This is a genomic window from Pantoea sp. Morm, from assembly GCF_016643525.1.
Taxonomy (GTDB): domain Bacteria; phylum Pseudomonadota; class Gammaproteobacteria; order Enterobacterales; family Enterobacteriaceae; genus Pantoea; species Pantoea dispersa.
Map to the genome: position 1 here is coordinate 1 of NZ_VOQX01000033.1, position 53,039 is coordinate 53,039.

49 protein-coding genes are annotated in these 53,039 nt (G+C 58.1%); 23 read left to right on the forward strand and 26 right to left on the reverse strand.

All coding sequences use genetic code 11. The annotated features are described in order from the left end of the window. The 5 genes from FT726_RS27645 to bolA all read right to left on the reverse strand — a co-directional run. Positions 1-89 (reverse strand): hypothetical protein (locus tag FT726_RS27645; protein WP_407075070.1); only part of this gene is annotated, 89 nt, incomplete at its 3' end. 189 nt (positions 90-278) lie between these two features. Then, positions 279-1,550 carry an ATP-dependent protease ATP-binding subunit ClpX gene (gene clpX / locus FT726_RS13220; RefSeq protein ID WP_021507186.1) on the reverse strand — a complete coding sequence of 424 codons (1,272 nt, stop codon included), beginning with the start codon at positions 1,548-1,550 and terminating at the stop codon, positions 279-281. 127 nt (positions 1,551-1,677) lie between these two features. Then, a complete protein-coding gene (gene clpP, locus FT726_RS13225; RefSeq protein ID WP_010616837.1) occupies positions 1,678-2,301 on the reverse strand; it encodes an ATP-dependent Clp endopeptidase proteolytic subunit ClpP in 624 nt (207 codons plus the stop codon). 336 nt (positions 2,302-2,637) lie between these two features. Beyond that, a complete protein-coding gene (gene tig / locus FT726_RS13230; RefSeq protein WP_021507185.1) occupies positions 2,638-3,942 on the reverse strand; it encodes a trigger factor in 1,305 nt (434 codons plus the stop codon). 303 nt (positions 3,943-4,245) lie between these two features. Next, on the reverse strand, positions 4,246-4,560 hold the full coding sequence (gene bolA, locus FT726_RS13235; RefSeq protein ID WP_058757958.1) for a transcriptional regulator BolA: 315 nt from the start codon (positions 4,558-4,560) through the stop codon (positions 4,246-4,248). 268 nt (positions 4,561-4,828) lie between these two features. On the opposite strand from bolA, the gene FT726_RS13240 reads away from it, so the two are divergent. From FT726_RS13240 to FT726_RS13275, 8 genes are all read left to right on the forward strand, one after another. Next, entirely contained in the window at positions 4,829-5,407 is a 579-nt protein-coding gene (locus FT726_RS13240; RefSeq protein WP_021507183.1) for a lipoprotein, read from the forward strand. A 55-nt stretch (positions 5,408-5,462) separates the two neighbouring features. Continuing rightward, a complete protein-coding gene (gene ampG / locus FT726_RS13245; RefSeq protein ID WP_288422964.1) occupies positions 5,463-6,950 on the forward strand; it encodes a muropeptide MFS transporter AmpG in 1,488 nt (495 codons plus the stop codon). Between the two features lie 438 nt (positions 6,951-7,388). Continuing rightward, complete coding sequence (gene cyoA, locus FT726_RS13250) at positions 7,389-8,312, forward strand: cytochrome o ubiquinol oxidase subunit II (RefSeq protein ID WP_031279652.1); 924 nt, start codon at positions 7,389-7,391, stop codon at positions 8,310-8,312. A gap of 4 nt (positions 8,313-8,316) precedes the next feature. Beyond that, the gene (gene cyoB / locus FT726_RS13255; protein WP_021507180.1) at positions 8,317-10,299 is read left to right on the forward strand and encodes a cytochrome o ubiquinol oxidase subunit I; all 1,983 of its coding nucleotides are present in this window, start codon (positions 8,317-8,319) and stop codon (positions 10,297-10,299) included. Beyond that, entirely contained in the window at positions 10,299-10,913 is a 615-nt protein-coding gene (locus tag FT726_RS13260) for a cytochrome o ubiquinol oxidase subunit III (protein WP_021507179.1), read from the forward strand. The genes cyoB and FT726_RS13260 overlap by 1 nt, the downstream gene beginning before the upstream one ends. Then, positions 10,913-11,242: a cytochrome o ubiquinol oxidase subunit IV gene (locus FT726_RS13265; RefSeq protein ID WP_022549333.1), complete on the forward strand. Its 330-nt coding sequence runs from the start codon at positions 10,913-10,915 to the stop codon at positions 11,240-11,242. Before FT726_RS13260 ends, FT726_RS13265 begins: the two co-directional genes overlap by 1 nt. A gap of 13 nt (positions 11,243-11,255) precedes the next feature. Further along, on the forward strand, positions 11,256-12,143 hold the full coding sequence (cyoE, locus tag FT726_RS13270; RefSeq protein WP_021507178.1) for a heme o synthase: 888 nt from the start codon (positions 11,256-11,258) through the stop codon (positions 12,141-12,143). A gap of 203 nt (positions 12,144-12,346) precedes the next feature. Further along, the gene (locus FT726_RS13275; RefSeq protein WP_031279651.1) at positions 12,347-13,711 is read left to right on the forward strand and encodes an MFS transporter; all 1,365 of its coding nucleotides are present in this window, start codon (positions 12,347-12,349) and stop codon (positions 13,709-13,711) included. Between the two features lie 56 nt (positions 13,712-13,767). Here FT726_RS13275 and adhP read toward each other — a convergent pair whose 3' ends face one another. Next, entirely contained in the window at positions 13,768-14,808 is a 1,041-nt protein-coding gene (gene adhP / locus FT726_RS13280; RefSeq protein ID WP_021507176.1) for an alcohol dehydrogenase AdhP, read from the reverse strand. A 30-nt stretch (positions 14,809-14,838) separates the two neighbouring features. Then, positions 14,839-16,359, reverse strand: a complete 1,521-nt coding sequence (locus FT726_RS13285; protein ID WP_021507175.1) for an aldehyde dehydrogenase family protein — start codon at positions 16,357-16,359, stop codon at positions 14,839-14,841. 261 nt (positions 16,360-16,620) lie between these two features. Here FT726_RS13285 and FT726_RS13290 point away from each other — a divergent pair, with 261 nt between their 5' ends. Next, entirely contained in the window at positions 16,621-18,387 is a 1,767-nt protein-coding gene (locus tag FT726_RS13290; RefSeq protein ID WP_282996119.1) for a sigma-54-dependent Fis family transcriptional regulator, read from the forward strand. Here the strand turns inward: FT726_RS13290 and FT726_RS13295 are convergent. Next, entirely contained in the window at positions 18,384-18,875 is a 492-nt protein-coding gene (locus tag FT726_RS13295; RefSeq protein ID WP_021507173.1) for a YajQ family cyclic di-GMP-binding protein, read from the reverse strand. The two genes, FT726_RS13290 and FT726_RS13295, sit on opposite strands and share 4 nt — an antisense overlap. A 127-nt stretch (positions 18,876-19,002) precedes the next feature. Here FT726_RS13295 and panE point away from each other — a divergent pair, with 127 nt between their 5' ends. Further along, entirely contained in the window at positions 19,003-19,923 is a 921-nt protein-coding gene (gene panE / locus FT726_RS13300; protein ID WP_058757963.1) for a 2-dehydropantoate 2-reductase, read from the forward strand. Next, positions 19,877-20,488 (forward strand): protein deglycase YajL, encoded by a 612-nt coding sequence (yajL, locus tag FT726_RS13305; protein ID WP_288422974.1) that lies wholly within the window; start codon positions 19,877-19,879, stop codon positions 20,486-20,488. The genes panE and yajL overlap by 47 nt, the downstream gene beginning before the upstream one ends. 141 nt (positions 20,489-20,629) lie before the next feature. Here yajL and thiI read toward each other — a convergent pair whose 3' ends face one another. Further along, positions 20,630-22,078 (reverse strand): tRNA uracil 4-sulfurtransferase ThiI, encoded by a 1,449-nt coding sequence (gene thiI / locus FT726_RS13310; protein ID WP_346302915.1) that lies wholly within the window; start codon positions 22,076-22,078, stop codon positions 20,630-20,632. A 234-nt stretch (positions 22,079-22,312) separates the two neighbouring features. Here thiI and xseB point away from each other — a divergent pair, with 234 nt between their 5' ends. The 4 genes from xseB (at position 22,313) to FT726_RS13330 (ending at position 26,381) form a co-directional block, all read left to right on the forward strand. Continuing rightward, entirely contained in the window at positions 22,313-22,555 is a 243-nt protein-coding gene (xseB, locus tag FT726_RS13315; protein WP_021507169.1) for an exodeoxyribonuclease VII small subunit, read from the forward strand. Beyond that, positions 22,555-23,454, forward strand: coding sequence for a (2E,6E)-farnesyl diphosphate synthase (ispA, locus tag FT726_RS13320; protein ID WP_021507168.1), 900 nt, complete (start codon positions 22,555-22,557; stop codon positions 23,452-23,454). The genes xseB and ispA overlap by 1 nt, the downstream gene beginning before the upstream one ends. A gap of 19 nt (positions 23,455-23,473) precedes the next feature. Then, entirely contained in the window at positions 23,474-25,339 is a 1,866-nt protein-coding gene (gene dxs, locus FT726_RS13325) for a 1-deoxy-D-xylulose-5-phosphate synthase (RefSeq protein WP_021507167.1), read from the forward strand. 67 nt (positions 25,340-25,406) lie between these two features. Beyond that, on the forward strand, positions 25,407-26,381 hold the full coding sequence (locus FT726_RS13330) for an aldo/keto reductase (protein WP_288422979.1): 975 nt from the start codon (positions 25,407-25,409) through the stop codon (positions 26,379-26,381). A gap of 155 nt (positions 26,382-26,536) precedes the next feature. Here the strand turns inward: FT726_RS13330 and pgpA are convergent, their stop codons facing one another. From pgpA to nrdR, 6 genes are all read right to left on the reverse strand, one after another. Then, on the reverse strand, positions 26,537-27,028 hold the full coding sequence (gene pgpA, locus FT726_RS13335) for a phosphatidylglycerophosphatase A (protein ID WP_104092647.1): 492 nt from the start codon (positions 27,026-27,028) through the stop codon (positions 26,537-26,539). Continuing rightward, a complete protein-coding gene (thiL, locus tag FT726_RS13340; protein WP_021507164.1) occupies positions 27,015-27,992 on the reverse strand; it encodes a thiamine-phosphate kinase in 978 nt (325 codons plus the stop codon). Before thiL ends, pgpA begins: the two co-directional genes overlap by 14 nt. Before the next feature lie 46 nt (positions 27,993-28,038). After that, positions 28,039-28,458: a transcription antitermination factor NusB gene (gene nusB / locus FT726_RS13345; RefSeq protein WP_031279648.1), complete on the reverse strand. Its 420-nt coding sequence runs from the start codon at positions 28,456-28,458 to the stop codon at positions 28,039-28,041. Positions 28,459-28,477: 19 nt separating this feature from the next. Beyond that, positions 28,478-28,948, reverse strand: coding sequence for a 6,7-dimethyl-8-ribityllumazine synthase (gene ribE, locus FT726_RS13350; protein WP_021507162.1), 471 nt, complete (start codon positions 28,946-28,948; stop codon positions 28,478-28,480). Between the two features lie 93 nt (positions 28,949-29,041). Further along, positions 29,042-30,145, reverse strand: a complete 1,104-nt coding sequence (gene ribD / locus FT726_RS13355; protein WP_058781212.1) for a bifunctional diaminohydroxyphosphoribosylaminopyrimidine deaminase/5-amino-6-(5-phosphoribosylamino)uracil reductase RibD — start codon at positions 30,143-30,145, stop codon at positions 29,042-29,044. A gap of 3 nt (positions 30,146-30,148) precedes the next feature. Continuing rightward, positions 30,149-30,598, reverse strand: a complete 450-nt coding sequence (nrdR, locus tag FT726_RS13360) for a transcriptional regulator NrdR (protein WP_031279647.1) — start codon at positions 30,596-30,598, stop codon at positions 30,149-30,151. A 171-nt stretch (positions 30,599-30,769) separates the two neighbouring features. Here nrdR and lysM point away from each other — a divergent pair, with 171 nt between their 5' ends. Both lysM and FT726_RS13370 read left to right on the forward strand, forming a co-directional pair. Beyond that, on the forward strand, positions 30,770-31,207 hold the full coding sequence (gene lysM, locus FT726_RS13365; protein WP_021507159.1) for a peptidoglycan-binding protein LysM: 438 nt from the start codon (positions 30,770-30,772) through the stop codon (positions 31,205-31,207). 15 nt (positions 31,208-31,222) lie between these two features. Next, positions 31,223-31,798 (forward strand): DUF3251 domain-containing protein, encoded by a 576-nt coding sequence (locus FT726_RS13370; RefSeq protein WP_346302916.1) that lies wholly within the window; start codon positions 31,223-31,225, stop codon positions 31,796-31,798. Positions 31,799-31,863: 65 nt separating this feature from the next. Here the strand turns inward: FT726_RS13370 and secF are convergent, their stop codons facing one another. Genes secF through queA form a run of 5 tightly spaced genes read right to left on the reverse strand, consistent with a single transcriptional unit; the run spans position 31,864 to position 37,308 of the window. Next, entirely contained in the window at positions 31,864-32,832 is a 969-nt protein-coding gene (gene secF, locus FT726_RS13375) for a protein translocase subunit SecF (RefSeq protein WP_021507157.1), read from the reverse strand. 10 nt (positions 32,833-32,842) lie between these two features. Further along, complete coding sequence (secD, locus tag FT726_RS13380; protein ID WP_071813591.1) at positions 32,843-34,690, reverse strand: protein translocase subunit SecD; 1,848 nt, start codon at positions 34,688-34,690, stop codon at positions 32,843-32,845. 25 nt (positions 34,691-34,715) lie between these two features. After that, positions 34,716-35,048 (reverse strand): preprotein translocase subunit YajC, encoded by a 333-nt coding sequence (yajC, locus tag FT726_RS13385; RefSeq protein WP_021507155.1) that lies wholly within the window; start codon positions 35,046-35,048, stop codon positions 34,716-34,718. A 25-nt stretch (positions 35,049-35,073) separates the two neighbouring features. Then, on the reverse strand, positions 35,074-36,198 hold the full coding sequence (tgt, locus tag FT726_RS13390) for a tRNA guanosine(34) transglycosylase Tgt (RefSeq protein ID WP_021507154.1): 1,125 nt from the start codon (positions 36,196-36,198) through the stop codon (positions 35,074-35,076). A 39-nt stretch (positions 36,199-36,237) separates the two neighbouring features. Next, positions 36,238-37,308, reverse strand: a complete 1,071-nt coding sequence (gene queA / locus FT726_RS13395; protein ID WP_058769378.1) for a tRNA preQ1(34) S-adenosylmethionine ribosyltransferase-isomerase QueA — start codon at positions 37,306-37,308, stop codon at positions 36,238-36,240. Positions 37,309-37,412: 104 nt separating this feature from the next. Here queA and FT726_RS13400 point away from each other — a divergent pair, with 104 nt between their 5' ends. The 4 genes from FT726_RS13400 (at position 37,413) to FT726_RS13415 (ending at position 42,427) form a co-directional block, all read left to right on the forward strand. Further along, a complete protein-coding gene (locus FT726_RS13400; RefSeq protein ID WP_058781210.1) occupies positions 37,413-37,994 on the forward strand; it encodes an ACP phosphodiesterase in 582 nt (193 codons plus the stop codon). 162 nt (positions 37,995-38,156) lie between these two features. After that, on the forward strand, positions 38,157-38,966 hold the full coding sequence (locus tag FT726_RS13405; RefSeq protein ID WP_282996673.1) for an inositol monophosphatase: 810 nt from the start codon (positions 38,157-38,159) through the stop codon (positions 38,964-38,966). Then, a complete protein-coding gene (locus FT726_RS13410) occupies positions 38,963-40,198 on the forward strand; it encodes a histidine-type phosphatase (RefSeq protein WP_346302917.1) in 1,236 nt (411 codons plus the stop codon). Before FT726_RS13405 ends, FT726_RS13410 begins: the two co-directional genes overlap by 4 nt. Before the next feature lie 276 nt (positions 40,199-40,474). Beyond that, complete coding sequence (locus FT726_RS13415; protein ID WP_346302918.1) at positions 40,475-42,427, forward strand: acyltransferase family protein; 1,953 nt, start codon at positions 40,475-40,477, stop codon at positions 42,425-42,427. A gap of 42 nt (positions 42,428-42,469) precedes the next feature. Here FT726_RS13415 and proY read toward each other — a convergent pair whose 3' ends face one another. The 6 genes from proY to phoB form a co-directional block, all read right to left on the reverse strand. Then, entirely contained in the window at positions 42,470-43,825 is a 1,356-nt protein-coding gene (gene proY / locus FT726_RS13420) for a proline-specific permease ProY (RefSeq protein WP_058775216.1), read from the reverse strand. 69 nt (positions 43,826-43,894) lie between these two features. Continuing rightward, on the reverse strand, positions 43,895-45,214 hold the full coding sequence (brnQ, locus tag FT726_RS13425) for a branched-chain amino acid transporter carrier protein BrnQ (protein ID WP_021507147.1): 1,320 nt from the start codon (positions 45,212-45,214) through the stop codon (positions 43,895-43,897). A gap of 402 nt (positions 45,215-45,616) precedes the next feature. Continuing rightward, positions 45,617-46,723, reverse strand: coding sequence for a cobalamin-independent methionine synthase II family protein (locus FT726_RS13430; RefSeq protein WP_058757975.1), 1,107 nt, complete (start codon positions 46,721-46,723; stop codon positions 45,617-45,619). A gap of 165 nt (positions 46,724-46,888) precedes the next feature. Continuing rightward, a complete protein-coding gene (locus FT726_RS13435; protein ID WP_282995524.1) occupies positions 46,889-47,815 on the reverse strand; it encodes a phosphate ABC transporter substrate-binding protein PstS family protein in 927 nt (308 codons plus the stop codon). A gap of 18 nt (positions 47,816-47,833) precedes the next feature. Then, entirely contained in the window at positions 47,834-49,147 is a 1,314-nt protein-coding gene (gene phoR / locus FT726_RS13440; RefSeq protein ID WP_021507144.1) for a phosphate regulon sensor histidine kinase PhoR, read from the reverse strand. A 15-nt stretch (positions 49,148-49,162) separates the two neighbouring features. Then, entirely contained in the window at positions 49,163-49,852 is a 690-nt protein-coding gene (gene phoB, locus FT726_RS13445; protein ID WP_021507143.1) for a phosphate response regulator transcription factor PhoB, read from the reverse strand. A gap of 197 nt (positions 49,853-50,049) precedes the next feature. Between phoB and sbcD the strand changes: the two genes are divergently transcribed. Further along, a complete protein-coding gene (gene sbcD, locus FT726_RS13450; RefSeq protein ID WP_104092640.1) occupies positions 50,050-51,267 on the forward strand; it encodes an exonuclease subunit SbcD in 1,218 nt (405 codons plus the stop codon). Beyond that, positions 51,264-53,039: AAA family ATPase (locus tag FT726_RS13455; protein WP_346302919.1), on the forward strand; the 1,776-nt coding region annotated here is incomplete at its 3' end. The genes sbcD and FT726_RS13455, both read left to right, overlap by 4 nt.

Genomic DNA, 53,039 nt, shown 5'->3' on the forward strand with positions numbered 1-53,039 from the left:
AACAACGGAATTACCATGTGCGGATAAACCACCACGTCGCGCAACGGCAACACGGGGATTTCAATGCGTTCAGAACGCTCAGGATTCATAGAGCTCTCTCTTAGTTTAATGTCCGCCAGGTGATGGGAACCGCGTGATACAGGCTGTATGCAGTTAGACCCACAGGATTATGAGTATATGGGGATGCTTGCACGACATTCAATGTCACAGAGGTGAGAAAAATAAAAGGGGAAACATTTTCCACTTTTTTAAGATAACAACGTGGTGTAATTGATTATTTATTCGCCAGAAGCCTGGGCTTCATGCTTACCGTAAATCAGCATCGGGTCAGATTGCCCCTCGATCACTGACTCATCGATCACCACTTTCTCTACGCCTTCCATTGATGGCAGGTCGTACATGGTTTCGAGCAGCGCCGCTTCTACGATAGAACGCAGACCACGAGCCCCGGTTTTACGCGAGTTCGCTTTTTTCGCAATCGCCGTCAGCGCTTCGTCACGGAACTCCAGCTCCACGCCTTCCAGGTTAAACAGCGCCTGATACTGCTTGGTCAGCGCGTTTTTCGGTTCACGCAGGATCTGGATCAGCGCTTCTTCGCTCAGCTCGTTGAGCGTCGCCACCACCGGCAGACGACCAATGAACTCCGGAATCAGACCAAATTTGATCAGATCTTCCGGCTCAACCTGTGACAGCAACTCGCCTTCGCTGGCTTTCTGCGATTTACCTTTGACGGTCGCGCCAAAGCCAATACCGGAGCCGGTTTCAACACGCTGTGAAATCACTTTATCGAGGCCGGCAAACGCACCGCCACAGATAAACAGGATTTTCGAGGTGTCGACCTGCAGAAACTCCTGCTGCGGATGCTTACGTCCACCCTGCGGCGGCACGGCAGCCACTGTGCCTTCAATCAGTTTCAGCAGCGCCTGCTGCACGCCTTCACCTGACACATCACGGGTGATAGACGGGTTGTCTGATTTACGGGAAATCTTATCGATTTCATCGATGTACACGATGCCGCGCTGCGCTTTCTGTACGTCGTAGTCGCACTTCTGCAGCAGTTTCTGGATGATGTTTTCAACATCCTCGCCCACATAACCGGCTTCGGTCAGCGTGGTGGCATCCGCCATGGTGAAAGGCACATCCAGCAGGCGCGCCAGCGTTTCCGCCAGCAGGGTCTTACCGCTACCGGTTGGACCGATCAGCAGAATGTTACTTTTGCCCAGTTCAATCCCGTTGCTGGTGTCGCCGTTACGCAGACGTTTGTAGTGGTTGTACACCGCCACCGCCAGCACTTTTTTCGCCTTCTCCTGACCGATAACATAATCGTCAAGGTGATGGCGGATTTCATGCGGCGTCGGGAGCGCGCTGCGCTCGCGGTGCGGGGCCACTTCTTTAATCTCTTCGCGAATGATGTCGTTACACAGATCGACACACTCGTCGCAAATATACACTGACGGCCCGGCAATCAGCTTACGGACTTCATGCTGGCTTTTGCCGCAGAAAGAGCAGTACAGCAACTTACCTGAACCGTCTTTGCGCTTATCTGTCATCAGCTAACCTCTTTTCTTTCTCAGACCTAATTGGTGTACGGCAATGGCCGCACAGCAACGGCCGATATGCATGCAACTCACCTGTCTGCACCCGTTAACTATAGCGTAAGGGGCAGACAGATGTGTCTTATTGGCGATGCGTCAGGATGGAGTCGACCAGGCCATACTCTACCGCTTCGCTGGCAGAGAGGAAACGATCGCGCTCGGTGTCGCGTTCAATCTGCTCCAGCGATTTGCCGGTATGTTCCGCCATCAGCTCATTCATACGCTGCTTCACTTTCAGGATTTCACGCGCGTGGATCTCAATGTCCGTCGCCTGGCCCTGATAGCCGCCCAGCGGCTGGTGAATCATCACGCGTGAGTTTGGCAGACAGAAGCGCTTGCCTTTGGTCCCCGCCGTCAGCAGGAATGCGCCCATCGAACAGGCCTGGCCCATACAGATGGTGCTCACGTCCGGCTTGATGAACTTCATTGTGTCATAAATCGACATACCGGCGGTAATTACACCACCTGGCGAGTTAATGTAGAGGTAAATGTCTTTTTCAGGATTCTCAGCTTCCAGAAACAGCATCTGCGCCACAATCAGGTTCGCCATGTGATCCTCAACCTGACCGGTCAGGAAGATCACGCGCTCTTTAAGCAGGCGGGAGTAGATGTCGTAAGAACGCTCGCCGCGCGAGGTTTGTTCGACCACCATTGGCACCAGCGCATTGGTTGGTGCAGTAAATTCACGATCGCCACTGTATGACATTACCGTCTCCTGATAAATTTCATTGGCAACATTCTGTACCGATTTTACGCGAGGCGCGCGGCGAAAACTATGCGCAGCGGTCTCGTTCCGACATTACAGGACGGTTAATCAGCCAGTCTTACTGTTTTCACGCATTCTCCCTGTATCTGGGGATGCAGCCCAGTTGTTTCAAGCATAACAACCTTTTCCCCATTCGCTAACACGGAAAAACAGCTTAGCGAAGAATTTGCCGATTAATTAGTCAAATAGCGCACAAATGTGGTTGGTTTCCGCCAGAAACGAAAAAGCCCGCGACATAGCGGTCGCGGGCTTTAGCACTCAGGGTTAACTCACGAATCAGGCCGCAGAGGTCTGGTTCATCAGCTCCTGGAAGTTAGTGGCTTTGTCAGTCACTTTGGCTTTCGCCAGTACCGCTTCAACCGCCTGCTCTTCCAGCGCAACGTTGCGCATGTTGTTCATCAGCTCGCTGTTTTTGCTGTAGAACTCGATCACTTCCTGCGGATCTTCGTACGCAGAAGCCATCTCTTCGATCAGCGCTTTAACGCGATCTTCATCGGCTTTCAGCTCGTTGATGCGAATTACTTCGCCCAGCAGCAGACCGACCACAACGCGACGTTTTGCCTGCTCTTCGAACAGTTCACGTGGCAGTTCCAGCGCCTGCTTCTCGTTGCCGCCGAAACGCTGTGCAGCCTGACGACGCAGAACGTCGATTTCGCTGTCGATCAGTGCCACTGGCACGTCGATTTCGTTCGCGTTAACCAGACCGTCAATCGCCTGCGTCTTCACGCGGTTACGGATAGCGCCTTTCAGTTCGCGCTCCATGTTCTTACGCACTTCAGCGCGCAGACCTTCGATGGAGCCATCTTCCACGCCGAAACGCTTGATGAATTCAGCGGTCAGCTCCGGCAGTTCGCGGGTTTCCACTTTCTTCAGCACGATGTCGAACTTCGCGTCTTTGCCTTTCAGGTTTTCCGCGTGGTAGTCATCCGGAAATTTCACGTCGATGGTGAAGGTGTCGCCGGCTTTCTTGCCAGTGATGCCTTCTTCGAAGCCTGGGATCATACGACCCTGCCCCATTGCCAGCACGAAGTCAGACGCTTTGCCGCCTTCGAACTCTTCGCCGTCTACAGAGCCGGTGAAATCGATGGTCGCGCGATCTTCTGCTGATGCCGCTGCATCGGTCTCTTTCCAGGTCGCCTGCTGCTTCTGCAGGGTTTCCAGCATGGTGTCGACGTCAGCGTCGGTCACTTCAACCACCGGTTTTTCGACTTCGATTGCATCCAGGCCTTTCAGCTCAACTTCCGGATACACTTCGAACTCAACCGCGTAAGTGAAATCTTCACCTTCTTTATACTCACCCGGCACGTAGTTCGGTGCGCCAGCTGGGTTGATCTTCTCTTTGATGATGGCGTCAACGAAGTTACGCGTCATCAGCTCGCTCAGGACGTCCTGACGAACAGAGGCACCGTAGCGCTGATTAATGATGGTAGCCGGCACTTTGCCTTTACGGAAACCGTCGATACGGACTTTCTTAGCCACTTCCACCAGTTCTTTCTTCACTGCGCTTTCGATGCTGTCCTTAGGAACAGTAATCGAAATGCGACGGCCCAGACCCTGAGTGGTTTCTACTGAAACTGTCATCTTGTTACCTCAAAAAATCACGTGCTCGGTCAACTTCAGACACCACACAATTAATGCGCCGTATCCAACAACCGGGACGGCCTCTGCAGGCAGAACCTAATCCCTGTCACCAGAAGCGTCCCGAAGACATTCCGGAAAAATAGACGCCGCATTATAGCGGCATCCCCGGAATGAGTCGAGGCTGCAAACTCACCACTTTTTAACGGTTTTGCTGCTTTTTTGCGCCGCAGATCGCGTTTGTGCATCATTGAGGTAAGAAAAAACGGCCCGCAGGCCGTTTTGGAGGAAGCTGAAGAGAAAAACTCAGGCCAGCGTACCGGCACCGCGACAGTTCGGTGAGGCGAGTACGGTATCCTGCAGTCCATCCCACTCTTTGCGCGTGTAGGTATGCAGCGCCAGCGCATGAACGCTGCCTGCCAGCTCGGTCGCCAGCTCGCCATAAATGGCGCGGTGACGCTGCAGGAAGCGCTGTCCGGTGAAAAGGTCGCTGACGATCACCACTTTGAAGTGACTTTCAGAACCGGCAGGCACGTTATGACGATAGCTTTCGTCATGCACTTCGAGATGTGCAGGCTCAAAAGCGTTACGCAGCTTTTCTTCTATTTGTTCGCGAATCATTGTTAACACTCCTCTACGGCGAGCGCTGTGCCCCATCTGTTTAAATATTAGTAGGTTTTTTACCTTTCCCGCAGTCCGGCAGGAAATAAATCCTGCTGCGCTGCGCATCTTAGCCTGCTGAGGCTGTCGGTCAATCGGTTACCGCGTCCGGCTGTCCGAAAAAATCCTTTACAATCAATTTCCCCTGGTGCGGGGCTTTTTTCGCCGTGCCGCAATGCTATGATGGCCGCAGTTTTGCAAACCAACCCATATGCTAACGAGAATGAGTATGTTGAAAAAACTGTTATTCCCTCTGCTGGCTGCCTTTATTTTGGCCGGCTGCGCCAGCAATAACACCACGCTGAACATCCAGCCAAAAATCCAGCTGCCACAGCAGGATCCGAGCCTGATGGGCGTTACCGTCAGCGTTAACGGTGCCGATCAGCGCAGCGATCAGGCGCTGGCCAAAGTGAACCGCGACGGTCAGCTGATCACCCTGACCCCGTCACGCGATCTGCGTTTCCTGCTGCAGGAAGTGCTGGAGAAGCAGATGACCTCGCGCGGCTACATGATTGGCCCGAACGGCGCGGTGGATCTGCAGATCGTGGTTAATGGCCTGTACGCCGATGTTACGCAGGGCAACGTGCGTTACAGCATCACCACCAAAGCGGATATCTCTATTATCGCTACCGCGAAAAACGGCAACAAGCAGGTGAAAAACTACCGTCAGACTTACAGCGTAGAGGGTGCCTTCAGCGCCACTAACGATAAGATCACCAACGCGGTTAACTCGACCCTGAGCGACGTGATTGCCGATATGGCGCAGGACACCAGCGTCAATAACTTCATCAAGCAAAACGCGCGTTAATTTTCCGCAGTAACCTGCCCGGTCCCCGCTGACCGGGCTTCATTTCAGGCTGGCTATGACATCTCACTATCTGCGTATTTTTACCCAACGTAACGCTGCGGTCCTGCTGCTGCTCGGTTTCGCTTCCGGTCTGCCGCTGGCGCTGACCGCCGGTACGCTCCAGGCGTGGATGACGGTAGAGAATGTCGACCTGAAAACCATTGGTTTCTTCTCCCTCGTCGGTCAGGCTTACGTGTTTAAGTTCCTGTGGTCGCCGATGATGGATCGCTATACCCCGCCCTTTCTTGGCCGGCGGCGCGGCTGGCTGCTGGTCACGCAGTTAGCGCTAATTGCCGGCATTGTGGCGATGGGCTTTATGCAGCCGTCACGCGACCTTACCCTGCTGGCGGCGCTGGCGGTGCTGGTGGCGTTCTGCTCAGCCTCGCAGGATATTGTGTTTGATGCGTGGAAAACCGATGTGCTGCCGCCGGAAGAGCGCGGCAGCGGCGCGGCGATAACCGTGCTTGGTTACCGGCTGGCGATGCTGATTTCCGGCGGCCTGGCGTTGTGGCTGGCGGATCGCTATCTCGGCTGGCAGGCCACCTACTGGCTGATGGCGCTGCTGATGGTGCCCGGACTGATCGCCACGCTGCTGGCGCGTGAACCTGAGGCGCCGGTGCACGAGCCGCACTCGCTGCGTCAGGCCGTCGCGTTTCCGCTGAAGGATTTCTTTCAGCGCAACAACGCCTGGCTGCTGATCACCTTAATTATTCTCTACAAGCTGGGCGACGCGTTCGCCGCTTCGCTCACCACCACCTTCCTGATTCGCGGCGTGGGCTTCAGCGCTGGTGATGTCGGTCTGGTGAATAAAACGCTCGGCCTGCTGGCGACCATTATCGGTGCGCTGTACGGCGGCGTGCTGATGCAGCGCCTGAGCCTGTTCCGCGCGCTGATGATCTTCGGCGTGCTGCAGGCAGTATCTAATTTCGCTTACTGGCTGCTGGCGGTAACGCCACCGCATCTGTGGAGCATGGCCAGCGCGGTATTTATCGAAAACCTGTGCGGCGGCATGGGCACCGCCGCCTTTGTGGCGTTGCTGATGACGTTGTGCAACAAATCGTTCTCGGCCACGCAGTTCGCACTGCTGTCAGCGCTGTCAGCGGTTGGACGCGTGTATGTCGGTCCGGCGGCTGGCTGGCTGGTCGAACTATGGGGCTGGCCGGTATTTTATGCCTTTACCGTGGTGGCCGCCGTACCGGGCCTGCTGCTGCTGTGGGCGTGTCGCGGCACGCTACAGGCAATGCAGCACAGCGGTGAATTCATGAAGCGCAGCCTGTGGCCACAGGGTTATCGCTGGACGGTACGCCTGTTCGCGGCGGGCTGTACGCTGCTGGCGCTCTGGCTGCTGACGCTGGCACTGCGTGCGGCGGATATCTGGCACAGCGCGACGCTGCCGACCCATCTGTTTGAGGCAGGGATGGCGCTGGCGCTACTGGCGGTGCTGCTCGGCGTGATGCTGGACTGGCTGGCATTAAGAAAAACAGCGTCAAATCGTGCACATTAACGCTGCGCTATTTGCCAGACGGGGATAAATCGCTTAAAAATAGCCCCCGGCGAATTTTAAGCGATAGCATTTTTTTTAACGCGAAATAGAAACATTAAATTAACAATCCTGCGTAATATTTAAATCCGGTGAGCAATTAATTTGTAGAAATTTCATCGCCAAAATGATGCAGAATTGTTAAATAAATGAGTATTAAAACTCCGGTTTATGCTTTCCCTGTTTTCTCTGCGGTTAATGTCATTGGTTTTTGTTATATTGCCGCCAACTGCTTGTCGCAGTTAATAATTTGTCACCCTGCGCAACATCTGTGACACCCTTAGCAAAAGGTGTCAACAGCCTTCTGACACATCCTTAAGCTGGTTTACACTGCATAAACCTTCCCGTAAAATGCGCGCACACTTAAACGACAATAGAGCCCTTTGTCATTGAGGTCGTTAAATGAGACTCAGGAAATACAATAAAAGTTTGGGGATTTTGTCATTAATTGCAGGCGCTGTATTACTCAGCGGCTGCGATAGTGCGTTGTTAAATCCCAAGGGACAGATTGCACTGGAGCAACGTTCACTGATTCTGACAGCTTTCGGCTTGATGATGATCGTCGTTATTCCGGCAGTCTTAATGGCTGTTGTGTTCGCCTGGAAATATCGGGCAACCAATACCAACGCGAAGTATAGCCCTAACTGGTCACACTCTAACAAAGTGGAAGCCGTGGTCTGGACCATTCCGATCCTGATCATTCTCTTCCTCGGCGTGCTGACCTGGAAATCAACCCACGCGCTGGAGCCGAGCAAACCGCTGGCCTCTGACGTGAAACCGGTTGAGATCGACGTAGTGGCACTGGACTGGAAATGGCTGTTCATCTACCCGGAACAGGGTATTGCAACCGTCAACCAGATTGCCTTCCCGGCAAATACTCCGGTGAACTTCAAGATCACCTCGAACTCCGTCATGAACTCCTTCTTTATTCCTACGCTCGGCAGCCAGATCTACGCCATGGCGGGTATGCAGACCAAACTGCACCTGATCGCCAACGAGCCAGGTACGTTCGACGGTATCTCTGCTAACTTCAGCGGTCGCGGTTTCTCTGGTATGAAGTTCAAAGCCATTGCCACCAAAGACGATGCGGAATTCCAGCAGTGGGTTGCCAAAGTTAAAGCGGCACCTAACACGCTGACCACCATGGATGATTTCGAAAAGCTGGCTGCGCCAAGCGAAAATCACCCGGTGGAATATTTCTCAACTGCGAATCCGGAACTGTTCAAGCAGGTTATTGATAAGTTCATGATGAGCCACGGGAAAATGGACATGTCGCACGAAGGCATGGACATGAATCACGCCGCAGCTGCGGGAGCCGAGGAATAATACGATGTTCGGAAAATTAACACTGGATGCAGTGCCCTACCATGAACCCATTATCATGGTTACGGTCGCCGGTATCATCATTGGTGGTCTGGCGCTGATCGCTGCTATTACCTATTTCGGTAAATGGCAGTATCTGTGGTCTGAATGGTTAACCTCCATCGACCACAAAAAACTGGGTATCATGTACATCATCATGGCCTTTGTCATGCTGCTGCGCGGCTTTGCCGATGCGGTAATGATGCGTACCCAACAGGTGATGGCTTCCGCCGGGGAAGCAGGCATACTGCCACCGCACCACTACGACCAGATCTTCACCGCTCACGGCGTGATCATGATCTTCTTCGTGGCGATGCCTTTCGTGGTGGGTCTGATGAACATCGCGGTTCCGCTGCAAATCGGTGCCCGTGACGTTGCCTTCCCGTTCCTGAACAACCTGAGCTTCTGGTTCACCGCTATCGGTGTGATCCTGGTTAACCTGTCACTGGGTGTGGGCGAATTCGCACAGACCGGCTGGCTGGCTTATCCACCGCTCTCGGGGGCAGAATACAGTCCTGGCGTCGGGGTCGATTACTGGATCTGGAGTCTCCAGCTCTCCGGTATTGGTACCACGCTGACCGGTATCAACTTCTTCGTGACCATTCTGAAGATGCGTGCACCGGGCATGGACCTGTTCAAGATGCCGGTATTCACCTGGGCAGCACTGTGTACTAACGTCCTGATTATCGCTGCGTTCCCGGTTCTGACCGTGACGCTGGCACTGTTGACGCTTGATCGTTACCTCGACTTCCATTTCTTTACCAATGATATGGGCGGTAACATGATGATGTACGTCAACCTGATCTGGGTCTGGGGTCACCCGGAGGTGTACATCCTCGTTCTGCCGGTGTTTGGTGTCTTCTCTGAAGTCACGGCCACCTTCTCGAAAAAGCGTCTGTTTGGTTACACCTCGCTGGTGTGGGCAACCATCGCCATTACCGTTCTGTCGTTCATCGTTTGGCTGCACCACTTCTTCACCATGGGTGCCGGTGCGAACGTTAACGCCTTCTTCGGTATCATGACGATGATCATCGCGATTCCGACCGGGGTGAAAATCTTTAACTGGCTGTTCACCATGTATCAGGGTCGTATCGAGTTCAACTCGGCGATGCTGTGGACCATCGGCTTCCTGGTCACCTTCTCCGTTGGTGGGATGACCGGCGTACTGCTGGCGGTACCAGGCGCAGACTTCGTGCTGCACAACAGCCTGTTCCTGATTGCACACTTCCACAACGTTATCATCGGTGGTGTAGTGTTCGGTTGTATGGCTGGCGTGACCTACTGGTTCCCGAAAGCCTTCGGCTTCACCCTGAACGAAACCTGGGGCAAACGTGCTTTCTGGTTCTGGATCATCGGCTTCTTCGTTGCCTTTATGCCGCTGTACGCGCTGGGCTTCATGGGGATGACCCGTCGTCTGAGCCAGGACATCGATCCGCAGTTCCACTCTCTGCTGGTAGTTGCAGCAGGCGGTGCAGCGCTGATCGCCTGCGGTATCCTGTGCCAGCTTATCCAGTTCTGGGTATCGGTACGTGACCGTGAGCAGAACCGCGATCTGACCGGTGACCCGTGGGGCGGCCGTACGCTGGAGTGGGCAACCTCTTCACCTCCGCCGTTCTACAACTTTGCTGTGATCCCTCATATCCACGAGCGTGATGCGTTCTGGGAAATGAAAGAGAAAGGCGAAGCGTACAAGCAGCCAGAAAAATATGAAGAAATTCATATGCCGAAAAACAGCGGCGCGGCCATTGTTATCGCTGCCTTCATGACAGTCTTCGGTTTTGCCCTGATCTGGCACATCTGGTGGCTGGCAGGTCTTACTTTCCTTGGCACCATCGTGACCTGGATTGTGAAGAGCTTCGATGAAGACGTGGATTACTACGTACCGGTTGCTGAAATCGAGCAGATCGAGAAGAAGCACTTTGATGACATCAGCAAAGCAGGTCTGAAATAATGTCAACTGAAACCGTTAAACACCACCACGACGCCCATGCGGAGCATGGGCATCACGATGCGGGAGCCAATAAAGTCTTTGGCTTCTGGATCTACCTGATGAGTGACTGCATTATCTTCGCAACCCTGTTTGCGACCTATGCGGTCATGGTTAACAACACTGCCGGTGGCCCGGCAGGTAAAGATATCTTCGAACTGCCGTTTGTGCTGGTTGAAACCGCGCTGCTGCTGCTGAGCTCCATCACGTATGGTATGGCAGTGATTGCGATGAACAACCAGAACAAAGGTTCGGTCATCAGCTGGCTGGCGTTGACCTTCCTGTTCGGTGCCGGATTTATCGGGATGGAAATCTATGAATTCCATCACCTGATCAAGGAAGGTTTCGGTCCTGACCGCAGCGGCTTCCTGTCTGGCTTCTTTACGCTGGTCGGTACGCACGGTCTGCACGTGACCTCTGGTCTGATCTGGATGGCCGTGCTGATGTTCCAGATCGCTAAACGCGGTCTGAGCGCCACCAACCGCACCCGTATCATGTGTCTGAGCCTGTTCTGGCACTTCCTGGATGTGGTGTGGATCTGCGTATTCACCGTTGTCTATCTGATGGGGGCCATGTAATGAGTCATTCTGTAAACGAACATGGTGCATCTCACGGTAGCGTGAAGTCTTACATGATCGGCTTCATCCTCTCGATCATCCTGACGGCGATTCCGTTCTGGATGGTGATGGATGGCAGTGCTTCTCACGGCACCATTCTGGGTGTGGTTCTGGTGTGTGCAGTGGTTCAGGTGCTGGTGCACCTGGTCTACTTCCTGCATCTGGACAGCAAATCCGAGGGTGGCTGGAACATGGTGGCCATTGTCTTCTCCGCAGTCATTATCCTGATTGTGGTGATTGGCTCACTGTGGATTATGTGGAACCTCAACTACAACATGATGGCCCACTAAAGAGTCACGCGTAATGATTAAGCAATACCTGCAAGTAACAAAACCAGGAATTATTTTCGGCAATTTAATTTCTGTGATCGGTGGATTCCTGCTGGCTTCAAAAGGCAGCATTGATTACCCCCTGTTTCTCGTCGCTTTGGTGGGCGTTTCGCTGGTGGTCGCATCCGGTTGTGTATTCAACAATGTGATTGACCGCGACATCGACATCAAAATGGAGAGAACGCGGAACCGTGTTCTGGTCAAAGGCCTGATCTCGGCGAAAGTAAGCCTGGTTTATGCAACCGCATTGGGTATTGCTGGCTTTGCGTTGCTGTATTTTGGCGCTAACCCGCTGGCCATGTGGCTGGCGGTGATGGGCTTCGTCGTCTATGTCGGCATTTACAGCCTCTACATGAAGCGTCATTCGGTCTATGGCACGCTGATTGGCAGCCTCTCTGGCGCCGCGCCGCCAGTAATTGGCTACTGCGCGGTGACCAACCAGTTTGATGCTGGCGCGTTAATCTTACTGGCTATCTTTAGCCTGTGGCAGATGCCGCACTCCTACGCGATTGCCATCTTCCGCTTCAAAGATTATCAGGCCGCTAATATTCCGGTTCTGCCGGTGGTGAAAGGCATCTCCGTGGCGAAAAATCATATTACGCTGTACATCCTGGCGTTCATGATTGCCACGCTGATGCTGTCGCTGGGCGGTTATGCTGGCTACAAATACCTGGTGGTGGCTGCCGCCGTCAGCGTGTGGTGGCTGGGTATGGCACTGTCAGGTTACAAAACCTCAAACGATAAAGTTTGGGCGCGTAAACTGTTTGTGTTCTCCATTGTCGCCATCACTGCGCTGAGCGTGATGATGTCGGTGGACTTTATGGCCCCGGCCTCTAAGGACCTGCTGACTTACGTCTGGTAAGTCAGACCGTTACTCCGGACAAGGGCGCGAATTTCGCGCCCTTTCTTTTTGTTACCACTGCTTAAAAACAATTGTTTTACCCGCCCTGCCCTGCTTTCTAAAATAAGCGCTGCATGTCCCGGTGAGCCGGGTCGCAGATAAGGGCGCGCAACCTGTGCCGCTGCAACCTGAAGTCCCAGGGGCATAAACTTACAGAGGTTGGAATGAACGATAATAGAATGACACCAGTTGAGCTTCGGGCAACATGGGGTTTAGGCACAGTTTTTTCCCTGCGCATGCTGGGAATGTTTATGGTCCTGCCGGTACTGACCACTTACGGTATGGCTTTACAGGGCGCCAGCGAAACGTTGATCGGTCTGGCAATTGGTATTTATGGTCTGGCGCAGGCCGTGTTTCAGATCCCCTTTGGTCTGCTGTCCGACCGTATTGGCCGCAAGCCGCTGATTGTCGGTGGCCTGCTGCTGTTTGTGCTTGGTAGCCTTATTGCCGCCACCAGCACCTCCATCTGGGGCATTATCCTTGGTCGCGCGCTGCAGGGCTCCGGTGCCATTGCCGCGGCGGTGATGGCACTGCTGTCAGACCTGACCCGTGAACAGAACCGCACCAAAGCGATGGCGTTTATCGGCATCAGCTTCGGCGTTACCTTTGCGATTGCCATGGTGGTCGGCCCGATTGTCACGCATGCGCTGGGTCTGCACGCGCTGTTCTGGATGATTGCCCTGCTCGCCAGCCTGGGTATCGTGATCACCCTGCTGGTCGTGCCCAATGCGCCGGGCCACGTGCTGAACCGCGAATCCGGCATGGTCAAAGGCAGCATTCGCGCGGTGCTGGCCAATCCCAAATTGCTGAAGCTGAATATCGGCATTCTCTGTCTGCACATTTTACTGATGTCGAGCTTCGTCGCGCTGCCGGGCCAGTTTGAACAGGCGGGCTTCCCGGCGGCTGAACACTGGAAAGTGTATCTGGTGACCATGCTGGTGGCGTTTGTCGCCGTGGTGCCGTTTATTATCTATGCCGAGGTAAAACGCCGCATGAAGCGGGTGTTTGTCGGCTGCGTGGCGCTGATCATCATCGCGGAGATTGTGCTGTGGGGCGCCGCAGGCCACTTCTGGACGCTGGTGATTGGCGTGCAGCTGTTTTTCCTTGCCTTTAACCTGATGGAAGCGATTCTGCCGTCGCTGATCAGCAAAGAGTCGCCGGCGGGCTACAAAGGCACGGCCATGGGGATTTATTCCACCAGCCAGTTTATTGGCGTCGCGATTGGCGGCAGCCTGGGCGGCTGGATTTTCGGCCACTTCGATGCGCAAACGGTGTTTCTGGTCGGCGCGATAGTGGCTGCGGCGTGGCTGTTTGTCGCCATGTCGATGCAGGAGCCGCCGTACGTCAGCAGCCTGCGCCTGGTGCTGAGTGATGCGGTGCTGGCAGTACCGAATCTGGAGAAGCGGCTGCGCGCGCAGCCCGGCGTGGCGTCAGTGTTTATCGTGCCGGAAGAGAAAAGTGCCTACATTAAAATTGACAGCAAAGTGACGAGCCGCGTGGAGCTGGAGGCGCTGCTCGCCAGCAGTTAATGACTTAGCCACAGCGGACCGCGATGCTCTGGCTCCACGCGGTCCGCTCAGCGTCACTACAGCGACATATCCACCACAATACGCCCTTCAATTTTGCCGGCGTGCATGCGCGCAAAGATATCGTTGATGTTAGTCAGCGGCTCAACCGCGACATTCGCTTTCACCTTATGGCGACCGGCAAAATCCAGTGCCTCCTGCAGATCTTTACGCGTGCCGACAATCGAGCCGCGCACCGTAATGCCATCCAGCACCATGTCGAAGATCGAGAGATCGAATTTCCCCGGCGGCAGGCCGTTGAGCACCATGGTGCCGCCGCGACGCAGCGTGCCGATCGCCTGTTCAAACGCTTTTGGCGAGACCGCCGTCACCAGCACGCCGTGCGCACCGCCAAAACTTTCCTGGAACACTTTCGCCGGATCGACCTGCTTCGCATTGGCAACCACGCTGGCACCGAGCCGTTTGGCAAATGCCAGCTTATCGTCGTCGATATCGACCGCCGCCACGTTGAGCCCCATCGCCACCGCATACTGAATAGCCATATGCCCCAGGCCGCCGATGCCGGAAACCACCACCCAGTCACCCGGTTTGGTATCGGTCATCTTCAGACCTTTATAGACGGTTACGCCGGCACACAAAATCGGAGCCACTTCATTAAACTCAACATTGTCAGGAATGATGCCTACGTAGTTGGCATCCGCCAGGCAGTACTCGGCAAAGCTGCCGTTGACCGAATAGCCGGCATTCTGCTGCGACAGACACAGCGTCTCCCAGCTGTCGAGGCAGTGCTCGCAGTGGCCACACGCCGAGTAAAGCCACGGCACACCGACGCGATCGCCCAGTTTGAGATGTTTCACCCCTTCGCCAATGGCCACCACCTGCCCGACGCCTTCATGGCCGGGAATAAACGGCGGATTGGGCTTGATCGGCCAGTCGCCTTCGGCGGCGTGCAGGTCGGTATGGCACACGCCGGTGGCGGCGATTTTCACCAGAATCTGCCCTGGCCCAACGGACGGCACCGGCACCTGCTCAATCACCAGCGGTTCACCAAACGCCTTTACAATCGCGGCTTTCATGGTGGTTTTGATTTGCATATTCATCTTTCACTCTCCATTTGAACGGATGCAGACTCAGAACAGCCCCAGTGGCGCTGTGCCATAGCTGACCAGCAGATTTTTGGTTTGCTGATAGGCGCTGAGCGCCATTTTGTGGGTTTCACGCCCGACGCCCGACTGCTTGTAGCCACCGAATGCCGCATGGGCGGGATAGATGTGATAGCAGTTGGTCCAGACGCGACCGGCTTTAATGCCGCGGCCCATGCGATACGCCAGATTGGTATCGCGCGTCCACACGCCCGCGCCCAGACCAAACTGGGTTTCATTGGCGATCGCGAGCGCCTCTGCCTCATCATGGAATGTGGTGACGCCAATCACTGGCCCAAAAATCTCCTCCTGGAAACAGCGCATCTGGTTGCTGCCCTTGATCAGGGTGGGCTGGATGTAGAATCCGTTATCCAGCTCCGCGGCGATATGCGCACGCTCGCCCCCTGTCAGAATCTGCCCCCCTTCCTCGCGGGCAATGTTGATGTAGGACAGGATTTTGTCGAATTGCTGGCGCGAAGCCTGAGCACCGATCATGGTGTCGGTATCGAGCGGATCGCCACGGCGAATGGTGGCAACCTTGGCCAGCACCCGCTCCATAAAGGGCTGGTAGATCGATTCATGAATCAACGCGCGCGATGGACAGGTACAGACTTCGCCCTGATTAAAGAAGCCCAGCACCAGCCCCTCGACCGCTTTCTCGATGAACGCCTCTTCGCCCGACATCACATCCGCGAAGTAGATGTTAGGTGATTTGCCGCCCAGCTCGACGGTGCAGGGAATGATGTTCTCCGCCGCACAGGCCATGATATGCCGCCCGACCGGCGTGGATCCGGTAAAGGCAATTTTAGCGATGCGCTTGCTGGTGGCCAGCGCTTCGCCGGCTTCGCGGCCAAAGCCCTGCACCACATTCAGCACGCCCGGTGGAAACAGATCACCAATCAGCTCCATCAGCAGCGTAATACCAAGCGGCGTCTGCTCAGCCGGTTTCAGCACCACGCAGTTACCGGCGGCCAGCGCCGGTGCCAGCTTCCACGCCGCCATGAGCAGCGGGAAATTCCACGGGATGATCTGTCCGACTACGCCCAGCGGCTCATGGAAGTGATAGGCCACCGTGGTTTCGTCGATCTCAGCGGTGCTGCCCTCCTGCGCGCGCAGGCAGCCGGCAAAGTAGCGAAAATGGTCGACCGCCAGCGGCAGATCGGCATTGAGCGTCTCGCGAATCGGTTTACCGTTATCCCAGCTCTCCGCTACCGCCAGCTTCTCAAGACTGGCTTCCATACGATCGGCCACCTGCAGCAGCAGGTTGGCGCGCTGCTGTACGCTGGTTTTGCCCCACGCATCGGCGGCCTGATGCGCGGCATCCAGCGCCAGATCGATGTCGCGCGCGTCGGAGCGCGGGAACTGAGCGATATCGCTGCCGTCTACCGGCGAGGTGTTCATAAAGTACTGGCCGCTCAGCGGCTCGGTGAAGTTGCCGGCGATATAGTTGCCGTAGGTCGCCTGGAAAGAGACCAGCGCGCCGGGCGTGCCGGGATGTGCATAACGCATCGCAAACTCCTTATTATCAGGTCAGAGGGTCTGAACAGGCAGCGCAACTGCCTGTGTCGGTATTGCAGCGCGCGTGCCAGTTTTTTCTCATCAGGCGCAAAAGCGATAAATGCATTATTTATCAATCAAATAAATTCATTCCCCGCCAGCTACCCTGTCAGTCCTCCACGACAAACATTGTATCTGTGTTGCGTATCGCAACAGTGCAGAAACCCGAACGCTACAATGTTGCAACACTTACACGCCGTTCTGAGGTCACTCATGCAGGGAAATTCAGCCGCGTCTGCCGTGCACGCCAACCCGCTGTTAAGCGACTCCTGGTTCCGCAGCCAGCTGTATGGATTAGAGCGCAGCGCCGACGATTTCCCGCGCGTGCGTCAGGGCGAGCTGGCCGATGTGCTGGCCAGCAACGCCGGGCTGCAGCAGTTTGCGCAGCCGGTCATCCGCCAGCTGGCGCAGCAGATGGCGGAGACGCAGTCGGTGGTGATCCTGTCCGATGCCAGCGGGCTGGTGCTGAACACCTTTGGCGATATGCAGGCGCTGGAGAAAGCCCAGCGCTTTGCCCTGGCACCCGGTAATTTGTGGAGTGAATGCGGACGCGGCACCAATGCGATTGGCACCGCGCTGGCGATTGATGACGGCTGTGAAATTGATGGCCAGCAGCATTTCCTGACGCGCAATCAGGGTCTGTACTGCGCCGCGATGCCGTTGCAGATGCCCAACGGTCAGATAGCCGGCGTGCTGGATATCTCGGGTCCGGCACACTTTCCGCATCCGCATACCCTGAACCGGGTGAAAGCAGCGGCAAAGCAGATCGAGTACCTGTGGGTGAAGCAGAGCCTGCATCCGCAGCAGTGGCTGCTCAGTCTGCATCCGCAGCCGCAGGGCATCGACACCAGTGATGAATTGCTGCTGGTATTCTCTGACAATGTGCTGACCGCAGCCAACCGGCTGGCGATGCGCGAACTGGCTCTCAGCGCCGACCGCTTTGCCAGCCTGACGTTTCAGCAGCTGTTTCCGCAACTGCAGCAGCAGGCCAACAGCGTTCCCGCCGCGGTCGACATTGGCGCGCAGCGCTACTGGTTCCGCCTGCGCGCGCCGCAGCGCAGCCACGTCAGCGTGCCGGACAGTCGTACGCATGACTTGCCGCGCGTGCTGGGAGCTGACGGCGCAAAAATGCTGCGGTTGCTGGATGCCGGCGTTTCGCTGTGCATTTATGGTGAAACCGGCAGCGGCAAGGAGTATGTCAGCCGTGCTCTGCACCAGCAAAGCCGCTGGCGCACGGGCAAGTTTGTCGCCATCAACTGTGCCGCCATCCCCGAAGCGCTGATTGAATCCGAACTGTTTGGCTACCAGCCCGGCGCATTTACTGGCGCCAGTAAAAATGGCTACATCGGCAAAATTCGCGAAGCGGATGGCGGCGTGCTGTTCCTGGATGAAATCGGTGACATGCCGCTGACGCTGCAGACCCGTTTGCTGCGCGTGCTGCAGGAAAAAGAGGTGGCGCCACTCGGCTCCAGTCGCAGCTGGCCGGTGAATTTTGCCATAATTTGCGCCACGCATCGCGATCTGGCCCAGCGCGTGGCCGCCGGCGAATTTCGTGAGGATTTGCTCTATCGTCTGCAGGAGTTTGCGCTGACCCTTCCGCCACTGCGCGCCTGGCCGAACGTCGCCGGGTTTATCCGCGATTTATGGCAGGAACTGGGAGCCGCGCAGCGTGGCGTACAGCTGTCTCCGGCGCTGCTGACGGCGCTGGCGCAGCAGCCATGGCCAGGCAATGTGCGCCAGCTACGCAGTCTGCTGCGCGTGCTGCTGGCGCTCGCCGATGAGGGCGAAACGCTGACGGAAAGTCACTTGCCGGCAGAGTATCGCCGCCCGCCGGCACCGCCGCTGCGCGAACGCCACGATGAACAGCTGATCAGTGAAACGCTGCAGCGCTATGACGGCAATATCAGTAAAGCGGCGCAGGCGCTGGGGGTCGCGCGCAGCACGCTGTATCGTCGTGCGGCGCGCGACAGAGGGGATTAATCGCGGAAGTTTTTGAACTGGAACGGCTGACCCAGGTTGCCACCGCGCACCAGCGCCATCGCACCCTGCAGATCGTCGCGGGATTTACCGGTGACGCGCAGCTCTTCACCCTGAATCTGCGTCTGCACTTTCAGTTTGCTGTCTTTGATCAGCTTAACGATTTTCTTCGCGACATCGCTTTCGATGCCTTTTTTCAGCTTCGCTTCAACGCTCCAGCTTTTACCGCTGTGCACAATCTCTTCCGGTACTTCAATCGCCGCGCCTTCAATGCCGCGCTTCAGCAGCTTTTCACGCAGAATATCCACCAGCTGCTTCACCTGAAAATCCGATTCGCTGGTGACTTTGATGGTCTCATTCTTTTCGTTGAGCTCAAAGCTGGCGCTCACGTTGCGGAAATCGAAACGGGTTGAGATCTCACGGTTGGCATTCTCCACCGCATTACGCACTTCCGGCAGTTCGACTTCGGAAACGATATCGAAAGATGGCATCTTTTCTTCTCCTGATACTAAAGTGACATGCATAATACGCGTCTTGTCGCGCTAATAAAACACGCGACGCGGAAAGCTATAATTAAGGGTGTGACACCCATTCACCCACCCGCCAGCGGGAGGCATAATGAAAATTACCGTGTTGGGTTGCGGCGCCCTGGGGCAAATCTGGCTCGCGGCCCTTGCACGCCAGGGACATGACGTTCAGGGCTGGCTGCGCGTACCGCAGCCGTACTGTTCGGTCAACGTGGTCGATCCGCAGGGCCACGTCAGCAATCACACCTTCATCGCTAACGATCCGCTGTTTCTGGCTGAAAGCCAGCTGCTACTGGTGACCCTGAAAGCGCCACAGGTTTCACCTGCGGTGAAAAACCTGCAAAGCGTGCTGCCGCGCCACGCGCCGATCCTGCTGCTGCACAACGGCATGGGTACCATCGAAGAGCTCAAAGAAGTGCAGCAGCCGCTGCTGCGCGGCATCACCACGCACGCGGCGATGCGCGACGGCACGGTGATTAAGCATGTCGCGCAGGGCATCACCCACATCGGGCCTGCCAGCCGCGAAAGCGCGGCGCTGAGCGATATCGCCGATATTCTGCATCAGGCACTGCCGGACGTGGCGTGGCACGATAACATCGCGTCTGCCAGCTGGCGCAAGCTGGCAGTTAACTGCGTGATCAACACACTGACGGTTGAGCACGACTGCCAGAACGGTGCGCTGCGCGCCTGGCCGGAACAGATTAACCGGCTGTGCGAGGAGCTGGCCTGGGTGATGGAGCGCGAGGGCCAGCACATCGCGCTGGATAACCTGCGCGACATTATCTACGACGTCATCGACAGCACCGCCGCCAACGTCTCCTCAATGCTGCAGGATGTGCGTGCGCAGCGTCAGACTGAAATTGATTACATTACCGGCTACCTGCTGCGCCGCGCCCGTGCGCAGGGGATTGCGCTGCCGGAAAATACCCGCCTGTACGACCTGATTAAACGCAAGGAGTCCCAATATGAGCGCGAACGCATCAGTGCTGGTTTGCCTGGCCCATGGCAGTGAAGAGATAGAAGCGGTCACCACCATTGACCTGCTGGTCCGCGCCGGCCTGAAGGTGACCACCGCCAGCGTGGAGAGCGACGGCACGCGCGAGATTGTCTGCTCCCGCGGTGTGCGCCTGCTGGCTGACGCACCGCTGGTTGAAGTGGCGGATAACGATTTTGCCGCCATCGTCCTGCCGGGCGGCCTCAAAGGCGCTGAAACCTTCCGCGACAGCCCACTGCTGGTGGAGACGGTACGCCAGTTTCATCTGTCAGGCAAAATTGTCGCGGCGATCTGTGCCGCGCCGGGCACGGTGCTGGTGCCGCATGACCTGTTTCCGGTGGGCAATATGACCGGTTTTCCCGGCCTGAAGCACACCATTCCGGAGGAGAAATGGATGGAGCGCCGCGTGGTGTGGGATCCGCGCGTTAATCTGCTGACCAGCCAGGGGCCGGGCACGGCGATCGATTTTGCCCTGAAGCTGATTGATCTGCTGGTGGATAAAGAGCAAGCACGTGAAGTCGCGTCACAGCTGGTGCTGGCGGCAGGGATTTATAATTATCAGGAATTTGAAGAGCGCGCGTAAAAAAGGTCGCCATCAATGGCGACCCCACGAGATCAGTGCACAGTTTTATTCGTCGCGGTGATTACAGGGTGCGCATTCCTGCGCACCGGGTTTTGCCCATGCACCCGAAATCAGGCGCGCCAGGCTTAACTCCCGCCGCGGTTACGGACGGTACACCTTCACGTTCTTAAAGCCCTGCTCATGCAGATACAACGCCTGCAACCGACTCATCACGCCGCGATCGCAGTACAGCAACCAGGTTCTGCTCTGATCGAGATCGCCGAACTGGGTGCTCAGCTTATAGAACGGCAGCGATTTCACTTCCACGCCGGTCAGCGCCAGCGGATTGTCGTCCTGCTCATCAATCGAACGGATATCCAGTACCACATCGTTGCCGCTGAATGACGCCACGGTTTCCACTTCCACCACTTCTTCTTCCGTCTGCTCCGCAATTTCACGGATATCGACGTTGCTGGCTTCCTGCACCACGCGCTGCAGAATGTCGAAATCGAAGTTCTGCTCTTCGGCTTCGATCTTCGCCTTCACCGCTTTCACCGTGGGGCTTTTCGAAATCACGCCGCAGTACTCCGGCATGGTGCGGGCAAAGTCTTCGGTGCCGATCTGACGCGCAATATTGATGATGTGCTCTTTATCGTGCGAGATCAGCGGGCGCAGAATCAGCGTGTCGGACGCGTTATCAATCAAACGCAGGTTAGTCAGCGTCTGGCTGGAGACCTGGCCCAGCGCCTCACCGGTTACCAGCGCCTGTACGCCGTAACGCTCAGCCACCATCGATGCCGCACGTACCATCATGCGCTTCAGCACCACGCCCATCTGGCCGTCATCAACTTTTTCCAGAATCTCGCCCACCACCGGCTCAAAATTGATGGCGACAAAACGCACGCGATGTGAACGGCCAAAACGCTGCCACAGATAGTGCGCCACCTGACGCACGCCGATTTCATGCGCCGCGCCGCCAAGGTTAAAGAAGCAGTAGTGCACGCGACAGCCGCGGCGCATCAGCATATAGCTGGAGACGCCGGAGTCAAAGCCGCCGGAAATCAGCGACAGCACATCTTCCTGGGTGCCGATCGGGAAGCCGCCCAGGCCTTCATAGCGGCCGGTAATCAGCAGCAGGCGATCGTCTTCAATCTCCAGATTCACCGTCACATCCGGGTGATTCAGCTGCACGCGCGCGCTTTCAATGTGCTGATTGAGACCGCCGCCGACGTAGCGCTCCACATCCTGCGAGCTAAAGCTGTGCTTGCCGCGACGCTTCACGCGCACGCAGAAGCTCTTGCCTTCCAGCCGCTCGCGGTTGAGCGCCAGCGTCTGCTCGAAGATATCGTGCATGTCGCTATAGGCGCGGTCTTCGACTGCCAGCACATGGTGGATACCGGGAATGCGCGTCAGCTCTTCCGTGACGGTGGCACGCAGCGCTTCCTTCTTCGCGCGCACTTCGATGTGATCCCAGTGGCGCACCACGGCGATCTCTTCGTCGAGGGTGCGCAGGGTATTACGGATGTTACCGGTCAGAATTTTGATAAAGCGCAGGCGCACCGACTGACTTTTGATGGTGATTTCAGGGAAGAGCTTGATGATAAACTTCATGGCGACACAGCTTCGTTGGGCAAATAAGTGCTAAAATCATCAACACTTAGCTGGTAAAATCATATAATTGCGGGTTGGCATCAGCCACCGCATCCGAGGCGCGCAAGTATATCACCTTTGTTAGGTGACTGCTGTAAGCAACCTTCGCCGCATTGATTATTTTGCTAATCAATGCCCGTCGGCTACCATGACCGATTGCAACATAATGTCCCAACCTGTGAGTCGACACTGATTATGCCGAAAAAAGCCGAAGCGCCCGTGAGTTTTGAAAACGCACTGCAGCAGCTGGAACAGATTGTCAGCCGTCTGGAGAGTGGCGAACTGCCGCTGGAAGAGGCGCTGAATGAATTCGAGCGCGGCGTACAGCTGGCACGCAGCGGCCAGCAAACCCTGCAGGCGGCGGAACAGCGCGTGCAGATTCTGCTGAGCGACGACAAAGACGCCCCGCTCACCCCTTTCACGCCGGAAAATGAGTAATGGATTTCGTGCAACTGCAGCGCGCCTACCATGAGCGCGTGAACCAGGCGTTGACGCGCTTAATAGATCCACTTCCTTTTCAGAGTTCTCCTCTGGTGAACGCCATGCAATATGGGGCACTATTAGGCGGTAAGCGCCTGCGCCCGTTTCTGGTGTATGCCACTGGCGAGATGCTGCGCGCCGAGGCGGCCAGCCTGGATGCCCCCGCCGCAGCGGTGGAGTGCATTCACGCTTACTCATTGATTCATGATGACCTGCCGGCGATGGACGACGATGCGTTACGTCGCGGGCAGCCAACCTGCCATATCAAATATGGCGAAGACACGGCGATTCTGGCCGGCGATGCCCTGCAAACCCTGGCGTTTACCATTCTTGCGGACCAGCCGATGCCCGGCGTAAGCCCGCAGGATCGCATTGCCATGATTTCCGAACTGGCGCAGGCCAGCGGCGTGGCCGGCATGTGCGGTGGCCAGGCGCTGGATTTAGCCGCCGAAGGCCAATCCGTGGACCTGAACCAGCTGGAGCAGATCCATCGCCATAAAACCGGCGCGCTGATCCGCGCCGCCGTGCGTCTCGGCGCCCTCACTGCGGGTGCCGCGGGCCGCGATGCGCTGCCGCAGCTGGATATCTACGCCAACGCCATCGGACTGGCGTTTCAGGTGCAGGATGACATCCTTGATGTGGTCGGCGATACCGCCGTTCTGGGCAAAACCCAGGGAGCCGATCAGGCGCTGGGGAAAAGTACTTACCCGGCGCTGCTGGGACTGGATAACGCGCGGGCCAAAGCGCAGGATCTCTATCGCGAAGCACTGGGCGCGCTGGAGGTGCTGGCGGCACAGTCGTATGACACGTCCGCTCTGCAGGCGCTGGCCAGCTTTATAATTGAACGCGATAAATAACTTATATAATGAGTCTCTGATGAGTTTTGATATTGCAAAATACCCGACACTGGCGTTAGCAGGCACGGTTCAGGAATTACGTTTACTGCCTAAAGAAAAACTTCCGGACCTGTGCGACGAGCTGCGTCAGTATCTGCTGGACAGCGTGAGCCGCTCGTCCGGCCACTTTGCTTCGGGTCTGGGCGTCGTCGAGCTGACCGTCGCGTTGCATTATGTGTACAACACCCCGTTTGATCATCTGGTGTGGGACGTCGGCCATCAGGCCTATCCGCACAAGATTCTGACCGGCCGCCGCGACCGTATCGGCACTATCCGCCAGAAAAATGGCCTGCACCCGTTCCCGTGGCGCGGCGAAAGCGAATATGACGTGCTGAGCGTGGGCCACTCGTCGACGTCCATCAGTGCCGGTCTCGGCATGGCCGTGGCCGCCGAACGCGAAGGCAAAGGTCGCCGTACCGCCTGTATCATTGGCGACGGCGCGATTACCGCGGGCATGGCGTTTGAAGCCATGAACCACGCCGGTGATATCAAGCCGGACATGCTGGTGATCCTCAACGACAACGAGATGTCGATCTCTGAGAACGTGGGTGCGCTGAACAATCGCCTGGCGCAGATTCTCTCGGGAAAAACCTATTCACGCCTGCGCGAAGGCGGCAAACGCGTGCTGGGCGGCCTGCCGCCGATCAAAGAGCTGGTGAAGCGCACTGAAGAGCACCTGAAAGGCATGGTGGTGCCGGGCACGCTGTTTGAGGAGCTGGGCTTTAACTATATCGGTCCGGTCGACGGTCACGATGTGCTGACGCTGGTCAGTACGCTGAAGAATATGCGCGATCTGAAAGGGCCGCAGTTCCTGCACATCATGACCAAAAAGGGCAAGGGCTACGCGCCGGCGGAAGAAGATCCGATTACCTGGCACGCGGTGCCAAAATTCGATCCGGCCAGCGGCTCGCTGCCGAAAAGCGCGCCGGGCCTGCCGAGCTACTCGAAAATTTTTGGTAACTGGCTGAGCGAGATGGCCGCCGACGATGCGCGGCTGATGGCCGTGACGCCGGCCATGCGCGAAGGCTCCGGCATGGTGAGCTACTCGCGTGATTATCCGCAGCAGTATTTTGACGTGGCGATCGCCGAGCAGCATGCGGTGACGTTTGCCGCAGGCATGGCCATCGGCGGTTATAAGCCGGTGGTGGCGATTTACTCCACCTTCCTGCAGCGCGCCTACGACCAGGTGATTCACGACGTGGCAATTCAGCAATTGCCGGTACTGTTTGCTATCGATCGCGGCGGTATCGTGGGTGCCGACGGCCAGACGCACCAGGGGGCGTTTGATATCGCCTATCTGCGCTGCGTGCCGGGCATGGTGATCATGACGCCAAGCGATGAAAACGAGTGCCGGCAGATGCTTTACACCGGCTACCACTATCAGGATGGCCCGAGCGCGGTGCGCTATCCGCGCGGCACCGGCACCGGCGCCACGCTGGAACCGCTGGCCAGCCTGCCGCTTGGCAAAGGGGTCATCCGGCGTCGCGGCGAGCAGCTGGCCATCCTCAACTTTGGTACTCTGCTGCCGGAAGCGCAGGCCGCCGCCGACGCGCTCAACGCCACGCTGGTCGACATGCGCTTTGTTAAGCCGCTGGATGAAGCCCTGATTAGCGAACTGGCGGCCAGCCACGACGCGCTGATTACGCTGGAAGAAGGCGCGATCAAAGGCGGTGCCGGCAGCGGCGTCAATGAATACGTGATGGCGAAACGCCTGCGCGTGCCGGTGCTTAACCTCGGCCTGCCGGATGAGTTCATTCCGCAGGGGACGCAGGAAGAAGTGCGTCAGGATTATCAGCTGGACGCCGCAGGCATCCAGCAGCAAATCGCCGCCTGGCTGGCGCAGTAACCGCCCTTCCCCGCTCCTGCTGCTATGCTTGAGGGTAAAACCCCACGCATAAGAGCAGGAGCCCTTCATGAAAACCGTTCGTTTAGGCCAGACCGATCTGCAGGTTTCACGTCTCTGTTTAGGCTGTATGACCTATGGCGATCCGCTGCGCGGTAACCACGCCTGGACGCTGCCGGAAGAGAGCAGCCGACCGCTGATTAAGCAGGCGCTGGACGCGGGCATTAACTTCTTCGACACCGCTAACAGCTACTCCGACGGCAGCAGTGAGGAGATCCTCGGCCGCGCGCTCAAAGATTATGCGCAGCGCGATCGGGTGGTGGTGGCGACCAAAGTCTACTTTCCGCTGAGCAACCTGTCGCAGGGGCTGTCGCGCACCAATATTCTGCAGTCGATTGATGACAGCCTGACGCGGCTTGGCATGGAGTATGTCGATCTGCTGCAGATTCATCGCTGGGATTACGCCACGCCGATTGAAGAGACGCTGGAAGCGCTCGATCAGGTAGTGCGGTCAGGCAAAGCGCGTTACATCGGGGCTTCCTCGATGCATGCCACACAGTTTGCGCAGGCGCTGCAGTTACAGCAGCAGCATGGCTGGGCGAGTTTTGTCAGTATGCAGGATCAGTACAACCTGATTCAGCGCGAAGAAGAGAAAGAGATGCATCCGCTGTGCCAGCGCGAAGGCATCGCGGTGCTGCCGTGGAGCCCGCTGGCGCGCGGTAAGCTGACGCGTCCGTGGGGAGAAACCACTGCGCGTTCGGTGTCGGATAACGTGATGGAAAAACTCTATACCGGCACCGAAGAGAATGACGCGGCCATTGCGCAACGGCTGGCAACGGTGGCTGCGGACAAAGGCGTAACGCGCGCGCAGGTGGCGCTGGCGTGGCTGCTGCATAAGCCGGTGGTTACCGCGCCGATTATTGGTGCCTCGCGCGAGCAGCAGTTTGCCGAGCTGGTGAAAGCCGTCGACGTGGAGCTGAGTTCAACCGATATCGCCGAGCTGGAGAGCGTCTACCAACCGCATCCGGTGGTGGGATTCGAGTAACGGTCCAGTCAGGTCGCCTTCAGGGCGACCTGATGTCACAGGCAGCGCATACATGGCGACCTGCCTGTGGTCTACGCATTCCTGGCGATCTGCCTGCGGCAACGCATTCATGGCAACGCTTTCTGTAGGGTGCGCATTCATGCGCACCTGGAACATTAAAGCACCAGCCCCAGCCCATACAAAATCGCCGCTGAAATGACCCCGGCGATAATGTCATCGACCATAATGCCCATGCCGCCGTGCACGTTACGGTCGAACCAGCGAATCGGCCACGGCTTCCACATGTCAAAAATACGGAAAATCACAAAGCCGGCCAGCACCCATTGCCAGCTCATCGCCGGTATCGCCATCAGCGTAATCCACATGCCGATGAACTCATCCCACACGATGCTGCCATGGTCGTGCACGCCCATATCACGCGCGGTGCGGTGACACAGGTAGACACCCACGCTGATGCCAATCAGCACCAGCAGCGAATACAGCTGCAGCGGCAGCAGCGTCATCAGCCACCAGAAGGGAATGGCGGCAATTGAACCGGCGGTGCCGGGCATAATCGGGCTCAGGCCGCTGCCAAAACCGGTCGCCAGCAGGTGCCACGGATTGGCCATGCGCAGACGGCCTTTGGCCACATCTTTATTTAGCGTCAAAGTGATCAAATCCCTTGTGATGGAAACTGCGCGGCTTGCCGTTCTCCAGCAGCGTCAGCCCTTCTGCTTCCGGCGCGATCTGGCCGATGCAGGTATACGCCACGCCAAGATGGCCCAGCGCCACATCCAGTGCACCACGATTGACTTCCGGCACGGTAAAGCACAGCTCATAATCTTCACCCCCGCTCAGCGCCCAGCGCAGCACCTGTTCCGGCTCGAAGTGATCGCGCAACGCAGCCGACAGCGGCAGCGCATCCAGATTGATGCGGGCACCGACGCGGCTGGCGGTGAGAATATGGCCGAGATCGGAGATCAGGCCATCGGACAGATCGATGGCTGATGTCGCCAGATTGCGCAGCGCCTGGCCCTGCAGCACGCGTGGCATCGGGCGCAGATGGCGCTTGATCAGCACTTCATGCACCGCCGGATCGTTCAGGCGATGATGGTGCTGCAGCAGCGACAGGCCAGCAGCGCTGTCGCCCAGCGTGCCGGTGACAAAAATCCAGTCACCCGGTTTAGCCCCGGCGCGCTTCAGCGCACGGCCGGCCGGCACCAGGCCATGAATGCCCAGCGTCAGGCTGAGCGGCCCGCGCGTGGTATCGCCGCCGATCAGCTGCATATCGTAATAATCCAGCAGCTCAAACAGGCTGTCGCTGAACGCGGCCAGCCAGGGTTCATCTACCTCAGGCAACGTCAACGCCAGCGTTAACCATGCCGGATCGGCGCCCATCGCCGCCAGGTCGCTCAGGTTAACCGCCAGCGCTTTGTAGCCGAGATCGGCCGGATGGATATCACGTAAGAAATGCACGCCCGCCACCAGCGTATCGGTGCTGATGGCCAGCGTCTGTTTTTCCGGCACGTTAAGTAACGCGCAGTCGTCACCAATTCCCTTCTCCACATCGCGGCGGGAGCTGGTGACGCGGTTAAAATAACGTGCGATCAGTTCGAATTCACCACAGGACATAAGTCAGGTCTCAATGAAAAAAGGCCGGTGAGCCGGCCTTTTGCACTTATTTTTTGTTCGGTCGAATTTGCGGAGCGGCTTTATCCAGCACGCCGTTAACAAATTTATGGCTGTCTTCAGCACCAAACACTTTAGCCAGTTCGATACCTTCGTTGATCGCCACTTTGTACGGCACATCGTCACGCTTGCTCAGTTCATAGAGCGAAATGCGCAGGATGGCTTTTTCTACCTGGCCCAGCTCTTCCAGCTGGCGCGACAGGTAAGGCTTCATCAGGCCGTCCAGGAACGCGCTGTTGGTCGCCACACCGGCCAGCAGTTCGCGGAAATAGCTAATATCGACGTCTTTGACGTCTTGTTCCGCCAGAAACTGGTATTCCACATCGGCAATGTCGTTGTTAGACAACTGCCAGGAGTAAAGCGCCTGGACAGCGCACTCACGGGCGCGACGACGAGCAGCAGGTTTCACAAAATTCCCCTTACAAAAATCAGGCTTTGATGGCTTTCAATACGTTAATCATTTCAAGTGCGGTCAGGGCCGCTTCGGCGCCTTTGTTACCCGCTTTGGTGCCGGCGCGTTCAATCGCCTGCTCGATGTTTTCGGTGGTCAGGACGCCGAAGGTCACCGGAATTTCGCTGTTCATCGCTACGTGAGCGATGCCGGAGCTGGCTTCACCCGCCACGTATTCGAAGTGTGCGGTACCGCCACGGATCACCGTGCCCAGTGCAACGATCGCGTCGTGCTTGCCGGTTTTCGCCAGGGCGCGTGCCGCCAGCGGCAGCTCGTAAGCGCCCGGTACCCAGACCACGGTGATGTTTTCCGCTTTGACCTGGCCAATACGCTTCAGCGCGTCAACCGCACCGTCCAGCAGGCTGTCATTGATGAAATTGTTAAAACGCGCGATTACGATGGCAATATTGGCATCAGGCGTGGCAACAGCAGCTTCGATAACTTTCATACATATCCTTTGGGTGTTTGTTTTATGGCCCCGCAGAAGGGGGCGGATTCTATCATACTCTTCGGCAACGCGCTCAGGCTTTTCCGTGCATGCTCAGCGTGGTGTCAGGGTCAGCCGTAAATCGTCGCCGACCTGACGCACGTCGCTAAAATTCAGCGCTGGCGCATCGGCCAGCGTTTCCAGTCCCGGCAGCGCACACAGGCCGCGCGCGGCATTACCCAGCAGTTTCGGCGCCAGATAAACGATCAGTTCATCCACCAGGCCGGCCTGCAGCAGCGCACCGGCCAGACCGGCACCGGCCTCAACCCACACGCTGTTGATCTGACGCTGACCGAGCAGCATCATCATCGCCACCAGATCGAGCTGCTCACCGCGCGGCGGCACCTCAATCTGACTCACGCCCGGCGGCCAGCTTTGTGCATCAGCCTCCGTGCGCATCAGCCAGGTTTCGCCGGGCTGGGCGATCAAACGATGCTGTGGCGTCACGCGCTGCTGGCTGTCGATCACCACCCGCACCGGCTGACGCAGCTGGCTCTCATCCAGCTGCTGGCGCACGGTCTCGCTCAGTTCATCCCAGCGCACCGTCAGCGACGGATTGTCCGCCAGCACGGTGGCGCTGGTGGTAAGAATAGCTGAACTGCGGGCACGTAAACGTTGCACATCGCGCCTTGCCGCTGCGGAAGTGATCCACTGGCTTTCGCCACTGGCCATGGCGGTACGACCATCCAGCGAGGCGCCCAGTTTGAGCTGAATCCACGGAAAACCGGTACGCATGCGTTTGAGAAAACCGCGATTGAGCGCTTCCGCTTCATTCATCATGAGGCCGTGACTCACGTCGATGCCCGCCTGCTGTAAACGATACAAGCCGCGCCCGGCCACCTGCGGATTAGGATCCTGCATCGCCGCGACCACCCGGCTGACGCCGGCGGCAATCAGCGCATCGCAGCACGGCGGCGTCCGACCGTGATGGCTGCAGGGTTCCAGCGTGACATACGCGGTCGCACCGCGTGCGTGGTCACCCGCCATGCGCAGCGCGTGCACTTCCGCGTGCGGTTCACCGGCGCGCTGATGCCAGCCTTCGCCCACGATCGTGCCGTCGCGCACGATAACGCAGCCGACGTTAGGATTTGGGGTGGTGGTATATTGTCCGCGCCGCGCCAGTTCCAGCGCGCGCGCCATGTAGTGCGCATCGGTCATGGATTAATCCTGTAAGCGGGCGATCTCTTCGCCAAAATCACGAATATCTTCAAAACTGCGGTACACCGATGCGAAACGAATATAAGCAACTTTATCCAGCTTCTTCAGCTCTTCCATCACCAGGTTACCAATCAGCTTGCTGGGAATTTCACGTTCGCCGGTGGCGCGCAACTGGGTTTTGATGTGATTGACCGCATTGTCGACGGCATCCGCGCTCACCGGACGCTTCTCCAGCGCCTTCATCATGCCGCTGGCCAGCTTATCTTCGTTAAAGGGTTCGCGCACGTCGTTGCTTTTCACCACGCGCGGCATTACCAGCTCGGCCACTTCAAAGGTGGTAAAACGCTCATGGCACACCAGGCACTGGCGGCGGCGGCGCACTGAGGAGCCTTCACTAACCAGACGTGAATCAATCACTTTGGTGTCCACAGCGGAGCAGAATGGGCAATGCATGACGTTTCCTGTCGCGAGAATTGGGGGCAGATAGTGTAGCGCGTTCCCGGTTGCAACAAAATACAGGGCGCAGAATCGCCACCTGGCTCACAGCGACGCCTGACGGTTACAGCAAACCGTGAAAAGTTACTAAGCTTAGAGAGCCAATCCGGCTTAATGACAGGAGGATGTATGGGTTTATTCAATTTCGTCAAAGAAGCGGGTGAAAAACTGTGGGATGCGGTGTCAGGCGGCGATGACCAGAGCAAAAAGCTGCAGGAGCACATTAATCAACTCGGCCTGCCCGACAGCGATAAAGTGAAAGTCGATGTCCAGGGCGATACCGTGAAGGTCAGCGGTGACGGTATCTCGCAGGAGTTGAAAGAGAAGATTTTGGTGGCGGCGGGTAACGTGGCCGGCATCACCAAAGTGGAAGATAACGTCACCACCAGTGACAGCGCCACGCAGGCCGAATTCTACACGGTGAAAAAAGGCGATACCCTGAGCGCTATCTCGAAGCAGGTGTACGGCACGCCGAACGAATACAACAAGATCTTTGAGGCGAACAAGCCAATGCTGACGCATCCTGATAAGATCTATCCCGGCCAGGTTTTACGTATCCCTAAATAACCGGAAGGACATTGCATGACGTTCAGGATGATTTGGGTGCCGGCAGCGCTTGCTGCGCTGGTGCTCAGTGGTTGCAGCTCCCCCCCCGCTTCACCTCAGGTCAAAGCGCTGCATCAGGAAGTGAGCCAGCTCAACCAGCAGATGCGCAAACTGACCAGTCAGGCCAGCGCGCTGGAGATTCAGGGGCAGCTCAATAGCCAGTCGACGCAGGGCGCATGGTTACTCCCGCAGGCGAATACGCCGGTAGAGCTGCAGACGCAGCTGGGTAAACTGCGCCTGTCGCTGTCGCACGTTGAGGGGGAAGCCAGCGGCAGCCGCGCTAACCTGAATATCCGTGCAACCGATGATAAGCCGGTGCCGGCGCTCAGCGCCCGCGTGGTATGGGGCGAAATGGATCCCGCCAGCGGCAAGCCGCTGAACGCCGACAGCCTGAGCCAGACCATTACCGTGCCCGCCAGTCTGATGCCGCGCAGTTCGGTCAGCGTACCGCTGCGGCTCAGCGGGCTGGCACCGGGTCAGCTCGGCTACGTGCGCGTGCATGATGTGCAGGCGGTGATGGACGCCAGCGGCGCGGTTGTCGCAGGCCAGTAATTCTGGCGTCAGGCATAAAAAAAACGGGCTGCACTCAGGCAGCCCGTTTCATTTCTCCGGCACAATTACGGCAGAATCGAAGGCTGATCGGCGCCCTCTTTCTCCACTTTCTGCACCAGCATGTGTTCACGCTTCATGCCCAGCTTCAGCGCCAGCGCGGACGACACGTAGATCGACGAAACGGTACCGATGGTGACACCGATCAGCATGGTCAGCGAGAAGCCTTTCAGCAGCGCGCCACCAAAGATGAACAGGATCAGGATCATCGCCAGCGTGGTGATCGAGGTGATCAACGTACGGCTCAGCGTCTGGGTCAGCGACACGTTAGTGATGTCGTAAGAAGAACCGCGACGGATTTTGCGGAAGTTCTCACGAATACGGTCGGAAACCACGATCTTATCGTTGAGCGAGTAACCAATCACCGACATCAGCGACGCCACAATCGTCAGATCGATCTCAATGTGGAACAGCGACAGAATGCCGCAGGTGATGATCACGTCGTGCGCCAGCGCCAGCACGGTGCCCAGCGCCAGACGCCACTCAAAGCGAAAGCCGATGTAGATCAGAATCGCAATCAGCGCCGACAGCAGCGCCATCGCCCCGGCCTGCGCCAGATCGCTGCCCACGCTCGGGCCCACGAACTCAATTCGCTTCACGGTCGCGTTCTGCTGCGTCGTCTGATTGATCGAGGCAACCACTTTGTTGCCCAGCTCCTGGCCTGCATTGCCGGTGGTCGGTGGCATACGCACCATCACATCACGGCTGCTGCCAAAGTTCTGTACCAGCGGCTCCTCAAAGCCTGCCTTCACCAGCCCGTCACGCAGCGCATCCAGATCCGCCGGCTTCTCGAGGTTGATCTCAATCACCGTCCCGCCGGTGAAATCGAGCCCCCAGTTAAAGCCGCGCACACCGATAATGGCGATGGACGCCACAATCAGCAGGCCGGAGATGATAAAGGCCAGCGTGTCCCAGCGCATAAAGTCGACGACTTTACGCCCATGGTTCAGCTGTTCAATACTATATTCCTGTGCCACAACGCACTCCTCAGATAGACAGCTTATTGATGCGTTTGCCGCCGTACACCAGGTTAACGATGGCACGGGTGCCGACGATAGCGGTGAACATGGAAGTCGCGATACCGATAGCCGTGGTAATCGCAAACCCTTTGATCGAGCCGGTACCGACCGCATAAAGAATGATGACTTTAATCAGCGTGGTGACGTTGGCGTCGACGATACTGGAGAAGGCGCCTTTATAGCCTTCATGAATCGCCTGCTGTACCGAGCGTCCGTTACGCAGTTCTTCTTTAATACGTTCGTTAATCAACACGTTAGCATCCACCGCCACCGCCAGCGTCAGCACGATACCGGCAATGCCCGGCATGGTGAGCGTGGCGCCCGGTAACAGTGACATGATGCCGACAATCAGCACCAGGTTGCACAGCAGTGCGCTGGTCGCAATCAGACCAAACTTCTTGTAGAACACCACCATAAAGATGATGGAGGCGATCAGACCCCACAGACAGGCTTCGAGACCCTGCGTGATGTTCTGCTGGCCCATGGTTGGACCGATGGTCCGCTCTTCCACAATCTGGATTGGCGCAATCAGCGCACCGGCACGCAGCAGCAGCGACAGCTGACGCGCTTCGTTCGGGTTGCTGATACCGGTAATTCGGAAGCTGTTGCCGAGGCGCGACTGAATGTTCGCCACGTTAATCACTTCTTCCTGCTTCACCAGAATCGCACGACCGTTCGCATCTTTCTTACCGCTGTCCTTATACTCCACAAACAGGGTCGCCATCGGCTTGCCAATGTTGTCCTTGGTGAAGTTGGACATGATGTTACCGCCGGCACCATCAAGCGAGATATTCACCTGCGGCTGGTTGTACTCATCCATGCTGGACGTCGAGTCGGTGATGTGATCACCGGTGAGAATCACGCGCTTGTACAGCACCACCGGCTGACCTTCACGCGTCTTTTTCACTTCCGAGTCACCCGGCACGCGGCCGCTGGCGGCAGCGCTCGGATCCACCGAGGTGTTGACCAGGCGGAACTCCAGCGTTGCGGTAGCACCCAGAATCTCTTTAGCACGCGCGGTATCCTGGATACCCGGCAGCTCAACCACGATGCGGTCAGCGCCCTGACGCTGTACCAGCGGCTCAGCTACACCCAGCTGGTTCACACGGTTACGCAGGATGTTAATGTTCTGCTGCACCGCATATTCGCGCGCTTCACTCAGACGCGCATCGGTCATCACCGCACGCAGCGTGTCGCTGCCAGCGCTGGTGATCACCAGGTCGCGATGGCGCGGCGTCAGATAGCTGATGGCCGCATCACGGCTGGCGCCGTCGCGGAAGCGTATTTCGGTGCCGTAGTTAGCGATTTTGCTAACGTTGGTGTAAGGGATATTTTTTTCGCGCAGATCGCTGCGCAGGCCATCAGCATTCTGCTCCTGCAGCTTGCCGAGGGCAGTATCCATGTCGACTTCCATCAGGAAGTGCACGCCGCCGCGCAGATCGAGGCCGAGTTTCATCGGTTCAGCGGCCAGCATGGTCAGCCAGCGCGGTGTGGCAGGGGCCAGGTTGAGCGCCACGACGAAATCTTCGCCCAGCGCATTGGTGATGGCTTCACGCGCGCGCAGCTGAATATCCGTGTTAGCGAAACGGGCCAGAATGGCACCATTTTCCAGCGCGAGGGATTTGCTCTGGATATTGTCTTGTTTTAATACGGTCTGGATCTGATCCAACGTTTGCTCACTGGCGGCGCCACCGCGCGCACCAGTGATCTGAACGGCCGGATCCTCACCATAAAGGTTAGGAAGCGCATACAGCAGGCCGACGAGAATCACGACGACCAGCATGATGTACTTCCACAAAGGATAACGGTTTAACACGGCAGTTCCCTTCGGGAAGAATAAATTACAGCGCCTTCATTGTACCTTTCGGCAGAACGGCGGCCACGAAATCACGTTTAATCACTACTTCAGTGGTGTCGTTCAGGGCGATAGCGATGTAGCCGGTTTCAGCCACTTTCGTTACGCGTCCCACCAGGCCACCGTTGGTCAGCACTTCATCACCTTTAGAGATGGAATCCATCAGCTTTTTGTGATCTTTGGCGCGCTTCTGCTGTGGACGCAGGATCATGAAGTAGAAAATCAGACCAAAAACCACCAGCATGATCACCAGAGAATACGGACTTCCCTGAGACGGAGCGCCAGCTGCGGCCACGGCGTCAGAAATGAAAAAGCTCATTAAATTTCCCTCATTGATAGAATTATCAGACGTTTAACGGTGGAACCGCTTTGCCCGTCCGTTGGTAGAACTCGCTAACAAAGTGCTCTAATTTACCCTCTTCGATGGCCTGGCGTAAACCCGCCATCAGACGCTGGTAATAGCGCAGATTGTGGATGGTGTTCAGACGTGCGCCCAGTATTTCGTTACAGCGATCAAGATGATGCAAGTAGGCACGCGTGTAATTGCGACAGGTGTAACAATCACACTCCGCATCCAGCGGCGCGGTGTCATCTTTGTATTTCGCATTGCGGATTTTCACCACGCCATCGGTGACGAACAGATGGCCATTGCGCGCGTTACGCGTTGGCATAACACAGTCAAACATATCGATACCGCGGCGAACGCCTTCCACCAGATCTTCCGGTTTGCCGACGCCCATCAAATAACGCGGTTTGTCTTGCGGAATTTGCGGACAGACGTGTTCCAGGATGCGGTGCATGTCCTCTTTCGGTTCACCCACCGCCAGGCCGCCCACAGCGTACCCATCAAAGCCGATCTCTACCAGACCTTTAACCGAGACATCACGTAAATCTTCGTAAACCCCGCCCTGAATAATGCCAAATAGCGCATTTTTGTTACCGAGCGCGTCAAAGCGGTCGCGGCTGCGCTGCGCCCAGCGCAGTGACATCTCCATCGAGCGTTTAGCGTAATCCCAGTCCGCCGGATACGGCGTACATTCGTCGAAGATCATCACAATGTCGGAGCCGAGATCGTACTGAATCTCCATCGATTTTTCCGGGTCGAGGAAAATCGGGTCGCCGTTGATCGGGTTGCGGAAATGCACGCCGGCTTCGGTGATTTTACGGATATCGCCGAGGCTGAATACCTGGAAGCCGCCGGAGTCGGTCAGGATCGGTCCCTGCCAGTGCATGAAATCGTGCAGGTCGCCGTGCAGTTTCATGATCTCCTGCCCCGGGCGTAGCCACAGGTGGAAGGTGTTACCCAGCAGGATCTGCGCGCCGGTCTCTTTCACTTCTTCCGGCGTCATGCCTTTGACAGTGCCGTAGGTGCCGACCGGCATAAACGCCGGGGTTTCCACGACGCCGCGATCAAAGACCAGACGGCCACGGCGCGCGCGCCCGTCGGTGGTATCTAATTCAAATTTCACATTGACCTCTTTCGATAATCAGAGAAACAGTCTGATTACTCAGCCACCAACGATTTCGTCGGGAGCCTGTGGATTACGGGTGATGTACATCGCATCCCCGTAGCTAAAGAAACGGTACTGCTCCGCCACCGCGCTCTGATAAGCCGCCATGGTGTGTTGATAACCGGCAAACGCCGAGACCAGCATAATCAGCGTCGATTCCGGCAGGTGGAAGTTGGTGATTAGCGCATCAATCACCTGGTAGTGATAGCCCGGATAGATAAAGATCTGCGTGTCATCGAAAAACGGCGCGATCAGCCCATCCTGGCAGGCCTGCGCTGCGCTCTCCAGCGATCGCACTGAGGTGGTGCCCACCGCCACCACTTTGTTACCGCGCGCTTTGCACGCCAGCACCGCGTCCACCACGTCCTGCGGCACTTCGGCATATTCAGAGTGCATGATGTGATCGTTGATGTTCTCTACGCGCACCGGCTGGAAGGTGCCAGCGCCGACGTGCAGCGTCACAAACGCCATCTCCACGCCTTTTGCCTTCAGCGCCGCCAGCAGCGGCTCATCGAAGTGCAGACCGGCGGTCGGCGCTGCCACCGCGCCGGGGCGCGCGCTGTAGACCGTCTGGTACAGCTCGCGGTCAGCTTCCTCATCCGGACGATCGATGTACGGCGGCAGCGGCATATGGCCGACGCTGTTCAGGATATCCAGCACCGCGCGATCGTCCGCAAACTCAATTTCGAACAGCGCATCGTGGCGCGCCACCATGGTGGCTTTGACGCTTTCGTCGTCGCCCAGCAGTAATTCGGCACCCGGCTTCGGCGCTTTGGAGGCGCGCACGTGCGCCAGCACACGTTTGTCATCCAGCATGCGCTCAACCAGCATCTCAATTTTGCCGCCGCTGGCTTTACGGCCATAGACGCGCGCCGGGATCACCCGGGTATTATTGAACACCAGCAGATCGCCCGGATTGAGCTTATCCAGCACATCAGTAAACACGCCATGGTTCAGCGCCCCGCTCGGGCCATCCAGCGACAGCAGACGACATCCGCTGCGCTGCGCCTGCGGATAGTGGGCGATCAAAGATTCCGGTAATTCAAAGGCAAAATCGGCTACACGCATGCATCACTTCTTCAGGACTCAAAAAACAGGCGGCATAGTTTAGCGGAAAAGTGGGCAATTCTGAACAACTGGCTGCGCCGGTGTGATTCTGCCTATAATGCGCCATGAACTTTCTTGCTCACCTTCACCTTGCAACCCTGGCCGACAGCTCACTGCTGGGTAATCTGCTGGCCGACTTCGTGCGCGGCAACGTTGAGGCGCAGTGGCCGCAGCCGGTGGTGGCCGGTATTGCCCTGCACCGGCGCATTGATGTGCTGACCGATAACCTGCCGGAAGTGCGCAGCGCGCGTCAGCTGTTCCGCGCCGAAACGCGCCGCGTGGCGCCAATTACCCTCGACGTGATCTGGGACCACTTCCTGGCGCGCCACTGGGATCAGCTGCATCCGGCGCAGTCGCTGTCCGCCTTTAGCGCTGCCGCCGAGCGCGACATTGTGCCGCAACTGCCCGGCACGCCGGGCGATTTTATCGAGCTCAACGCGGTAATGTGGCGCGAACGCTGGTTTGAACACTATGCTGACCCGGCGCGGCTGGCGCGCGTGCTAAGCGGCATGGCGCATCGCCGGCCACGGCTGGCGGCGCTGCGCGACTCCTATCAGGATTTTGTTGACCACTATACCCAGCTCGAACCGCTGTTTTTCCAGTTCTATCCACGCCTGATGGCCGCCGCGCGCGCCCGGCAGCTGTGAAGCACAATTTGCCGCTGCCCCGCATTGCCTCCCCTTGCCAGCCGCAGCCATCTGCGGCTTAATGAAGCCTTGCTTAACTTTTGTTAAGCCAGTCACACAGCCATGGCGCTTTATCCGGCGTGGTTCGCCACGTCGATTGCCAGTGAATGATAAGAGGGAAAAATGTCATCAGCTACGCTAACCGAATTAGATGCTCGTTATCACTATGCCTGTGAGGTGGCGAAAACTGCCGCCAGCCGCGCGCTGGCGTGGTATCAGCAGCGCCATCAGCTGGTGGTGGAGCACAAGAAGGATTTGCAGGATGTGGTCAGCGAGGCGGATCGCAACGTTGAGCTGCTGGTAAAACACCTGATTCATGAGCGTTTTCCTGACGATGCAGTGCTGGGTGAAGAGAGCGGTGGTGACGTCAGCGGCGCGCGCTTTATCTGGGTCATCGATCCGATTGACGGCACCAGCAGCTTTATTAACGGCCTGCACAACTGGTGCGTCTCGCTGGCGATTGTCTGCGACAATCAGCCGGTGATTGGCGTAGTCAGCGATCCTAATCATCAGGAAACCTTCCACGCCTGCCGCGGCAAAGGTGCCTGGGTGAATGACAAGCGCATTCAGGCACACAGCGCGCAGCGGCTCGACCAGGGGCTGCTGGGCCTTAGCAGCTCGAACAGCCAGCCGATTGAACCGCTGACCACCTTTATCAGCCAGCTGCTGGCGCAGGGCGGCATGTTTATCCGCAACGGTTCCGGTGCGCTGATGAGCGCCTGGGCGGCCGCCGGCCGGCTGATTGGCTATTACGAAGCGCACATGAATCCGTGGGATGGCCTGCCTGGCATTGTGCTGATGCGCGAAGCGGGCGGCGTCACCAACGATTATCTCAGCCACCATGGCCTGCAACAGGGTAATCCGGTGCTGCTGGCCAACGCGGTGCTCTATCCGCAGCTCAAAGCGCTGCTGCCGGCACAGCCAACGTTATGACACGTCTGCTGCTGAGCGCGCTGCTGGCTTTGCTGGCGCTCACCGCGCAGGCGCAGCCGCGCTACCAGCTGGAAAAAGTGGTAGAGATCAGCCGTCACGGCGTGCGTCCTCCCACCGCAGGTAACCGCACGGAAATCGAAGCCGCCACCCAGCGCGCCTGGCCGCGCTGGCGCAGCGCCGACGGCGAACTCACCGCACACGGTTATGCAGCGGTAGTGAATAAAGGTCGCTGGCAGGGTGAACACTATCGCCAGCTCGGCCTGCTGCGCGCCGGCTGTCCCGATGCCGGGCAAATCTACGTGCGTGCCAGTCCGCTGCAGCGCACCCGTGCCACGGCGCAGGCGCTGCTGCAGGGCGCCTTTCCTGGCTGCGATGTGGCAGTTCATCACGTCGCGGGGACGGTCGATCCGCTATTTCAGAGCGAAAAACTGCCGTTCGGCCAAACTGATGCTGCCACGGAGCGGGCAGCGGTCGCGGCGCGCGCCGGCGATCTCGCCGCACTGCAGCAGCGTTTACAGACCGCCGTGCAGCAGCTCAGGCAGGCGGTATGCGCGGCAGATTGCCCGTTCTTCGATCGCCCCTGGCAGCTGAAGCAGAGTAAAAGCGGCCATACCTACGTGCAGGGTCTCAGCGTGCTGGCCAGCATGGCCGAAACCTTACGGCTCGGCTGGAGCGAAAATCTGCCGTTCAGCCAGCTGGCGTGGGGCAACATCACCCGGGCGCAGCAGATTAGCGCCCTGCTGCCGCTGCTGACCGCCAATTACGATCTGAGTAATGATGTGCCGTATATCGCGCAAAAGCGTGCGTCGATTCTGCTGGACGCGGTGGTGCGCAACCTGCAGGACGATGCGGCGACGCCCTCCACCCGCTGGCTGCTGCTGGTGGCACACGATACTAATATCGCCATGCTGCGCACGCTGATCGGCTTCAGCTGGCAACTGCCCGGCTACGCGCGCGGTAATATTCCGCCCGGCAGCAGCCTGGTGTTTGAGCGCTGGCGCGATAACCAGACGCAGACGCTGCTGCTGCGCGTCTATTTTCAGGCGCAAAGTCTCGATGCCCTGCGCCAGCTGACGCCGATCGATGAGCAACATCCGCTGCTGCGCCAGGAGTGGCATCAGCAAAACTGTCGCCAGACGGCGGTGGGCACGCTGTGTCCTTATCAATCGACGCTTGAGCACTGGCGCACCGCCATTGATCAGCGCGCGGTAATCCCCGTGGACTATCCCTGACGCCAGCCGCCGGGTTAAGCCAGACAGATTACGCCGGCTTATTCCTGCAGCGAAATTACAGCAATAAACTGCAAGCTGGTGGGCACGGTTATCTGAGACTTTTCTTTTTTTTCCCTTAAAAGCGTTAGCGCTGTAAAACTGCGATATGCTGCACGGGTCAATCATCCCTTAGTAATACCTTTCTCTTTTTACATTTTTCGGCGACAGGATGCGCCGAGCTATTTTTACCCGCAGTAATAAAATCGCAAATTAACATTGAATAACTGGGATCCTGTTATGTCTGTACCTGTCTCGCTGCGCTATCGTCCGGATATCGATGGTCTGCGCGCTGTCGCCATTATATTGGTTGTGCTGTTCCACTGCGGCATCAGCGCCGTGCCGGGTGGCTTTATTGGCGTCGATATATTTTTCGTTATTTCCGGCTTTTTAATTGGTGGTATTATCAGTAAAGAAATTACCGCCGGCACCTTCTCGTTTTATCAGTTTTATTTACGCCGCATCCGGCGTATTGCGCCCGCACTGTTTTTTATGCTGATGGTATTGCTGCTGCTCGGTTATCTGCTGTTATCACCGCTGGAATTAAGCCAGCTGGCAAAATACAGCATGGCGGTGTTTCTCTCGGTGCCCAATATGCTGTTACTGAAGAGTGGCGACTATTTCAGTGCGGATGCCGATCTCAATCCGCTCCTGATGACCTGGTCGCTGGGCATTGAGGAGCAGTTCTATATCGTGCTGCCGTTTATTCTGCTGCTGGCCGTGCGGCTGCGGCGCACAATGACCGGCGTGGTGCTACTGCTCAGCCTGCTGTCGCTGGCCGGCTGCCTGTGGTTAACTCCCCTCTCCAGCACTCAGGCGTTTTATCTGCTGCCAACCCGCGCCTGGGAGCTGGGTGCCGGCGTGCTGCTGGCGCTGTGGCAACCCCGCCCCGTCACCGGCCGGCTGGCCAGCCTCTGTCATCTTGCTGGCTGGCTGCTGATCATCGGCGCCACGCTGTTACTCAGCCATAGCGATCGCTTCCCTGGCTGGCTGGCGCTGCTGCCGGTGCTGGCGGCCTGTCTGATGATCGGTGCACGCAGCCCGCTCAATCAGCGGCTGCTGGAGAACGCGCCGATGCGCTTCATCGGTAAAATTTCCTACTCGTGGTATCTGTGGCACTGGCCACTGCTCAGTCTGGCGCGCATCTGCAGCGATCGGCCGCTCAGCATCTGGCAGGCGCTGAGCATCTGTGCCGTGGCGCTGCTCATCGCCTGGCTCTCCTGGCGCTTCGTCGAACAGCCATTCCGTCGGGCGCGCAGCGGTACGCGCTGGCTGATCCCCGGCTACTGCGCCTCGTCGCTGCTGGCAGCCGGTGCCATGGTGCTGCTGTGGCAGAGCGGTGGCCTGAAATCGCGCGTCAGTGAAGCGGTGATGCTTGGCGACGAATGGAAAGTCGCCGCCCAGCGCGATCCCTGCCTGCTGGATTACGGCGCCACGCGGCCCGCCCGCGATGCGCAGTGCCAGCCGCAGAATGACACACCGGCGATAGCGCTGATCGGCGACAGCCATGCCGCCGCGCTGGCGGCCAACGTCGCCGATTACGCCCGGCGGCAGCAGAAACCGCTGTTTCAGCTGACCAAAGCCTCCTGCCCTTTCCTGCTTGACGCCACGCGCGCGATGCCGCAAAAACCGCAGCATGCACAGCAGTGCCTCGATTTTAATCAGCGGGTTTTGCCGATCATCCTGAGCGATAAAATAGACGAAGTGGTGATTAGCGCGTTCTGGGCGGCGGGACTCAGTGCGCAGCCGGGCAGCGGATTCCGCAGTCTCCGCGATCCGGCGCAGGACAATCTGCAGGCGCTGAAAAGCGGGCTGGATACCGTGGTGGCGCAACTGCTGGCGGCAGGGAAAAAGATCACCCTGATTGACGATGTGCCGACCATCACGCTCGATCCGCTGCGCTACAGCCATAACCGCAATATGCCGCTGCGCCGCAGCCTGAATAGCTGGCTCAGCGCGCAGGATGGCGCGGCGCTGGCGGCGGAACGCACGCAGCAGTTGCAGATGCCAAACGCATCGGTGGCAGAGCTGTTAAAGGATTATCAGCAGCATGGCGTGCGCGTGTTGTCACTGCAGGAGACGTTGTGTAATGCGCAGGGGTGTCTGGTCACTCATCAGGGCATGCCGCTCTGGTACGACAACAATCACCTGAATCCGTACGGCGGAGAGATGGCGCTGGGGAAAAACTGGTAATGCACCACGGGCGAAGTCTCGCTTCGCCCGTGGTAAAGCTTCTTACGCTTTACGTTTCTTCGCCAGCGGCCACGCCAGCAGCAGCAGAACAATCCACGCAAACCCGACGTACAGCGAGATACGCGTATCCGGGAAGTAGCCAATCAGCGCGATGATAAAAGCAAGGAACAGCACCCCCACCCACGCCGTAGCGCTGCCGCCCGGCAGAGCAAACTGCAGCTTACCGGCCTGCTCTTTGCCGATTTTGTGGCGGAACGCGATCTGCGACAGCAGAATCATAATCCACACCCACACGGTGGCAAACGTCGCCAGCGAGGCAATCACCAGGAACACTTTTTCCGGCATCAGATAGTTGAGGTACACCGCCACCAGCATGGCAAGCATCATCACCAGCACCGTGACCCACGGAATGCCGCGATTCGACACCTTCATAAACATCTTCGGCGCATGTCCCTGCTGCGCCATACCGTGCAGCATGCGGCCGACGCCAAACACATCGCTGTTAATCGCCGACAGCGAGGCAGTCAGCACCACAAAGTTCAGAATGGAGGCGGCGGCGGCGATACCGAGGTGCTGGAAAGTCAGCACGAACGGGCTGCCTGCGGTACCGACCTGGTTCCAGGGATAGATCGACATGATCACAAACAGCGTGCCGACATAGAACACCAGAATGCGCAGCGGTACGGAGTTGATGGCGCGCGGGATCGATTTCGCCGGATCTTTAGCTTCGCCGGCGGTGATGCCAATGATCTCAATGCCGCCGTAGGCGAACATCACCATCTGCAGCGACAGCAGCATGCCGACGATACCGTGGGCAAAGAAGCCGCCGTTGGTCCACAGGTTATGGATGCCGGTCGGCTGACCGCCGTTGCCGATGCCCCAGAAAATCATGCCGAAACCGGCCACGATCATGATGATGATGGTGGCAACTTTGAAGAAGGAGAACCAGAACTCCACTTCGCCAAACACCTTCACGCTCATCAGGTTGATGGCGCCGATGATCAGCACCACCGACAGCACCCAAATCCAGTGCGGCACCTCCGGGAACCACACGCCCATGTAGATACCAAAAGCCGTGACGTCGGCGATCGCCACAATCAGGATTTCAAAGCAGTACGTCCAGCCGGTGATATAGCCCGCCAGCGGTCCGAGGTAATCCTGCGCGTAGCGTGAAAACGAGCTGGCCTGCGGATTGTTAACCGACATCTCGCCCAGCGCGCGCATGATGATATACGCCACGGCGCCGCCGATGATGTAGGCCAGCAGTACGCTGGGGCCTGCCATTTTGATGGCATCTGCCGAGCCGTAAAACAGCCCGGTGCCGATCGCCGATCCCAGCGCCATAAAACGGATGTGGCGCGTGCTCAGTCCGCGTTTGAGCTTATTGGTTTCTTGCATAACAAACAGTACCTGTGGAAATGAAAAAACCACGGGCAAGCCCGTGGTCGGAATTAACAGCGATGTCGCTTACTGGTGAACGGCAACCTGCTCACGCCCTTTCACCCGGTCAACCACCGCAGCAATCACCAGCATCGCCAGCGACGGCGGCAGCCAGGAGAGACCCTGATCGGCCAGCGGCAGATGCTGGCTAAACAGCGGCAGCGCATCTTTAAAGCTGGTGGTTTTGATGGCGTCGACGATACCAAACAGCAGGCTGATCAGCATGGTTGGCGCGATGATGCGCGTGCTGCGATTCCACCAGCTCAGGGTAAAGCTCAGTACCACCAGTACGATGCACGGCGGATAGATAGCCGTCAGCACCGGAATCGAAATCTGAATCAGGTGGCTGAGACCGAGGTTCGACACCAGCATGGCGAACAGGCCGAGAATAAACACCAGCGCTTTATACGACAACGGCAGGTATTGCGCAAAGAATTCTGCGCAGGCGCAGGTCAGGCCCACCGCCGTAACCATACAGGCGACGAAAATCAGTGCGGCGAGGAAGACGCTGCCCATGCCGCCGAAGGTCTGCTGCACGTAAGCATGCAGAATCGCCGCGCCGTTGGCGTTCTGATCGACAATCGCGCCGCTGCCGGAGCCCAGCTTGAACAGGCTGAGGTACACCAGCGTCAGACCGACACCGGCGATCACGCCGGCCAGCATGGTATAGCGCGTCAGCAGTTTGCTGTCTTCCACGCCACGTGAACGCGCCGCATTAACGATGACAATACCGAACACCAGCGCGCCGAGCGTATCCATGGTCAGATAGCCGTTCACGAAACCGCTGGAGAAGGCTGCGCGCTGGTAGTCGGCGGTGGCCGGCGAAATGCCGCCAGCCGGCCACAGCAGCGCCGCGACGCCCAGAATGGTCAGCGCGACAATTTTCAGCGGTGCGAGGAAGTGGCCGACGGTGTCCAGCAGCTTGCCCGGATAGAGCGAAATGCCAATCACCAGCGCAAAGTACACCAGGCTATAGATAAACAGCGGCAGCGGGCCGTCGCCGGTCAGCGGCGCAATCCCGACTTCAAATGAAACGGTCGCGGTGCGCGGCGTGGCAAACAGCGGGCCGACGGCGAGATAGCACACGGTGGCGAGCAGCAGACCGGCCGCTTTACCAATCGGTGAGCTGAGCGCATCAATACCGCCGCCGACGCGCGCCAGCGCGATCACGGTCATCACCGGCAAACCAACCGCGGTGATCAGGAAGCCGAAGGCGGCAATCCAGACATGTTCACCAGACTGAATACCGACCATAGGCGGGAAAATGATGTTTCCTGCGCCAACGAACAGGGCAAAGGTCATGAAGCCCAGCGCCAGGATGTCCCTGGAGGTTAAACGATGTGTCATAAACTTCTGTACTGCCTGTAGCTGATGTTGCGGTGGAAGTTGGGTTTGTGTTGTCCCCTGGATGCGCGAAAACAATGGCTTAACTGGCTTGACCAGTGCGTTATGCGGGCCGAATCGGTACAGCGCAGGTGATTTAAACTGCTTTTCTTCTGTTCACAGAGGGATGAATCGACAACGGCGCAAATTAAAACGTTTATAGCGAAGAAAGGCAATACGGGATCGGAAAACCAGAAGGATATAACAGGAAAGCGTCAGAATGCAGTGGATAAGCAGGAAATAGTCGGAAAACACCTGAGATGATTTGCTTAAAGTTTCTGCAAAGCGGGCGATCTCCTTGCAGAAACCGCCGCAGGGATGCACAAAAGGCGCGCTTTACGCGCCTGTTTGCACAACTTTACAGCATCACCACACCTGTTGTGCGATGTCGACAACCAGACGAATCTTCTGCCACTGCTGCGCTTCGGTCAGGCTGTTGCCCTCTTCCGTTGACGCAAAGCCACACTGCGGGCTGAGGCAAATCTGGTCGAGGCTGACAAACTGCGCCGCTTCCTGCAGGCGCGCCTTCACCTGTGCAGCGTCTTCCAGCTCGCCGGTTTTGGTGGTGATCAGCCCTAATACCACCTGCTGATGACCCGGTTTGATGAAACGCAGCGGCTCAAAGCCACCGGAGCGCTCATTATCGTACTCGAGGAAAAACGCGTCGATATTCACGCTGCCAAACAGAATTTCCGCCACCGGCTCGTAGCCACCTTCCGAGATCCAGGTCGAGCGGAAGTTACCGCGACACACGTGCAGGCCGACGGTGAGATCCGCCGGTTTATCTTCCAGCGCGCGATTCAGCACCTGCGCATAAATGTGCGCCAGCTGTTGCGGATCTTCACCGCGCTCGCGGATTTGCTGCTGCTGATCGCCTGAACACAGGTACGCCCACACGGTGTCATCCAGCTGCAGATAGCGGCAGCCAGCGTCGTAAAACGCCTTGATCGCCTCCTTGTAAGTCTGTGCCAGATCGGCGAAGTACTGCTCCAGATCCGGATACACCGTGGCATCAATCACTTTACGGCCGCCGCGGAAGTGCAGCACGCTCGGGCTGGGAATGGTCATTTTCGCCACCGCATCGCCGGCCACGCTTTGCAGGAAGCGGAAATGGTCCAGCATCGGATGCTGCGGGTTAAAAGCGACTTTGCCGGTGACCTTCACGCCGTGCGCTTTGGTCTGCACGCCGTTGAACTGAATGCCCTGATCGGCCTCGAACAGCTCGACGCCGTGCAGATGGCCAAAGAAATCAAAGTGCCACCAGGCGCGGCGGAATTCACCGTCGGTCACTACCTGCAGACCGCTGGCGCGCTGCTGCTCCACCACCTGGCGAATCGCATCGTCTTCTACCTGACGCAGCTGGTCGGCGCTGAGGGTGCCACTGGCGAACTGCTCGCGTGCCTGCTTAATGGCAGCGGGACGCAGAAAACTGCCGACGGTATCGGCGCGGAACGGGGCGGTGTTGCGTTGCATATTCACTCCTGCACTGGCGCATAATTGCGTCAGGGTATAATTGCGTATGGTTATTTTTGGCCATCTGGATGGCTATATGTCCATAAGAGTGACATGCCGCCCTGCCGGCGGCAATAGAAGAAAATTCAGGGGACGTGAAAAAAATTCATGATCGGTCAGCGTGAATTAGTTTTGCGCAATCGCCGCGCGCGCCTGCGCGATCTGGCTGTCGGACAGCGGCAGGTAGCCGGCCTCCGTTACGCGGCGCTGGCCCTGCGCAGAGAGCACCTGCTGCAGAAAGGCGGCGACCAGCGGCGGCAGCGGTTTACCGGGCGCCTTGTTAACGTAAATATACAGCGGGCGCGACCACGGATAACGGCCGCTGCGGATCGATTCGGCATCCGGCATAACGCTGTCGCCGCTGGCGGTGACGATCGGCAGGGTTTTTACGCCGCTCAGGTGAAAGCCAAAACTGGCATAGCCGATGCTGTTCGGCGTGCTGGCAACCGCCTGCACCACCGCCGCCGAGCCGGGAAACTCCGCGACGTCAGCGCGGAAATCGCCGCGACACAGCGCCTGCTGCTTGAAGAAGCCCCAGGTGCCGGAAGCGGAGTTACGGCCAAAGCGCTGGATACTGCGCGTTGCCCAGTTCGCCGTATGCAGGCCAACATCGCCCCAGCGCTGTGGCACCTGCTGTGCGCCGCACAGCCGGGTCACGGAGAACAGCGCATCCAGCTGCGGCTGACTGATGGACGGCAGCGGATTGTCCTGATTAACCACCACCACCAGCGCATCCATCGCCACCGGCACCGCCAGCGGTGCATAACCATAGCGCGCGATAAACAGCTGACGCTCATCCACCTGCATCGGCCGGCTCATGGCGCCAAGCTGAGCGGCCCCTGCGGCCAGCGCGGTCGGCGCCGTCGACGATCCCGCCGCCTGCACCTGCACGTTGACACCCGGCGACTGACGGCTGAAATCTTCGCCCCACAGCGTCATCAGATAGCCCAGCGTGTCCGAGCCGACGCTGCTCAGGTTGCCGGTCAGCATGCCCTGCTGAGCCGTCGCCAGCAGCGGGCACAGTAATAAAAGAGAGAGCAGCAGCGATTTCATCACAGAGTCCGGTGGCGTTTACTGCGCCACATTCTCGCGGATTCCGTTCGCCACAATCAAGCGCGGTGGCAGCACGAAGCGGAAGCAGGTTTCCTGATGCGGCACGCTGCTGATCTCCAGCCGCGTGGTGTGGTGGCCGAGCGCGTGCTTAACAATGGCCAGCCCCAGCCCGCTGCCGCCGGTGGCGCGCGAGCGCGCTTTATCCACGCGGTAGAAGCGTTCGGTCAGGCGCGGCAGATGCTCCTCGCTGATGCCGGGCCCGTTGTCGCACACTTTAAATTCGGCGCCCTGTTTGGTGCGCAACCAGCTGATGTCGATGCGCGTGCCATCCGGCGTGTGGTTCACCGCGTTATACACCAGATTGGAAATCGCACTGCGCAGCTGTTCATCATTGCCGAACACCTTCAGGTGCGGATCAGTGTGGAAATGGATGCTGTGCCGGCCCTGGCTGAGGGTTTCTGCCTCGCGTTGCAACAGCAGCAGCATGGTCGGCACATCCACCGTCTCTTTCAGGTCAATGGCGGGAGCCGCTTCGATGCGTGACAGCGTCAGCAACTGCTTCACCAGGCTGTCCATGCGTCGCGTTTGCTCCTGCATGGTACTGAGGGCCTTGCTGCGGGTGCGCTCGTTCATCCCGGCATCGTCCATCATCTCCAGATAGCCCTGCAGCACCGTCAGCGGGGTACGCAGTTCATGGCTGACGTTGGCGAAGAAGTTACGCCGCGCTCCTTCCAGCTGGTGCATCTGGGTGACGTCACGCGCCACCATCAGCCACTGACCTTCGCTGTAAGGCATGACGCGGAATTCCATATGATGCTGATTATTCAGCACCAGCGTCAGCGGCTTGTTGAAGTCGCGCTGGCGGATATAGCGGGAGAATTCAGGGTAGCGCAGCAGGTTGAGGATATTCTGGCCGTTATCTTCCGGCCAGCGCAGCCCGAGATGCTGCTGGGCCAGACCGTTACACCAGAAAATGGTGCCCTCTTCGGTGGTGAGTACCACCGCGTCCGGCAGCGACTCGGCCCCGCTGCGAAAGCGTTTGATCAGATTGCCCAGCTCGCGCCGGCGGCGGCGATTGCGCAACTGCATTTGATACAGGCCGTAAAACAGCGGTTCCCAGCTGCCGCGCCCGGTGGGCGGCGTCATTGAACGATCAATCCACAGCCAGTGCGACAGCCGCATCAGATTTTTGAAGTGCCAGAACAGCACGCCGCACACGGCCAGTAACAGCCACCATGGCAGATAGCCAACCAGCAGACCCAGCACCAGCGCAGGCAGACACACCAGCGCCAGCTCGGTCAGTAATCTCTTCCAGGAGAGTCGTTCCAGCACGGTAAAAGACTCCGTTTAGTAGCGGGCAGAGAAACGATACCCTGTTCCGCGAACGGTTTGTACCATGCGATCGTGGCCGGAAACTTCCAGTGCTTTACGTAAACGACGGATATGCACATCCACGGTGCGGTCTTCCACATACACGTTAGTGCCCCATACGTGATTCAGCAGCTGTTCGCGGCTGTATACGCGCTCCGGATGCGTCATAAAGAAGTGCAGCAGTTTGTATTCGGTCGGCCCCATTTCCAGCGGCGTGGTTTCGGACATCACGCGATGCGAGGAGGGATCGAGGCTCAGCCCCTGCATCTCAATCACCTCTTCCACCGCCATCGGTGAGATGCGGCGCATCACGGCTTTAATGCGCGCCATCAGCTCTTTGGGCGAGAACGGCTTGGTGATGTAATCATCGGCGCCCACTTCCAGCCCGCGCACGCGATCTTCCTCTTCGCCGCGCGCCGTCAGCATCATCACCGGAATATCACGCGTCATGGCTTCACGCTTTAAATGTTTGATGAACTGAATGCCGCTGCCGCCGGGTAACATCCAGTCCAGCAGAATCAGATCTGGCCAGGGTTCGATCAGCTTGCCAATCGCGCTGTCATAGTCCTCAGCCTCAATCGGCTGGTAATCGTTTTGTTCCAGCACGAAACATAACATTTCACGGATGGGAGCTTCGTCTTCCACAACCAAAATGCGCTTAGCCATTATTACTCCTGCGATTGTGACGGCATGTCACGGGGGTTTGCGGCGCCATTATGCGTCAGTTTTGTGACACTTTTATGAAAAACCCACCTCATGATAATCAGATAAAAAGCGCAATTGTGACAACCGGTTTCGCTTTTTTTTCATTGCGTTGTTAAGCGGTTATACTGCCGCTTTGCGATAGCAGGCACGGAGCATTCATGCGCATTATTCACACCGCTGACTGGCATCTCGGTCAGTTCTTTTACAGCAAAAGCCGCGCCGCCGAGCACCAGCAATTCCTCGACTGGCTGCTGGCCGCGATTGTGCAGCATCAGGTGGATGCGCTGATCGTCGCTGGCGACCTGTTTGATACCGGTTCGCCGCCCAGCTACGCGCGCGAACTGTTTAACCGTTTCGTGGTGGCGCTGCAGCCCAGCGGCTGCCAGCTGATTGTGCTGGCCGGCAACCATGATTCGGTCGCCACGCTGAATGAATCGCGCGAGCTGCTGGCCTGCCTCAATACCCGCGTCATTACCAGCGCCACGCCCGGCGGCGAGCAGCAGGTGCTGACGCTGCAACAGCACGACGGCACGCCGGGGGCGCTGCTGTGCGCCATTCCCTATCTGCGTCCGCGCGATATTCTGCGCAGCCAGGCGGGTCAGTCCGGACGCGATAAGCAGCTGTCGCTGCTGCAGGCGATTGAGCAGCACTATCAGCACTGTTATGCCGCCGCCGTGGCGCAGCGCGAAGCCATGGGCAGTACGCTGCCGATCATCGCCACCGGGCATCTCACTACTGTGGGCGTCAGCAAGAGCGATTCAGTGCGTGATATCTACATCGGCACGCTGGACGCCTTTCCGGCGCAGGCCTTCCCGCCTGCCGACTACATTGCGCTGGGCCACATCCATCGTGCGCAGCGCATCGCCGACAGCGATCACATCCGCTACAGCGGTTCGCCGATTGCGCTCAGTTTTGATGAACTGGGGCGTGAGAAAAGCGTATTCCTGCTGGAATTTAGCACCCGGCTGGAGTCCGTCACACCGCTGGTTATTCCGTCATTCCAGCCGATGCAGATGTTAAAAGGCGCCATGGCGGAGATTGAACAGCAGCTGACCGCGTTTCACACCTATGAAGGCGATCTGCCGGTGTGGCTGGATATCGAAATCACCACTCAGGAGTACCTGAGCGATCTGCAGCGCCGCATCGAACAGCTTACCGACGCGCTGCCGGTTGAGGTGCTGCTGGTGCGCCGCAGCCGCGATCAGCGTCAGCGCAGTCTGGCACGGCTGGAGAACGAAACCCTGAGCGAACTGAAAGTTGAAGAGGTATTTGCCCGCCGGCTGGCGCTGGAGGAACAGCTGGAGGATGAACAGCGCGCGCAGTTAACGCAGCTGTTTCGCAGCACGCTGGCGACGCTGGAGGATCCGGGCGCATGAAAATTCTGACGCTGCGTTTTAAAAACCTCAACGCGCTGCGCGGCGAGTGGTTTATCGATTTCCGCCGCGAGCCGTTTGCCAGCAACGGGCTGTTCGCCATCACCGGCGCCACCGGCGCGGGTAAAACCACGCTGCTGGATGCCATCTGTCTGGCGCTCTATCACCAGACGCCGCGCCTTGGTGGCCTGTCGCAGAGCGAAAATCAGCTGATGACGCGTGACACCGCTGAGTGCCTCGCCGAAGTGGAGTTTGAGATCAAAGGTGAAGCCTGGCGCGCCTTCTGGAGCCAGAACCGCGCGCGCGGCCTGGCGGAAGGTAAACTGCAGGCGCCGCGCGTCGAACTGGCGCGCGTGGCGGACAACCAGATCGTCGCCGATAAAGTCGGTGACAAGCTCAAAGCCATCGAAACCTTGTCCGGTCTCGATTTTGCCCGCTTCACCCGTTCGATGATGCTGTCGCAGGGGCAGTTTGCCGCCTTCCTCAATGCCAAACCCGGCGAGCGCGCCGAGCTGCTGGAGGAGCTGACCGGCACCGAAATCTACGGCCACATCTCGATGCAGATCTACGAGCGCTGGCGCACGGCGCGCGCGGCACTCGACACGCTGCGCGCCCGCGCCGGTGCGGTGCAGTTGCTCGATGACGCCCGCCGCGCCGAACTGGCGCAGCAGCTGGAGCAGCTGACCCGCACCGAACAGGATCTGAGCGAGCAGCTGGCGCAGGCCCAGCAGCAGCAGCAGTGGCTGACGCAGCAGCAGCAGCTCCACGCGGAGCAGCAGCAGGCGCAGCAGGCGTTGCAGACTGCCGCCAGCGCCTGGCAGCAGGCGGAAGGCGATCGCCAGCGGCTGGCGCGTGCCGAACCGGCGGAGAAACTGCGTGACAAACTGCAGCAGCGCGAGCAGCTGCAGCGCGACCAGCAGGCACTGACGCAGCAGGCGCAGCAGTTACAGCAGCAACAGCAGCAGGCGCAAGTCGCGCTGCAGCAGGGCGAAAGTCACTATCAGGCCGCACAGCAGGCGCGTGAACGCGCGCTGGCCGACCAGCAGCAGCTGGAAACGCTGCTGGTCGAGCAGGTGATTCCGCTCGACCAGCAGATCGCCAGCCGTGCACAGCAGCTTGAGCAGCAGCAGGCACAGCTGAACGCGCAGCAAAAAGCGCTGCAGCTCAGTCAGCAGGCGCTGGAACAGCATCAGCAGGAGAGTGAACGCTTACAACAGCAGCTGGCGCAGCAGCAGGCGTTGCGTGAAAGTGAAGCCGCCGTTGCTCACTGGGGCGGCGAGCTGGCGCGCTGGCAGGCTGAACTCGCCCGCATTGAAGAGCGCGAGCAGACGCTGACGCAGCTCAGCGCGCAGCGGCAACAGCAGCAAAATCAGCTGGAACAGCAGCAGCAGGCGCTGCAGGCGCGCGAGCAGGCGGCACAGCCGCTGCAACAGGCAGAAACCGCGGCGCAGCAGCAGCGTCAGCAGACGGAGCAGGTGCTGACTTCGCTCGAAGCGGAGATCGCCAGCCCGGCGCTGCGTGCGGCGCTGGCACAGCATCAGCAGCAGCGCGGCATCCGCCAGCAGCTCAGCCTGCTGGCGGCTCAGTGGCAAACGATCCAGCCGCAGCGCCAGCAGCGCCAGCTTAAACTGCAGCAATTACAGCAGCATGCTGCGCAGGAAGCGCTGGCGTTGCAGCAGCTGCGCGAGGAGTTCAAGCGCGAGCATCAGACGCTGCTGGATGTGCGTCGCCTGTGCGAGCTGGAGCGCACGATTATTCAGCTGGCCGACGAGCGG

Coding starts and splice junctions, on each gene's coding strand:
- FT726_RS13370 (WP_346302916.1), top strand. CDS start 31,223: ATGACGTTCAGGATGATTTGGGTGCCGGCAGCGCTTGCTGCGCTGGTG.
- dxs (WP_021507167.1), top strand. CDS start 23,474: ATGAGTTTTGATATTGCAAAATACCCGACACTGGCGTTAGCAGGCACG.
- FT726_RS13265 (WP_022549333.1), top strand. CDS start 10,913: ATGAGTCATTCTGTAAACGAACATGGTGCATCTCACGGTAGCGTGAAG.
- FT726_RS13415 (WP_346302918.1), top strand. CDS start 40,475: ATGTCTGTACCTGTCTCGCTGCGCTATCGTCCGGATATCGATGGTCTG.
- FT726_RS13400 (WP_058781210.1), top strand. CDS start 37,413: ATGAACTTTCTTGCTCACCTTCACCTTGCAACCCTGGCCGACAGCTCA.
- yajC (WP_021507155.1), bottom strand. CDS start 35,048: ATGAGCTTTTTCATTTCTGACGCCGTGGCCGCAGCTGGCGCTCCGTCT.
- FT726_RS13260 (WP_021507179.1), top strand. CDS start 10,299: ATGTCAACTGAAACCGTTAAACACCACCACGACGCCCATGCGGAGCAT.
- clpP (WP_010616837.1), bottom strand. CDS start 2,301: ATGTCATACAGTGGCGATCGTGAATTTACTGCACCAACCAATGCGCTG.
- yajL (WP_288422974.1), top strand. CDS start 19,877: ATGAGCGCGAACGCATCAGTGCTGGTTTGCCTGGCCCATGGCAGTGAA.
- cyoE (WP_021507178.1), top strand. CDS start 11,256: ATGATTAAGCAATACCTGCAAGTAACAAAACCAGGAATTATTTTCGGC.
- FT726_RS13410 (WP_346302917.1), top strand. CDS start 38,963: ATGACACGTCTGCTGCTGAGCGCGCTGCTGGCTTTGCTGGCGCTCACC.
- panE (WP_058757963.1), top strand. CDS start 19,003: ATGAAAATTACCGTGTTGGGTTGCGGCGCCCTGGGGCAAATCTGGCTC.
- adhP (WP_021507176.1), bottom strand. CDS start 14,808: ATGAATATGCAAATCAAAACCACCATGAAAGCCGCGATTGTAAAGGCG.
- ispA (WP_021507168.1), top strand. CDS start 22,555: ATGGATTTCGTGCAACTGCAGCGCGCCTACCATGAGCGCGTGAACCAG.
- FT726_RS13330 (WP_288422979.1), top strand. CDS start 25,407: ATGAAAACCGTTCGTTTAGGCCAGACCGATCTGCAGGTTTCACGTCTC.
- thiL (WP_021507164.1), bottom strand. CDS start 27,992: ATGTCCTGTGGTGAATTCGAACTGATCGCACGTTATTTTAACCGCGTC.
- ampG (WP_288422964.1), top strand. CDS start 5,463: ATGACATCTCACTATCTGCGTATTTTTACCCAACGTAACGCTGCGGTC.
- cyoA (WP_031279652.1), top strand. CDS start 7,389: ATGAGACTCAGGAAATACAATAAAAGTTTGGGGATTTTGTCATTAATT.
- brnQ (WP_021507147.1), bottom strand. CDS start 45,214: ATGACACATCGTTTAACCTCCAGGGACATCCTGGCGCTGGGCTTCATG.
- FT726_RS13240 (WP_021507183.1), top strand. CDS start 4,829: ATGTTGAAAAAACTGTTATTCCCTCTGCTGGCTGCCTTTATTTTGGCC.
- proY (WP_058775216.1), bottom strand. CDS start 43,825: ATGCAAGAAACCAATAAGCTCAAACGCGGACTGAGCACGCGCCACATC.
- lysM (WP_021507159.1), top strand. CDS start 30,770: ATGGGTTTATTCAATTTCGTCAAAGAAGCGGGTGAAAAACTGTGGGAT.
- phoB (WP_021507143.1), bottom strand. CDS start 49,852: ATGGCTAAGCGCATTTTGGTTGTGGAAGACGAAGCTCCCATCCGTGAA.
- clpX (WP_021507186.1), bottom strand. CDS start 1,550: ATGACAGATAAGCGCAAAGACGGTTCAGGTAAGTTGCTGTACTGCTCT.
- FT726_RS13295 (WP_021507173.1), bottom strand. CDS start 18,875: ATGCCATCTTTCGATATCGTTTCCGAAGTCGAACTGCCGGAAGTGCGT.
- nrdR (WP_031279647.1), bottom strand. CDS start 30,598: ATGCATTGCCCATTCTGCTCCGCTGTGGACACCAAAGTGATTGATTCA.
- ribD (WP_058781212.1), bottom strand. CDS start 30,145: ATGACCGATGCGCACTACATGGCGCGCGCGCTGGAACTGGCGCGGCGC.
- FT726_RS13285 (WP_021507175.1), bottom strand. CDS start 16,359: ATGCGTTATGCACATCCCGGCACGCCCGGCGCGCTGGTCTCTTTCCAG.
- ribE (WP_021507162.1), bottom strand. CDS start 28,948: ATGAAAGTTATCGAAGCTGCTGTTGCCACGCCTGATGCCAATATTGCC.
- queA (WP_058769378.1), bottom strand. CDS start 37,308: ATGCGTGTAGCCGATTTTGCCTTTGAATTACCGGAATCTTTGATCGCC.
- sbcD (WP_104092640.1), top strand. CDS start 50,050: ATGCGCATTATTCACACCGCTGACTGGCATCTCGGTCAGTTCTTTTAC.
- FT726_RS13405 (WP_282996673.1), top strand. CDS start 38,157: ATGTCATCAGCTACGCTAACCGAATTAGATGCTCGTTATCACTATGCC.
- FT726_RS13430 (WP_058757975.1), bottom strand. CDS start 46,723: ATGCAACGCAACACCGCCCCGTTCCGCGCCGATACCGTCGGCAGTTTT.
- cyoB (WP_021507180.1), top strand. CDS start 8,317: ATGTTCGGAAAATTAACACTGGATGCAGTGCCCTACCATGAACCCATT.
- thiI (WP_346302915.1), bottom strand. CDS start 22,078: ATGAAGTTTATCATCAAGCTCTTCCCTGAAATCACCATCAAAAGTCAG.
- FT726_RS13435 (WP_282995524.1), bottom strand. CDS start 47,815: ATGAAATCGCTGCTGCTCTCTCTTTTATTACTGTGCCCGCTGCTGGCG.
- bolA (WP_058757958.1), bottom strand. CDS start 4,560: ATGATTCGCGAACAAATAGAAGAAAAGCTGCGTAACGCTTTTGAGCCT.
- FT726_RS13290 (WP_282996119.1), top strand. CDS start 16,621: ATGCAGGGAAATTCAGCCGCGTCTGCCGTGCACGCCAACCCGCTGTTA.
- FT726_RS13275 (WP_031279651.1), top strand. CDS start 12,347: ATGAACGATAATAGAATGACACCAGTTGAGCTTCGGGCAACATGGGGT.
- xseB (WP_021507169.1), top strand. CDS start 22,313: ATGCCGAAAAAAGCCGAAGCGCCCGTGAGTTTTGAAAACGCACTGCAG.
- tig (WP_021507185.1), bottom strand. CDS start 3,942: ATGACAGTTTCAGTAGAAACCACTCAGGGTCTGGGCCGTCGCATTTCG.